This is a genomic window from Shinella sp. 838, from assembly GCF_029623935.1.
In the GTDB taxonomy this organism is placed as follows: domain Bacteria; phylum Pseudomonadota; class Alphaproteobacteria; order Rhizobiales; family Rhizobiaceae; genus Shinella.
The window spans coordinates 113,303-168,742 of the sequence record NZ_JARSBQ010000001.1 but is presented as its reverse complement, the minus strand read 5'-3'; the positions used below and the strand labels follow the sequence as shown (position 1 = coordinate 168,742).

Annotated in this window: 57 protein-coding genes, 1 pseudogene and 1 riboswitch (1 of these 59 running past the window's edge); of the genes and pseudogenes, 42 read left to right on the top strand and 16 right to left on the bottom strand. The window is 64.2% G+C overall.

Annotation, left to right across the window (positions count from 1 at the left end; translation table 11 throughout):
* Nucleotides 1-152: 152 nt before the first annotated feature.
* Complete coding sequence (gene paaX / locus P9A16_RS00790; protein ID WP_371260048.1) at nucleotides 153-1,061, bottom strand: phenylacetic acid degradation operon negative regulatory protein PaaX; 909 nt, start codon at nucleotides 1,059-1,061, stop codon at nucleotides 153-155.
* 208 nt (nucleotides 1,062-1,269) lie between these two features.
* Between paaX and P9A16_RS00785 the strand changes: the two genes are divergently transcribed.
* The gene (locus tag P9A16_RS00785) at nucleotides 1,270-3,945 is read left to right on the top strand and encodes a bifunctional diguanylate cyclase/phosphodiesterase (RefSeq protein ID WP_023514717.1); all 2,676 of its coding nucleotides are present in this window, start codon (nucleotides 1,270-1,272) and stop codon (nucleotides 3,943-3,945) included.
* Here the strand turns inward: P9A16_RS00785 and P9A16_RS00780 are convergent.
* From P9A16_RS00780 to P9A16_RS00760, 5 genes are all read right to left on the bottom strand, one after another.
* Nucleotides 3,923-5,065 carry a gluconeogenesis factor YvcK family protein gene (locus tag P9A16_RS00780; RefSeq protein WP_023514716.1) on the bottom strand — a complete coding sequence of 381 codons (1,143 nt, stop codon included), beginning with the start codon at nucleotides 5,063-5,065 and terminating at the stop codon, nucleotides 3,923-3,925. The two genes, P9A16_RS00785 and P9A16_RS00780, sit on opposite strands and share 23 nt — an antisense overlap.
* A gap of 71 nt (nucleotides 5,066-5,136) precedes the next feature.
* Nucleotides 5,137-6,780, bottom strand: a complete 1,644-nt coding sequence (locus P9A16_RS00775) for an ABC transporter ATP-binding protein (protein WP_051758773.1) — start codon at nucleotides 6,778-6,780, stop codon at nucleotides 5,137-5,139.
* Nucleotides 6,755-7,885, bottom strand: coding sequence for an ABC transporter permease (locus P9A16_RS00770; protein WP_023515827.1), 1,131 nt, complete (start codon nucleotides 7,883-7,885; stop codon nucleotides 6,755-6,757). The genes P9A16_RS00775 and P9A16_RS00770 overlap by 26 nt, the downstream gene beginning before the upstream one ends.
* Complete coding sequence (gene oppB, locus P9A16_RS00765; RefSeq protein WP_023515826.1) at nucleotides 7,878-8,801, bottom strand: oligopeptide ABC transporter permease OppB; 924 nt, start codon at nucleotides 8,799-8,801, stop codon at nucleotides 7,878-7,880. Before oppB ends, P9A16_RS00770 begins: the two co-directional genes overlap by 8 nt.
* A 60-nt stretch (nucleotides 8,802-8,861) precedes the next feature.
* A complete protein-coding gene (locus P9A16_RS00760; RefSeq protein WP_024271326.1) occupies nucleotides 8,862-10,457 on the bottom strand; it encodes a peptide ABC transporter substrate-binding protein in 1,596 nt (531 codons plus the stop codon).
* A gap of 279 nt (nucleotides 10,458-10,736) precedes the next feature.
* Between P9A16_RS00760 and P9A16_RS00755 the strand changes: the two genes are divergently transcribed.
* The 26 genes and pseudogenes from P9A16_RS00755 (at nucleotide 10,737) to P9A16_RS00635 (ending at nucleotide 31,267) form a co-directional block, all read left to right on the top strand.
* On the top strand, nucleotides 10,737-11,510 hold the full coding sequence (locus P9A16_RS00755; protein ID WP_023517056.1) for an amino acid ABC transporter substrate-binding protein: 774 nt from the start codon (nucleotides 10,737-10,739) through the stop codon (nucleotides 11,508-11,510).
* A 105-nt stretch (nucleotides 11,511-11,615) separates the two neighbouring features.
* Nucleotides 11,616-12,296: an amino acid ABC transporter permease gene (locus tag P9A16_RS00750; RefSeq protein WP_023517057.1), complete on the top strand. Its 681-nt coding sequence runs from the start codon at nucleotides 11,616-11,618 to the stop codon at nucleotides 12,294-12,296.
* A complete protein-coding gene (locus P9A16_RS00745; RefSeq protein ID WP_023517058.1) occupies nucleotides 12,293-13,054 on the top strand; it encodes an amino acid ABC transporter ATP-binding protein in 762 nt (253 codons plus the stop codon). Before P9A16_RS00750 ends, P9A16_RS00745 begins: the two co-directional genes overlap by 4 nt.
* A gap of 135 nt (nucleotides 13,055-13,189) precedes the next feature.
* Nucleotides 13,190-13,633: a helix-turn-helix domain-containing protein gene (locus tag P9A16_RS00740; RefSeq protein WP_023517059.1), complete on the top strand. Its 444-nt coding sequence runs from the start codon at nucleotides 13,190-13,192 to the stop codon at nucleotides 13,631-13,633.
* A 6-nt stretch (nucleotides 13,634-13,639) separates the two neighbouring features.
* Complete coding sequence (locus tag P9A16_RS00735; RefSeq protein ID WP_024271325.1) at nucleotides 13,640-15,451, top strand: transcriptional regulator; 1,812 nt, start codon at nucleotides 13,640-13,642, stop codon at nucleotides 15,449-15,451.
* Nucleotides 15,452-15,476: 25 nt separating this feature from the next.
* A complete protein-coding gene (locus P9A16_RS00730; RefSeq protein ID WP_024271324.1) occupies nucleotides 15,477-15,707 on the top strand; it encodes a hypothetical protein in 231 nt (76 codons plus the stop codon).
* A gap of 216 nt (nucleotides 15,708-15,923) precedes the next feature.
* Nucleotides 15,924-16,121: a hypothetical protein gene (locus tag P9A16_RS00725; RefSeq protein ID WP_024271323.1), complete on the top strand. Its 198-nt coding sequence runs from the start codon at nucleotides 15,924-15,926 to the stop codon at nucleotides 16,119-16,121.
* Nucleotides 16,122-16,138: 17 nt separating this feature from the next.
* Nucleotides 16,139-17,323 carry a YcaO-like family protein gene (locus P9A16_RS00720; protein WP_245290439.1) on the top strand — a complete coding sequence of 395 codons (1,185 nt, stop codon included), beginning with the start codon at nucleotides 16,139-16,141 and terminating at the stop codon, nucleotides 17,321-17,323.
* The gene (locus P9A16_RS00715; protein ID WP_024271322.1) at nucleotides 17,320-18,033 is read left to right on the top strand and encodes a TfuA-like protein; all 714 of its coding nucleotides are present in this window, start codon (nucleotides 17,320-17,322) and stop codon (nucleotides 18,031-18,033) included. The genes P9A16_RS00720 and P9A16_RS00715 overlap by 4 nt, the downstream gene beginning before the upstream one ends.
* A gap of 120 nt (nucleotides 18,034-18,153) precedes the next feature.
* Nucleotides 18,154-18,378, top strand: a complete 225-nt coding sequence (locus tag P9A16_RS00710; RefSeq protein WP_024271321.1) for a hypothetical protein — start codon at nucleotides 18,154-18,156, stop codon at nucleotides 18,376-18,378.
* A gap of 220 nt (nucleotides 18,379-18,598) precedes the next feature.
* Nucleotides 18,599-19,735 (top strand): ABC transporter substrate-binding protein, encoded by a 1,137-nt coding sequence (locus tag P9A16_RS00705; protein ID WP_024271320.1) that lies wholly within the window; start codon nucleotides 18,599-18,601, stop codon nucleotides 19,733-19,735.
* 61 nt (nucleotides 19,736-19,796) lie between these two features.
* Nucleotides 19,797-20,717, top strand: a complete 921-nt coding sequence (locus tag P9A16_RS00700) for a branched-chain amino acid ABC transporter permease (RefSeq protein ID WP_023514842.1) — start codon at nucleotides 19,797-19,799, stop codon at nucleotides 20,715-20,717.
* A 3-nt stretch (nucleotides 20,718-20,720) separates the two neighbouring features.
* Complete coding sequence (locus P9A16_RS00695; protein ID WP_023514841.1) at nucleotides 20,721-21,695, top strand: branched-chain amino acid ABC transporter permease; 975 nt, start codon at nucleotides 20,721-20,723, stop codon at nucleotides 21,693-21,695.
* A 64-nt stretch (nucleotides 21,696-21,759) separates the two neighbouring features.
* A pseudogene (locus tag P9A16_RS35765) lies at nucleotides 21,760-22,206 on the top strand (ABC transporter ATP-binding protein); the annotation flags it as partial.
* Entirely contained in the window at nucleotides 22,180-22,437 is a 258-nt protein-coding gene (locus P9A16_RS35760) for a hypothetical protein (RefSeq protein WP_443021629.1), read from the top strand. The pseudogene P9A16_RS35765 and the gene P9A16_RS35760, both read left to right, overlap by 27 nt.
* A complete protein-coding gene (locus tag P9A16_RS00685) occupies nucleotides 22,434-23,120 on the top strand; it encodes an ABC transporter ATP-binding protein (protein ID WP_023514839.1) in 687 nt (228 codons plus the stop codon). Before P9A16_RS35760 ends, P9A16_RS00685 begins: the two co-directional genes overlap by 4 nt.
* Before the next feature lie 14 nt (nucleotides 23,121-23,134).
* The gene (locus P9A16_RS00680) at nucleotides 23,135-23,965 is read left to right on the top strand and encodes an alpha/beta hydrolase (protein ID WP_023514838.1); all 831 of its coding nucleotides are present in this window, start codon (nucleotides 23,135-23,137) and stop codon (nucleotides 23,963-23,965) included.
* Between the two features lie 4 nt (nucleotides 23,966-23,969).
* Nucleotides 23,970-24,407 (top strand): YqaA family protein, encoded by a 438-nt coding sequence (locus P9A16_RS00675; RefSeq protein WP_023514837.1) that lies wholly within the window; start codon nucleotides 23,970-23,972, stop codon nucleotides 24,405-24,407.
* A gap of 53 nt (nucleotides 24,408-24,460) precedes the next feature.
* Nucleotides 24,461-25,006 carry a sigma-70 family RNA polymerase sigma factor gene (locus tag P9A16_RS00670; RefSeq protein ID WP_023514836.1) on the top strand — a complete coding sequence of 182 codons (546 nt, stop codon included), beginning with the start codon at nucleotides 24,461-24,463 and terminating at the stop codon, nucleotides 25,004-25,006.
* The gene (locus P9A16_RS00665) at nucleotides 24,993-25,766 is read left to right on the top strand and encodes an anti-sigma factor family protein (protein WP_023514835.1); all 774 of its coding nucleotides are present in this window, start codon (nucleotides 24,993-24,995) and stop codon (nucleotides 25,764-25,766) included. Before P9A16_RS00670 ends, P9A16_RS00665 begins: the two co-directional genes overlap by 14 nt.
* A 31-nt stretch (nucleotides 25,767-25,797) precedes the next feature.
* A complete protein-coding gene (locus tag P9A16_RS00660; RefSeq protein ID WP_023514834.1) occupies nucleotides 25,798-26,514 on the top strand; it encodes a Bax inhibitor-1/YccA family protein in 717 nt (238 codons plus the stop codon).
* A 135-nt stretch (nucleotides 26,515-26,649) separates the two neighbouring features.
* A riboswitch (TPP riboswitch) is annotated at nucleotides 26,650-26,766 on the top strand.
* A gap of 93 nt (nucleotides 26,767-26,859) precedes the next feature.
* A complete protein-coding gene (gene thiC / locus P9A16_RS00655; protein ID WP_024271319.1) occupies nucleotides 26,860-28,683 on the top strand; it encodes a phosphomethylpyrimidine synthase ThiC in 1,824 nt (607 codons plus the stop codon).
* A 2-nt stretch (nucleotides 28,684-28,685) separates the two neighbouring features.
* Nucleotides 28,686-29,666, top strand: coding sequence for a glycine oxidase ThiO (gene thiO, locus P9A16_RS00650; protein WP_023512879.1), 981 nt, complete (start codon nucleotides 28,686-28,688; stop codon nucleotides 29,664-29,666).
* Nucleotides 29,663-29,860 carry a sulfur carrier protein ThiS gene (thiS, locus tag P9A16_RS00645; RefSeq protein ID WP_023512878.1) on the top strand — a complete coding sequence of 66 codons (198 nt, stop codon included), beginning with the start codon at nucleotides 29,663-29,665 and terminating at the stop codon, nucleotides 29,858-29,860. The genes thiO and thiS overlap by 4 nt, the downstream gene beginning before the upstream one ends.
* Before the next feature lies 1 nt (nucleotide 29,861).
* Nucleotides 29,862-30,635, top strand: coding sequence for a thiazole synthase (locus P9A16_RS00640; RefSeq protein WP_023512877.1), 774 nt, complete (start codon nucleotides 29,862-29,864; stop codon nucleotides 30,633-30,635).
* Entirely contained in the window at nucleotides 30,632-31,267 is a 636-nt protein-coding gene (locus P9A16_RS00635) for a thiamine phosphate synthase (protein ID WP_023512876.1), read from the top strand. The genes P9A16_RS00640 and P9A16_RS00635 overlap by 4 nt, the downstream gene beginning before the upstream one ends.
* 2 nt (nucleotides 31,268-31,269) lie before the next feature.
* On the opposite strand, the gene P9A16_RS00630 is transcribed toward P9A16_RS00635, so the two are convergent.
* Nucleotides 31,270-32,115: an amidohydrolase family protein gene (locus P9A16_RS00630; RefSeq protein WP_023512875.1), complete on the bottom strand. Its 846-nt coding sequence runs from the start codon at nucleotides 32,113-32,115 to the stop codon at nucleotides 31,270-31,272.
* A 164-nt stretch (nucleotides 32,116-32,279) separates the two neighbouring features.
* Here P9A16_RS00630 and P9A16_RS00625 point away from each other — a divergent pair, with 164 nt between their 5' ends.
* Complete coding sequence (locus tag P9A16_RS00625) at nucleotides 32,280-32,489, top strand: TOBE domain-containing protein (RefSeq protein WP_024271318.1); 210 nt, start codon at nucleotides 32,280-32,282, stop codon at nucleotides 32,487-32,489.
* Nucleotides 32,490-32,544: 55 nt separating this feature from the next.
* Here P9A16_RS00625 and tsaA read toward each other — a convergent pair whose 3' ends face one another.
* A complete protein-coding gene (gene tsaA, locus P9A16_RS00620; protein WP_024271317.1) occupies nucleotides 32,545-33,066 on the bottom strand; it encodes a tRNA (N6-threonylcarbamoyladenosine(37)-N6)-methyltransferase TrmO in 522 nt (173 codons plus the stop codon).
* Nucleotides 33,067-33,180: 114 nt separating this feature from the next.
* The gene (locus tag P9A16_RS00615; RefSeq protein ID WP_023514707.1) at nucleotides 33,181-34,062 is read right to left on the bottom strand and encodes a helix-turn-helix domain-containing protein; all 882 of its coding nucleotides are present in this window, start codon (nucleotides 34,060-34,062) and stop codon (nucleotides 33,181-33,183) included.
* A 95-nt stretch (nucleotides 34,063-34,157) separates the two neighbouring features.
* Between P9A16_RS00615 and P9A16_RS00610 the strand changes: the two genes are divergently transcribed.
* From P9A16_RS00610 to hpaI, 8 genes are all read left to right on the top strand, one after another.
* Entirely contained in the window at nucleotides 34,158-35,717 is a 1,560-nt protein-coding gene (locus P9A16_RS00610) for a 4-hydroxyphenylacetate 3-hydroxylase N-terminal domain-containing protein (RefSeq protein ID WP_023514706.1), read from the top strand.
* Between the two features lie 10 nt (nucleotides 35,718-35,727).
* Nucleotides 35,728-36,240 (top strand): flavin reductase, encoded by a 513-nt coding sequence (locus tag P9A16_RS00605; RefSeq protein WP_023514705.1) that lies wholly within the window; start codon nucleotides 35,728-35,730, stop codon nucleotides 36,238-36,240.
* Between the two features lie 74 nt (nucleotides 36,241-36,314).
* Nucleotides 36,315-36,701: a 5-carboxymethyl-2-hydroxymuconate Delta-isomerase gene (locus P9A16_RS00600; protein WP_023514704.1), complete on the top strand. Its 387-nt coding sequence runs from the start codon at nucleotides 36,315-36,317 to the stop codon at nucleotides 36,699-36,701.
* A gap of 22 nt (nucleotides 36,702-36,723) precedes the next feature.
* A complete protein-coding gene (gene hpaE / locus P9A16_RS00595) occupies nucleotides 36,724-38,241 on the top strand; it encodes a 5-carboxymethyl-2-hydroxymuconate semialdehyde dehydrogenase (protein ID WP_023514703.1) in 1,518 nt (505 codons plus the stop codon).
* Between the two features lie 60 nt (nucleotides 38,242-38,301).
* Nucleotides 38,302-39,282, top strand: coding sequence for a 3,4-dihydroxyphenylacetate 2,3-dioxygenase (hpaD, locus tag P9A16_RS00590; protein WP_023514702.1), 981 nt, complete (start codon nucleotides 38,302-38,304; stop codon nucleotides 39,280-39,282).
* 35 nt (nucleotides 39,283-39,317) lie between these two features.
* Nucleotides 39,318-40,193 (top strand): fumarylacetoacetate hydrolase family protein, encoded by an 876-nt coding sequence (locus tag P9A16_RS00585; protein WP_023514701.1) that lies wholly within the window; start codon nucleotides 39,318-39,320, stop codon nucleotides 40,191-40,193.
* Nucleotides 40,190-40,993 carry a 2-oxo-hept-4-ene-1,7-dioate hydratase gene (gene hpaH, locus P9A16_RS00580; RefSeq protein WP_023514700.1) on the top strand — a complete coding sequence of 268 codons (804 nt, stop codon included), beginning with the start codon at nucleotides 40,190-40,192 and terminating at the stop codon, nucleotides 40,991-40,993. The genes P9A16_RS00585 and hpaH overlap by 4 nt, the downstream gene beginning before the upstream one ends.
* Nucleotides 40,994-41,002: 9 nt before the next feature.
* A complete protein-coding gene (gene hpaI, locus P9A16_RS00575; protein ID WP_023514699.1) occupies nucleotides 41,003-41,809 on the top strand; it encodes a 4-hydroxy-2-oxoheptanedioate aldolase in 807 nt (268 codons plus the stop codon).
* A gap of 12 nt (nucleotides 41,810-41,821) precedes the next feature.
* Here the strand turns inward: hpaI and hpaR are convergent, their stop codons facing one another.
* Nucleotides 41,822-42,301, bottom strand: coding sequence for a homoprotocatechuate degradation operon regulator HpaR (gene hpaR / locus P9A16_RS00570; RefSeq protein ID WP_023514698.1), 480 nt, complete (start codon nucleotides 42,299-42,301; stop codon nucleotides 41,822-41,824).
* 176 nt (nucleotides 42,302-42,477) lie between these two features.
* Between hpaR and P9A16_RS00565 the strand changes: the two genes are divergently transcribed.
* On the top strand, nucleotides 42,478-43,173 hold the full coding sequence (locus P9A16_RS00565; RefSeq protein WP_023514697.1) for a fumarylacetoacetate hydrolase family protein: 696 nt from the start codon (nucleotides 42,478-42,480) through the stop codon (nucleotides 43,171-43,173).
* 187 nt (nucleotides 43,174-43,360) lie between these two features.
* Complete coding sequence (locus tag P9A16_RS00560) at nucleotides 43,361-43,798, top strand: pseudoazurin (protein WP_088016417.1); 438 nt, start codon at nucleotides 43,361-43,363, stop codon at nucleotides 43,796-43,798.
* 69 nt (nucleotides 43,799-43,867) lie between these two features.
* Here P9A16_RS00560 and P9A16_RS00555 read toward each other — a convergent pair whose 3' ends face one another.
* Nucleotides 43,868-44,794: a cation diffusion facilitator family transporter gene (locus tag P9A16_RS00555; protein WP_023514695.1), complete on the bottom strand. Its 927-nt coding sequence runs from the start codon at nucleotides 44,792-44,794 to the stop codon at nucleotides 43,868-43,870.
* 151 nt (nucleotides 44,795-44,945) lie between these two features.
* Between P9A16_RS00555 and P9A16_RS00550 the strand changes: the two genes are divergently transcribed.
* On the top strand, nucleotides 44,946-45,617 hold the full coding sequence (locus P9A16_RS00550) for an ankyrin repeat domain-containing protein (protein ID WP_443021619.1): 672 nt from the start codon (nucleotides 44,946-44,948) through the stop codon (nucleotides 45,615-45,617).
* Nucleotides 45,618-45,674: 57 nt separating this feature from the next.
* Nucleotides 45,675-46,511: a bifunctional allantoicase/(S)-ureidoglycine aminohydrolase gene (locus tag P9A16_RS00545; protein ID WP_023514693.1), complete on the top strand. Its 837-nt coding sequence runs from the start codon at nucleotides 45,675-45,677 to the stop codon at nucleotides 46,509-46,511.
* Nucleotides 46,512-46,565: 54 nt separating this feature from the next.
* On the opposite strand, the gene P9A16_RS00540 is transcribed toward P9A16_RS00545, so the two are convergent.
* Entirely contained in the window at nucleotides 46,566-47,753 is a 1,188-nt protein-coding gene (locus P9A16_RS00540) for a cyanate transporter (protein WP_023514692.1), read from the bottom strand.
* A gap of 131 nt (nucleotides 47,754-47,884) precedes the next feature.
* Between P9A16_RS00540 and P9A16_RS00535 the strand changes: the two genes are divergently transcribed.
* Nucleotides 47,885-48,748, top strand: coding sequence for a LysR family transcriptional regulator (locus P9A16_RS00535; protein ID WP_023514691.1), 864 nt, complete (start codon nucleotides 47,885-47,887; stop codon nucleotides 48,746-48,748).
* A 140-nt stretch (nucleotides 48,749-48,888) separates the two neighbouring features.
* Nucleotides 48,889-51,447, top strand: coding sequence for a malto-oligosyltrehalose synthase (gene treY / locus P9A16_RS00530; protein ID WP_278025507.1), 2,559 nt, complete (start codon nucleotides 48,889-48,891; stop codon nucleotides 51,445-51,447).
* 138 nt (nucleotides 51,448-51,585) lie between these two features.
* On the opposite strand, the gene P9A16_RS00525 is transcribed toward treY, so the two are convergent.
* From P9A16_RS00525 to P9A16_RS00510, 4 genes are all read right to left on the bottom strand, one after another.
* Complete coding sequence (locus tag P9A16_RS00525; RefSeq protein ID WP_023512741.1) at nucleotides 51,586-53,217, bottom strand: FGGY-family carbohydrate kinase; 1,632 nt, start codon at nucleotides 53,215-53,217, stop codon at nucleotides 51,586-51,588.
* A gap of 65 nt (nucleotides 53,218-53,282) precedes the next feature.
* Complete coding sequence (locus P9A16_RS00520; RefSeq protein ID WP_023512742.1) at nucleotides 53,283-54,011, bottom strand: SDR family oxidoreductase; 729 nt, start codon at nucleotides 54,009-54,011, stop codon at nucleotides 53,283-53,285.
* Between the two features lie 21 nt (nucleotides 54,012-54,032).
* Nucleotides 54,033-55,277, bottom strand: coding sequence for a sugar ABC transporter permease (locus P9A16_RS00515; RefSeq protein ID WP_023512743.1), 1,245 nt, complete (start codon nucleotides 55,275-55,277; stop codon nucleotides 54,033-54,035).
* A protein-coding gene (locus tag P9A16_RS00510) for an ATP-binding cassette domain-containing protein (protein WP_023512744.1) crosses the window boundary here: on the bottom strand, nucleotides 55,274-55,440 show its 3' portion. The gene runs 652 nt beyond the window's last position; only the last 167 of its 819 coding nucleotides appear in the window; its start codon lies beyond the right edge, outside the window — the gene reads right to left on this strand; its stop codon occupies nucleotides 55,274-55,276. Before P9A16_RS00510 ends, P9A16_RS00515 begins: the two co-directional genes overlap by 4 nt.

Sequence of the window (55,440 nt, the reverse complement as noted above, 5' to 3'; positions counted from 1 at the left end):
GATCCAAGGGTCGATCCGTTCCTCCAGAAACATTAACCGACCGATCGGTTATCTATTTAGCATTCGAAACATCACAAATCAATGGAATTTTTCCTGAATTCTGTGATGTCTCATCGCAGCAGCAAGCATCATACCACAAACCATGCTTTTCCCTATGAAAAGTCGACCCGGCGTGCCTCGCGCAACAGGGAAAGACGACGCAGCGTTGCCTCGCTCGCTTCCGGCAAGGCACCGGCCGCCGTGACGAAATGGCGGGCGACATGCAGATCCGCCTCGGGGGAGAGGCCGAGGTAAAGGTCGGCAAAGAGCGCCCTGGCCGCCTCTCCCGGCCAGTCCATGGGCAGGGCCGTCTGCGGCAGGCGCGGATCGCGCAGTACGACGAGACGGAACTGGTGCACGAGCACCAGCCGGGCGACGAGGCTTTCCGCTGCGCCGAGCCGCACCCCGCCGGCAAGGAGATCGGCGAGGCGCCCGAAGCGCCGGAGGAAGCCGTCATAGGCCTCGGCATGCAGCGCAAGGTCCCAGTGGTCGGCCGCAAAGGCGCCAAGGTCCCCCTCGCCGCTCACCACGTCACCCCGGAACACGACGGCCGGTTGCTTGAGAAGCGGGAGGGCGCGCGCACCCACCGCTAACCGCGGCCCCAGCCGGGCATGGCCTGCCCGCTCAAGGGTCTGCATCGCCTCGTCTGGCGCCGTTCCGGTCAACTGCACAAAATGCCACTCGGCCGCTTCCGGTGGACCGAAGAGCAGGCGGGCAGCGGCGGCAAACTCCGCCCGAGCGGGCGCGGCGAGGCGGTAGAAGCTTCGCCGCCCTTCCCGCTCTCCGGACAATTGCCCGGCCGCGACAAGGCGCGAGACCGCGGTGCGCACCAACGTCTCGCTGATGCCGATGGCAGCGCAGGTCTCGATGAGATTGCCGGTCCACACCACGCCGCCCCGCGGCTCCACGACATCGCCATAGATGGTGACGATGAAGCTGGCGGCCTTCAGCGGGCTCTCCTCGATGATGGTCCTGAGCATCGCGCCAAACATGCTCTCCATCCTGTCCTTGTCCGCCGGCAAACCAGCCCCCTGCCCTCGTTCCATTTCGATAGTGGCCGAGGACTAGCCCAGAATAGGCCGTGGCGGGAAGCCCCGCCCGGAAATCCGCAGATAAAGGCATATTCTCGTCAGCAAATATTAAGTTGCATCTGCCATCGTCCGTCGATCGTCGGAGGCCGGGCAGAACCCTTCCCGAGCAGACAGGGCGCGTGGGGACAGACGAACCGCGATGAACGACCGGAATACGCAGCTCTCCCTTCACGGGCTGGGATGTTACATCCCCGCCATCGTCGTCGCATTTGCCGCGCTGATCGCCATTTTCCTTGCCGATTCCCAGAAGCAGCGGCTGGAAGAGGAGTACCTGCGCTCCTTCACCACGGAACAGCTCGGCGTGCTACGCTCGCGCCTCGAAGGCAATATCCAGGGTGACATCAATCTCGTACAGGGCCTCGTCGCGGCGCTCTCGACAGAGCCCGACATGTCACCGAGCCGCTTTGCCGACCTTGCCGGTCGCATCTTCCGCAAGGACACGCAGCTGCGCAATCTTGCCATCGCGCCGGACTTCGTCGTCTCGCTCGTCTATCCGGTCAAGGGGAACGAGCGCAGCATCGGCCTCGACTACCGCAAGAACGAGCGCCAGCGCGCCGCGGCCATGCAGGTGAAGGCGCTCGACCGGCTCATCGTCACCGGCCCGGTCGATCTGGTGCAGGGCGGGCGCGGCGTGATCGCGCGCTACCCGATCCATGCCGGGCGGAACAACGCCTTCATCGGCATCGCCTCCGCCGTGATCGACCTCGACAGGCTCCTGGCCAACAGTGGCTTCGGAAAAGACCTCAAGGTCGCCGTTTCGCTTTCCAGCCGGCCGCATGTCGGCGGCGAGGCACGAACCTTCTTCAGCACGGCCACCCCCGTCGATGCCGACCCCGTCGTCATGACGATAGACATCGGCCACGAAGCCTGGACCATGTCTGCAGCGCCATTGGGTGGCTGGCGCCAGCCGTCCGCCGATCTCACCCTGTTTCGCACCGGCCTCGCGCTGCTGGCCATCATCATCGTCGCCCCCATGTTCTGGGTCGGTTACCTGATGAAGGACCGCCATCGGCATATCCTGGCGCTTCAGGACCGGGAGGATCAGCTGGAAACCGTCTCGCAACGCCTGCAGCTCGCGCTCGACGCCTCGCGCGTCGGCGTTTGGGAATTCGACACGGAATTGGCGACACTCACCTGGGACGCTCGCATGCGCGCCCTCTACAACGTGCCGCCCGACCAGCCAATCTGCCGCTACGAGGACTGGCGCACCGCGCTTCATCCCGACGATCTGGAAGAAGCCGAACGCGTTTTTTCGGACGCCATCGAGGCCGAGAGGCCCTATCTCACGGAATTCCGCGTCCTGACCGTCGGCGGCGACATCCGCCATATCCGCGCGCACGGCATGACCTATCGCGCCTCGTCAGGCGCAAAGCGTATCGTCGGCGCGAACTGGGATGTGACGGAGGACATCCGCCTCCAGGCCGAACTGCTTGAGGCCAAGCTGACGGCGGAGGCGCAGAACCGCGCCCTGGAAGACGCTCGCCTCGTTCTGGAGCACAATTCACTGCACGATGCCCTCACCCGGCTTCCCAACCGGCGTTTCCTCGACCAGCAGCTCGCGCTGGCCGGTATCGGCGAGGACACCCGTCCCCTCACCCTGCTGCATATCGACCTCGACCGCTTCAAGGACATCAACGACACGCTCGGCCACGCCGCCGGCGACGAGGTGCTGAAACAGGCGGCCGGTGTACTGCGCGCCCATATTCCGGCAGCGGACTTCATCGCCCGCATCGGCGGGGACGAATTCGTGCTCCTGTCGCGCCGTGAGCCGACAGAGGCCGATTTCGGCACCCTCTCCGCCCGCCTCATCGAGGCGATCAGCGAGCCGATGGCGATCGAAGGCCATGACTGTCGTATCGGTGCGAGCATCGGCATTGCAACGCGCAACGATGCGGAAGAATCCGCCGAGCAGTTGCTCGTCAATGCCGATATCGCGCTCTACGAAGCCAAGCGCCGTGGGCGCAACCGCGTGGAAGCCTTCAACGACGAGCTCCGCCTGCGCACCGTGGAGGTCAAGCGGCTCGGCGACGACATTCTGCGCGGTCTCGAACGCGGAGAATTCCACCCCTACTTCCAACCGCAATTCGATGCCGAAACGCTGGAGATCGTCGGCGTCGAGGCGCTGGCACGCTGGCAGCACCCAACACGCGGCATCATCATGCCCGATGTGTTCCTGCCCGTGGCCGAGAGCCTCAATGTTGTCGCCCGGATCGACGAGGCCATCCTCGAACAGGCCCTGTTCCAATCCATGCGCTGGGAGGGACAGGATCTCGGCATCGCCCGCGTCTCCGTCAATGTCTCCTGTCAGCGCCTGCGCGACGACAACCTTCTCGAAAAGCTGCGCGCGATGAACATTCGCCCGGGTTCGCTGACCTTCGAACTGCTGGAATCGATATCCTTCGATACGCTCGACGACGGGCTGAAGCAGGCCATCGACGGCATAAAATCCCTCGGCATCGAAATCGAGATCGACGATTTCGGCACCGGCCACGCCTCCATCGTGAGCCTCCTGGAGCTGTCTCCGGCGCGGCTGAAGATCGACCGCCGGCTGGTGCAGCCGCTGCTCGAATCCACGGCACAGCAGAGCCTCGTCCGCTCGATCATCGACATCGGCAAGGTGCGCGATATCGAGACAGTTGCGGAGGGTGTCGAAACATTGGCCCATGCCGAGCTGCTGCGCGGCCTCGGCTGCCATATCCTGCAGGGCTATGCCTTTGCCCGGCCCATGGGCGCGGATGATTTCCTCGCCTTCGCCAAGGCTCGCGGCTGGATGCCGGCGGCGAAGACCGGCCTTACGACGGCAAGAGCGAGCTGAGCGTATCCGCAACCGCCCGGCCGTCATGCTGGCCGCGCTGCCAGGGATCCTCGAACTCGCCGATCACCCGTTCGATGCCGAGCCGCATGCCCACCTCTTCCAGCGCGCCATTGCCGAGATAGGCAAAGCGGCCGACGGTCTTTTCGAAGGGCAGCAGCTGGTGGTTTGCCAGGACGTGGGTGAAGGGACGCCCATCCGCCCCCGCCTGCCGCCGCCAGAGCGCGGTGGCAATCTCCAGCATGCGCGCCACATCCAGTCCGCGGGTCTCCCGGCATTGCAGCATGTTGCCGATGAAGACGCGACGAGCATGCGCATTGCGCGCTATGGCCGGGACGATGCCCTCGACCAGGAAATGCGGCAGGACGCTGGTGAAGAAGCTGCCCGGCCCGAACACGATGGCATCGGCGCTTTCGAGACTTTCCAGCACGGCCTCGTTGGCCGGCACAGCCGCGCCGCCCCGGCCGGACAGCACAATGTCGCGGATGCCCGTCGCACTCGCCGCATCGTCGAGCGCCGTCACCCTGTGCTGCCCCTCAACCCCGGTGCCATCATTCAAAACGGCGGAGAGGTCGACACCATCGGCGGCCGTGGACGGCCAGACATGGCCGGCAATGTCGCAGAGCTTGCGGAAGACGAAGATGGCGGTGTTGATGTCGCTGTTGTGGGCGAGATGCGCGCCCGTCAGGATGAAGTTGCCGATGCTGCCGTTGCGGAAATCGAAATCCGCCCCGATCGCCGCGCGAAAGGTGCGCAGGTAGTTGAGGATAGCGCCGCGCAGGCCCGGCTCCATGCGCTCCAGCAGCGGATGCACGCCCTCCGCGTAGAGCGCGAATTCCGTGCGGGCATCGTCTTGCGTGCCGCTGGTCATGCGCGCGTTGCAGACCTTGACGACATCGCCCGCCCGGCCTTCGCCATGCGCCATGGTCATCAGCGCCTGGCGGATGTCACCGACGGCGAGCACGCCGAGGTTCTCGCGGATGATCTTGGAACTGCCGCCGCTGTCCCAGGCCGGCACGATGCGCGTCAGTCGCACCGGCTTGGAAAGCAGCGCCAGATTGGTCGTGCGGCACGCAGTGCCGCCCGAAAAGAGCACGATATGCGGCAAACGGCTTTCAGCCATCCGATCTCCTCTTGGTTTCACGCAATTTCGGACGCAAAACCGCTGCACACCTTTGCTGGAATTGCTCCAGCTTACGGCCCGATATTATACGCAGCCCCGATGAGGGTCTTTGTATAATCCTCCCGCGGGGCGCTGAAAATGGCGTCCGTGGGACCTTCCTCCACGATCTTGCCGTCCTTCATTACCACCACATAATCGCTCATCGCACGCACCACCGACAGGTCGTGGCTGATGAAGACATAGGAAAGGCCGTAGCGGGACTGGAGATCACGCAAGAGCTCGATTACCTGCCCCTGCACCGAACGATCGAGTGCCGAGGTCGGCTCGTCGAGGATCACCGCCTGGGGTTTGAGGATCATCGCCCGCGCGATCGCGATACGCTGCCGCTGGCCGCCCGAAAACTCGTGCGGATAGCGGTTGCGCGCCGCGGGGTCGAGCCCCACCTCCTTCAGCGCCGCGATTGCCCGCTGGTCGCGGTCGGCTCGCGAAAGCTGCGGCTCGTGCACATAAAGCCCCTCGGTGATGATCTCGCCGACCGTCTGGCGCGGCGAAAGCGAACCGTAGGGATCCTGGAAGACGACCTGCATGCTGCGCCGGAGCGGCCGCATGCCGGTCCGGTCGAGGCCGGAAATATCCGTCTTGCCGAAGCGATAGGCGCCCTTGCTGGAGATGAGCCGCAACAGCGCCCGCCCGAGCGTCGATTTTCCCGAGCCGGATTCGCCGACTACGCCGATCGTCTGCCCTTCGTGCAGGCTGATGCTGACATTGTCGACAGCCCGGAAGGTGTTGGCGCGTTTCTTCAGGAAGCCGCCGTCGATCTTGTAGTCGACGATGACATTGCGGCCCTCGAGGATGATCGGCGCGTCATCCGCCGGGGCCGCCTTGCGGCCATGCGGCTCGGCCTCGATCAGCATGCGGGTGTAGTCGGCCTGCGGATTGTCGAAGATGTCAGCCGTCCCGCCCTGTTCGACGATCTCGCCGCGCCGCATGACGACGACGCGTTCGGCAAAATGCCGGACGATGCCGAGGTCGTGCGTGATCAGCACGATCGCCATGTCGAAGCGTTTTTGCAGATCGCGCAGCAGTTTCAGGATCTGCGCCTGGATCGTCACGTCGAGCGCCGTCGTCGGTTCGTCGGCGATCAGGATGTCCGGCTCGTTGGCAAGCGCCATGGCGATCATCACGCGCTGGCGCTGGCCGCCGGACATTTCATGCGGATAGCTGTCGATACGGCGCTCCGGCTCCGGAATGCCGACCAGCTTCAGGAGCTCCAACACACGCGGCCGGGCTTCCTTCCGCGTGCCGCCGCGGTGATGCACGATCACCTCGGCGATCTGCTTGCCGACAGGATAGAGCGGATCGAGCGAGGTCATCGGCTCCTGGAAGATCATGGTGATTTTTGCACCACGGATCTCGTTGAGCGCCTTCGGCGGCAACCCGACCATTTCCTGCCCGCGATATTTCGCAGAGCCCGTGACCCGGCCGTTGCTCGCGAGCAGTCCCATGATGCCCATCATGGTCTGGCTCTTGCCGGAGCCGCTCTCGCCGACCACCGCCAGGGTCTCGCCGGGGCGGACATCGAGGTTGATGCCCTTCACCGCATTGACGTCCCCGTCCGGCGTCGTGAAGGACACCTTCAGGTCGCGCACGGCAAGGATCGGCTCCATGGTTTTCTGTGTCTCTGCCATGTCAGCGATCCTTCGGGTCGAATGCATCGCGCAGCCCGTCGCCGACGAAATTCAGCGAAAAGAGCGTGACGACGAAGAAGATGGCGGGAAAGATGAGCAGCCAGGGCGCGGACTGGATGTTGTTGGCGCCTTCGGCGATCAGCGAACCCCAGCTCGTCAGCGGCGCCTGAACGCCGAGACCGAGGAAGGAGAGGAAGCTTTCGAGCAGGATCACCTTGGGCACGATGACCGTGACGAAGATGACGACCGGGCCGATCGTGTTGGGGATGACGTGCCGGCGGATGATCTGCCAGTCCGTCAAGCCCAGAGCCTCCGCCGCGCCGATGAATTCCCGTCGCTTCAAAGACAGCGTCTGGCCGCGCACGATGCGGGCCATGTCGAGCCACTCCACCGCACCGATGACGATGAAGATCAAGACGAAGCTGCGGCCGAAGAAGACGACGAGCACAACAACCAGGAAGACGAAGGGCAGCGAGTACAAAATTTCGACGAAGCGCATCATCACATTGTCGACGCGCCCGCCCATGTAACCCGAGATCGCGCCGTAGACGACGCCGATACCGAGCGAGACGAGGCTGGCGAGAAGGCCGACCGCGATGGAGATCTGCCCGCCGAGCATGACGCGCGCCATCAGGTCGCGCCCGTTTGTATCGGTGCCGAACAGGAAGTATTCCCGGTCGACTACACCCTTCAGCGTGAGCTTACGCCCCTCGTCCTCGGTCGCCGTGACCTCGGTCTTGTCGAACTCGTTGGCCCGGTCGAAGTAGCGCGTGGCGCGTGGATCGATCGGGTCCTTGGCGGTGATGACCGCCGTGAAGGCTTCGCCCTCGACGGAAAAGGACTGCAGCTCGACGCGGGCGCGGGTGGCGACGCCCTTCATCGCCTCTTCCAGTGAATCCTCGCCCGGCCGCGGCTCGAGGCTCGGCGGGATGGTGACATAGGAAGAGAAGACCTGGTCGTAGCTGTGGCTGATGAAGAACGGACCGAAGAAGGCGAAGCACGCGATCAGCACCAGCATCACCGAACCGGCCATGGCCGGGCGGTTGCGGCGGAAGCGCATGACGGCGAGCTGGAAGAGGCTGCGCCCCTTCACCTCGCTCCCGGGTACGGGGGAAACGACGGCGTCAGTCATGGCGAACCCTCGGATCGAGCAGGCCATAGAGAATGTCGACCAGCAGATTGAAGACGATGACGAAGATGGCGATCAGGACGACCGTGCCCATGACGAGCGTATAGTCGCGGTTGATCGCCCCGAGCACGAAATAGCGCCCGACGCCGGGGATGGTGAAGATGGTCTCGACCACGGCGGAGCCGGTCAAAAGAGCGGCAGCGCAGGGCGCGAGATAGGACACGATGGGCAGCATGGCGCCGCGCATGGCGTGCACCACGACCACCGATTTTGCCGGCAGGCCATAGGCCCGCGCGGTGCGGATGTGGTCGGTGCGCAAGGCCTCGATCATCGAGCCGCGGGTCAGGCGCGCGAAAACCGCAAGCTGCGGCAGGGCGAGTGCGATCATCGGCAGGATGAGGAAGCGCAGCGAACCGTCGCCCCAGCCACCCGCCGGAAGCCAGGCGAGCACGATGGCAAAGATCAGCGTCAGGACCGGCCCGACGACGAAGTTCGGCACCGTGACGCCGACCGTCGCGACCGACATGACCGCGAAATCCAGCGCACTGTTCTGACGCAAGGCCGCAATCGTACCGACGATGACGCCGCCGATAAGCGCCAGGAGCAGCGCATAGAAACCAAGTTCCATCGAGTAGGGCAGACCCTTGCCGATGAGTTCGGCAACGGTGTTATCCTTGTAGATGTAGCTCGGTCCGAAATCGCCGCTGACGGCATTGCCCATGTAGGTGAGGTATTGGCGCCAGAGGGGCTGATCGAGCTGGTAGGCTCGCATCAGATTTTCCATCGTGGCAGGCGGTAGAGGGCGTTCGAGATTGAACGGGCCGCCGGGCGCAAAGCGCATGAGAAAGAACGAGATTGTGACGACGATGAATAGCGTCGGCACGGCGCTTGCTAGGCGCCGCAGAACGAATGCAAACATGACTAGGTCTCCCCAGATACGAAAGTGCGCGGCCTCAGGAGGCCGCGCACTTTCGTCGGATCATTCCGAAACGCTGAGGAAGCGGCTCAGGTGCTGGTTGGCGGCATTGTCCTGCCAACCCTGAACCTTGCTGGAGACGAGCCACAGGTCGGCCTGCGTCAGGAGCGGGGCGATCGGCTGTTCGCGCATCAGCACGGCTTCTGCGTCATGCAGGACCTTGGCGCGCGCCGCCGGGTCACGCTCTTCGTACGACTTCTTCATGAGGTCATCGAACTCGGCATTCGTGAACTTGCCGTAGTTGAAGGTCTTGTTGGTGCTGACGCTGAGGGCCAGGAAGTTTTCCGCATCCGCATAGTCGGCGACCCAGCCGGCACGCGCCACGTTGAACGCGCCGCCTTCCTGGAGATAGGCGTAGTGCGAGGACACGTCGAGGTTCACCAGCGACACATCGGCGCCGAAGGTGTTCTTCCACATGTCGGCAACAGCCGTCGCCACGCGCTCGTGGTTCGGGTTGGTGTTGTAGCGCAGCTCGATCTTCAGCGGCTTGCCGCCTTCGCCGTAACCGGCTTCCTTCATCAGCTTGAGCGCCTCGTCCTCGCGGTCGAGCTGCGAGAGCGCGCCGAAATCGGCATAGGCCGGCTCATAGCCCTGCATGCCCGGGGGCACCATGGAATAGGCCGGAAGCTGCGAGCCGGAATAGATTTCCTTGGCCAGGAAGTCGCGGTCGATGGCCATGGAGAGCGCGCGGCGCACGCGAACGTCGCTATAGGGCTCGGTGCGGGTGTCGAAAGGGTAGTAGTAGGTTGCCAGCGTCGGCGAAACGTGGACCTGCTCGCCATAGCTCTTCTTCAGGCGCTCGATCTGGTCGGCAGAGAAGTTGTAGACGAGGTCCATTTCCTTCGCCTCGAAGCGACGGACCGAGGCGGCCTGATCGTCGATCGGGTAGAAGATCACCTTGTCGAGCTTGACGTTGGCAGCGTCCCAGTAGTTCGCGTTCTTCTCGACGACAAGATTGTCGTTCGGCACATGGCTGACGAGCTTGAAGGCACCGTTGGAAACCATCGTGCCGGGCTTCACGAAATCCGCGCCGTTCTTTTCGACGCTGGCCTTGGAGACCGGCAGCGCCGTCTGGTGCGCGAGCAATTCGAGGAAGAAGGGCGTCGGACGCTCCAGCGTCACTTCCAGCGTCGTGGCATCGACAGCCTTGACGCCAAGCTGGTCGAGGCCAAGCTCGCCCTTGTTGACCTTTTCCGCGTTCTTGATCGGATAGAGGATGTTCGCGTAGCCGGCCGCCGTCTTCGGATCCTCAACGCGGGTGAAGGAGAAGACGAAGTCTTCCGCCGTCACCGGCGAACCGTCCGACCACTTCGCGTTGCCGCGCAGCTTGAACGTGTAGACCGCGCCGTCGTCGGAGACGGTCCAGCTTTCCGCAGCGCCGGGAACGATCTTGCCCGAGGCGTCATAGATGGTCAGGCCTTCGTAAAGGTCCTTGAGGATGAATTCTTCGATGTTGATGGAGGTATGTGCCTGGTCGAGGGTCTGCGGTTCACCCGCATTGCCACGGTGAAGCACCGTTTCTGCCAATACAGGGCTGGCGCCCAGCAGGATTGCACCTGCAAGAAGAGCCGCACGAAAGCCAATCATTCTGTTTGCCATTTTGTTTTCCTTCCCCGGTTGTTATTTTGGGTGCGACATCAATTGTCCCTGTTTGCGAACTTGGCAAGCCCCTAAAAACACGAAATGCACAAAGGTCGCAGACCTCTCGCAACGCCCGATTTTTCAAGTGAAACGCGCCCTTCTCCGCCGCTACACCGCGAAAAATGAGAAAAATATTTGCATTTGCCGATTTTATTCGCAGTTTTCTGCCCATCGTTTTGCACCGATTTCTGCGATCTATCGCCCATCGAACACTTGAGCCAGAAACGGAGTCCCAAGATGAACTGGTTGAAGACCCTCGCCGCCGCCGCAGCACTCCAGGCCGCCATCCTCGCCCCGGCCCATGCCGGTGAAAACCTCGCAGCCGTACAGGCCGCCGGCGCGCTGAAGATCGGTACCGAAGGCACCTATGCGCCCTTCACCTACCATGACACCGACGGCAAGCTGGTCGGCTTCGATGTCGAGATCGGCGAGGCCATAGCCAAGAAGCTCGGCGTCAAGGCCGAGTTCCTGGAAGGCAAATGGGACGGCCTGATCGCCGGCCTCGACGCCAACCGCTACGACGCCGTGATCAACCAGGTCGGCATCACCGAGGCACGCAAGCAGAAGTACGACTTCTCCGAGCCCTATATCGCTTCCAAGGCCGTGCTGATCGTGCGCGCCGACGACGACAGCATCAAGGGTTTCGCTGACCTCAAGGGCAAGAAGTCCGCCCAGTCGCTGACCTCCAACTTCGGAAAGCTTGCTCAGGAAGCCGGCGCCGAGCTCGTCGGCACCGACGGTTTCGATCAGTCGATCCAGCTTGTCCTGACCGGCCGCGCCGATGCGACGATCAACGACAGCCTGTCCTTCCTCGACTTCAAGAAACACAAGCCGGACGCGAATGTGAAGATCGCCGCCGAGCAGGAAAACGCCGACTATTCCGGCGTGATCATCCGCAAGGGCGAGCCGGAGCTTCTGGAAGCGATCAACAAGGCACTCGTCGACATCAAGGCGGACGGCACCTACCAGGCGATCTCGGACAAGTATTTCGGGCAGGACGTCTCGAAGTAATTCCTGGCCGAGAACCGCTTCGCGGCGGCTCCGTCCTCGACTATAGATAAAACCATGACCTGGCCGGGGAGAACCCCGGCCAGCCGCATTTCCGGAGGTTTTCCCGTGCCGCCGTGGCTTCAACTGATGCTGGATTCGCTGGTCCCCCTGCTGTGGGCCGCGCTCGTCTTCACCATTCCGCTCACCCTGCTTTCCTTCGCGCTTGGACTTACCCTCGGCCTCGTCACGGCCATCGCCCGACTGTTCGGGCCGCGTCCGCTCGTCGCCATTGCCCGCTTCTATGTCTGGGTGATCCGCGGCACGCCGCTGCTGGTGCAGCTTTTCGTCATCTTCTACGGCCTGCCGAGCATCGGCATCCTGCTCGACGCCTTTCCGGCCGCCCTCATCGGCTTCACGTTGAATGTCGGGGCCTATACGTCGGAAATCATCCGCGCCGTCATCGCCTCCGTGCCGCGCGGCCAGTGGGAGGCGGCCTATTCAATCGGCATGAGCTGGTCGCAGGCGATGCGCCGCACCATTCTGCCGCAGGCGACGCGCGTCGCCGTGCCGCCGCTCTCCAACACCTTCATATCGCTGGTGAAGGACACGTCGCTTGCGGCCGCCGTCACCGTACCGGAGCTGTTCCAAACGGCCCAGCGCATCGTCGCCACGACCTACGAGCCGCTGATCCTCTATATCGAGGCGGCGCTGATCTATCTGGCGCTCAGCTCTGTTCTTTCAGCACTGCAGGTCCGGCTGGAACGGCGCTTTGCCCGCTATGGCGGCTTCCTGGAGGCTCGCACATGATCGAACTCAGCCATATCGAAAAACGCTTCGGCGACAACCTCGTGCTGCGCGACATCAGCCTCAGCCTGCCGGAGGGCACGGTCACGGCTCTGGTCGGCCCTTCGGGCGGCGGCAAGAGCACGCTGCTGCGCTGCATCAACCTGCTGGAGACGCCGACCTCGGGCTCCATCAAGCTCGGCAGCGAGACGATCGACTTCGCGCCCGGCCGCAAGGTCGGCTGGGACGCGGTACAGAAGCTGCGCCGCCAGACCGGAATGGTCTTCCAGAACTTCCAGCTCTTCCCGCACCAGACGGCGATCGCCAACGTGATGGAAGGCCTCGTCACCGTCCTCAAATGGCCCGCGGAAAAGGCACGCGCCCGCGCCGTGGAACTGCTCGAAAAGGTCGGCATGGCGCACAAGGCCGACGCCTGGCCGGCAACGCTGTCGGGCGGCCAGCAGCAGCGTGTCGCCATTGCCCGCGCGCTTGCCCCCTCGCCGCGCGTCCTGCTCTGCGACGAGCCGACCTCCGCGCTCGATCCGGAGCTCGCGGAAGAGGTGGTCGAGGTGCTGAGCCGGCTCGCCCGCGAGGGCACGACCATGGTCATGGCAACGCACGATCTGCGCCTTGCCTCGCGCGTTGCCGACACGGTCGTTTTCCTCGATGGCGGCGTCATCGTCGAAGAGGGGCCGCCGCGCGCGATCTTCTCGACGCCCGAGCGCGAGCGCACGAAAAAATTCATCGCCTCCCTCAGTGCGCCGCAAAGTTACGATATCTAAAATACACGTCGCCTCACGTTACGGTAGCAAGGAAATCCGGTTCGCGGCAGTTGCATCGGACAGGCGATTCAAGCAGAGTGACGGGATATGCGTACCTCGCCATGCCCCGGCATGTCCAACAGGGGAGAAAGCCTCATGATCAAGAAAACACCGAATCCGATCGACGTCTTCGTCGGGTCCCGCGTCCGCTTGCGGCGGCTGATGGTGGGCATGAGCCAGGAAGCGCTTGCCGACCGTCTCGGCGTCACCTTCCAGCAGGTACAGAAATACGAAAAGGGCACAAACCGCATCAGCGCCAGCCGCCTGCAGGCCATCGCCGAAGTGTTCCGCGTCCCGCCGAGCTTCTTCTTCCAGGATGAAGACAGCGCCACGCCGGCCGCCGGCGTCGGGCATGAGACGGGCGACGTCTCCACCTTCGTCTCCTCCAAGGAAGGCCTCGACCTCAACCGCGCCTTCCTGAAGATCGATGATGCGGGTGTGCGCAAGTCGATCATCGCACTGGCAACGGCGCTGTCCAAGGCGAGCGCCGCTACAGAGGCCGGCGAACGCGCAGAAAACGCACCGGAACTGCGGATCTGACCCCACATGCCAGCACGGCTGCAGACGCTCGGTCATCTGCGCCTGCTCGACGAGGGCGGCAATGACATCGTCTTTCCCGAAAAGGCGCTCCTGATCCTTTGCTATCTCCAGACGCGCGGCGTGAGCGACATGCCGCGGGCGGATGCGGCGAGCCTCTTCTGGGACGACAGCAACACCGCCGCCGCCTTCGCCAATCTCCGGCAGACCGTTTCACGAACCCAGAAGCGCCAGCGGGAGCTGGACCGGATCTATCTCACCTTCACCGACACCGCGATCGGGCTCGGGCCGGATGCCGTCGAAAGCGATATCGACGGGGTTCACGATGGCGCATGCCTCCCGGTGCTTGCCGCCACGCTGATCGACGACTTCCTCAAACATGTAAAGCCCGGCAACCGCGCCCTTTCGAGCTGGATCATGCTGCAGCGGGCCGCCCATATGGCCATTCTGCGCGGCGCATTGCTCGATAAAAATGGACAGGGAGGCACCGGCTTGCGACAGGCGCGCGCCGCGGCAGCCCTGCGTCTCCTGGAAAGCAACCCGGACGACGAGGAAGTGCGCGCCATGCTGACGGGCCGGCCGGCCGCGTCCCCAATCCTCATGACCGCGCAGCCGCCTGCCCGCGTACTGACGCTGCAAGACGCGGATATCGGGTTTGCCCGGCCGAATCCGCCGCGCGTCGTGCTGCTGCCACCGGTCACCACGCTGGCCGCCCGGGCAGCCACGCGCTTCAGCGAAGCGTTGATCGAGGACGTGACGATCGGCCTCTGCGCACTGCGCTCCATTTCGATCATTGCACCGCATACCGCCGCGCAGATCTCGCTCCAGGCCGACAGGGCGGCCACCTACGAGCGCCACAAGATCAGCTACATCCTGGAAACACGGCTGCGCGACGAGGGCGACCACCATTCGCTCTTCACCCAGCTCATCTTCTTCGGAAGCGATGAGGTCGTCTGGGCCGAACGATTCCCGCTCTCGGCTGAAGGCCTCGCCCGTTCACGACAGATGATCTCCCACCAGATAGCGGGTTCGATCGCGACGGAAATCGAGCGCAACGAGCTCGTGCGCGGCGACTACGAAATCGATGCGAAGGCCTACCGCAGCTTCCTCACCGCGCAAGGCCAGTCGAAAAATCTCGACCTGCGCGACATCCGTCGTGCACGCAAGAGTTTTCGAGAGGCATTGAAGGAAAACAGCAACTATGCGCCTGCTTTGGGGGGCTTGGCACACAATTACTTCCTCGAATGGGTTCTGACCGCACGCGGCGACCATGAACTGCTCAAGCAAGCAGAACTTCATGCCCAAAAAGCGATCGAGGTCGATGAGCGCCTGCCCTCGGGCTACCGGGAACTCGGCATCGTCAAGCTCTATACACGCCAGTTTGACGAGAGCGCAGCCTATCTTGATCGCGCCGAGGAGCTAAGCCCCAACTATGCCAACGTCATCGCGAGCTACGCGGATACACTTGTACAGGGCTCTCGACCAGATATCGGCTTGCAGAAGATTGAGCATGCAATCGAACTCAATCCATTGCCGCCGGACGAATATTTCTGGATCGCGGCGAGTGCCTCGTATGCGCTCGACAGATATGAAGACGCTCTCGCCTACATAAACCGGATGAACGACAAGCAGCCGGCCCATCGTCTATCTGCCGCAAGCTGGGCAATGCTCGGAGACCGCAAGAAGGCCAGGCTGTTCGTGCGGCGAACATACGAAAGCAATCCGGATTTCGATTTCGAATCCTGGACAGCGATTATACCATTTAAGGAGGAATGGCAGCGAAAACATTATTATGACGGGTTAAAGAAAGCCGGATTTTAATTAGGATTCACAAGGGAGAGCAGGCATGGCAAGAATAGTTATTTTGGGGATTAAAGGTGAAGCTGGTCTTTGGTCCGTCGATCTCGACGCAGGCACTGCGACGCAAATCGGGTCGCCCACGGGCGGGACCTTGAAGGCTGCCGATGATCTGCGCAAAGCGGGCGCAACAATCACCTCGGGTGTTGACCTCGCTGCCCTCGTTCCCGACGGCGTCGGCAGTTTGCCGGAACCCTCCAGCGGCATTTACGACAAGTAACCGTTGCACGCTTTGAGGCAGACATCCAAGCCGGTGTTTGCCCAAGAGACAAAAGACCACATGCAGGGCCCGAGCTACAAACGTCGCTCGGGCCCTGCAACCAGGCGCCACAGCCTCGTGTTGTTCGAAGAGGCAGGCCGGCAGCATTCCGCGCTCTCGCGCGCAAGCCCGGGAAATCTGCATCCTCAGTTTCAACCAAAATCAGGAGGAGCGAAAATGTCGAATGGCGTGCTTGGGCTTGAAGGAGAAACTGGCCTTTGGACGACGGATCTCGAAACGGGCACCATCACATCGGTCTCCTCCAGTTCGGCTGACGATCCCCACATAACCGGCAGGTTCAACACGCGTGGCGTGAGCGTCCCGATGGTGGCCGAAACAGCCGGGCCGTTTTCCGGCGGCTTTTACGGCAAGTGACCCCCAGCAGCCCCTCCGTGACCAGCTATTCGGATCGCCTCTGCAGCCCGGATGAGACCTGGAGCCGGATCGAGGCGCTTTTGCCTCGCTTCGGTGTCACGCGGCTTTCCCGCCTGACAGGCCTCGATTCGATCGGCATTCCTGTCTGGAATGCAGTCAGCCCCAATGCCCGTTCGATCGTCATCAATCAGGGCAAGGGCATCACCGATCTAGACGCGAAAGTTTCAGCCGCCATGGAGGCGCTCGAGCGGGCGATAGCCGGCGACCCGCTCGTTCCGGTCCGACATGCCTCGCGGCATGATTTTGCGAAGGCGGGGCAGGCCTGCCTACCGCTCGATATCTTTGTGGCAAGCGACCAGCCTTTCCTGTCGGAGACGGAAAGCATCGACTGGCTTGCCGGCAGCGACGTCACGACGGGCGAAACGGTCTGGGTTCCACGCGCAGCGGTCTGCCTCGACAGGACTGACCCCACGCCTCGGTTCTGGCAGTCCTCCGATGGCCTTGCCTCGGGCAATGCACCGATCGAGGCGACCCTGCACGGCCTTCTCGAGCGGATAGAGCGCGACGCAGACCGGTTGTGGCGGCTGCTGCCTCGCAGCAAGCGCCTTGCAACCGCGATCGACCCCACTGGCTTTGCCGATCCCATCATCGAGGATCTGCTCGCTCGATTCCGGACTGCAAAGCTGGAACTGCGCGTCTTCGACATCACCACCGACCTCGCAGTGCCAACCTATGCCGCCGTCCTCGGCAATACCGGGCTTCTTGCAAAGAAGACCCCTCTCTTCCACGATGCGACCATCGGCTACGGCACACATCCCGTGGCCACCCGTGCCCTCATCCGGGCCCTGACCGAAGTCGCGCAATCACGCCTCACCTATATCAGCGGGGCACGTGACGATCTTTTTGCCGAAACCTTCACCCGCCCGCTCGCCACCGAAACGCTTGCCCTCTTCGAAGCGTCGCCGGGCGTGGCGAAGTCCTACGACGCTCCCGAAGGTGACGCCGCCACGCTGCTTTCCCACTGCCTGGAGCGGCTCGCCACAGGCGGCATAACCCCCATTCTGGCGGTCCCGCTCACCGACGCATCCCTTCCCATCGCCGTCGTAAAGGTCGTCGTGCCGTCGCTCGAAAACCCTGAAGGCAAGCGTCGCCACGCTGTCGGCCACCGCGCCCTGTCGCGCATGTTGTTTGGAATGTCATGAAGATCCTGTTCGCAGGCCCGAGCCTGCCCGATGCTGCCGCACTGTGCGTGAAAAATATCGATGTCCGGCCGCCGGCTGCCCATGGAGACGTGCTCGCCGCCACGCGCGAAGGCGCGAAGGCGATCGGCATCGTCGACGGGAACTTCGAACATGTCGCCCCCATCTGGCACAAGGAAATCCTCCATGCTCTGGATCAGGGTATCGCCGTCTTCGGCGCGGCCAGCATGGGGGCGCTGCGGGCGGCGGAATGCGACGCCTTCGGCATGGTCGGCATCGGCCGTATCTACCAGGACTATGCCAGCGGCCGGCGCATGGACGATGCCGACGTCGCCCTGCTGCATGGCCCCGCCGAACTCGGTTACCCCGCCCTTTCACTCCCACTCGTCAATGTCGAGGCGACGCTCGACCGGTTGGAGAGGGAAAAAACCGTTGAAAAGCATGACATATTGACGCTGCGTATTGCCGCGGCGGCGCTCTTCTACAAGGAGCGGACCTGGTCTGCGATCGTCGACCGAGCCAAAACGGCATTGGATCGCACGGCGCTTCTGCAACTTCTCCTCGCAACAACGGTCGATCAGAAGCGTACAGATGCACTTGCCCTTCTGCACATCCTCGACACTTTCAACGAAAAAACCGCGAAAAAACAAGGAAATTGGACGTTTAGAGCAACATCGCTCTGGCGCTCGGTGGCCGATCAACCCGGAGCGTAAAAAAACACGCAGTTTCCCATTCCGCGTGTGTCACGCTTAAGTCACGCGCACAACCTCCGAGTCACGCCTATACTTCGTCCCAGGGGCTGAAAGTGAGCATTGCTCCCGGGGGCATAGGACATGAAAATCGAAACCATCGAGACCGAAGACAGGGGCACGGAATTGATGGCGCTGGCGCGGCTTGTCGCGTTTGCGCTCGAATCCGCCAAGTCGCTGGACGCAGAGGTTGTCGAGTTCTGCCTGGACAAGGCGCTGCGCGCCGTGCTGGACCAGATCGACGAACCTTCGCGTATGGCACTCACGTCAAACGACATCATACTGATGAACCGGTCAGCGCTCTGCTGACCGGAGGAACGGGCCGGTTAGCCGGCCGGGGGATAGCCGCCGTCCTCCTCCGCGGCGCTGATCGTGCGGACGGCCCGAACCTGCGGGCCGCCGCCGATCTTCTTAAAATTCTCCAATTGCGAAACGAAAACACACGGTTGCGCTGATCGCGGAACTCTGAAAGGTTCTCTTCTCGAAAAAACGCCCCGAAACCGGGGCCGACGGACAGAGGGAGAACAGCATGCGGAGAATTCTGGCAGGCGGCGTGGCCGCACTCGCGCTCATGACGGCGGGCATCGCCCAGGCGGAACCGGTGAAGATCGGCGTCATCACCACGCTGTCCGGCGGTGGCGCAGGCCTCGGCATCGACATGCGCGACGCCTTCCAGTTGGCGATCAAGCAATCCGGCAACAGCGAGATCGAACTCGTCGTGGAAGACGATGCGCAGAAGCCGGAACTCGCCGTCCAGATCGCCGAGAAGATGATCCAGAGCGACAAGGTCGACCTGATGACCGGCATCATCTGGTCGAACCTCGCCATGGCCGTGGTACCGAACACGGTGGCACAGGACGTCATCTACCTCTCGCCCAATGCCGGCCCGTCGGCGCTCGCCGGTGCGAACTGCCACCCCAACTATTTCAACGTCGCCTACCAGAACGACAATTTCCACGAGGCGATGGGCGAATACGACAACAAGGACTACAAGAAGACCTTCATCCTCGCTCCGAACTATCCGGCCGGCAAGGATGCGCTGACCGGCTTCAAGCGCTATTACAAGGGCGAGCTCGCCGGCGAGGTCTACACCCAGGTCGGCCAGACGGACTATGCCGCCGAGATCGCGGAAATTCGCGCTTCCGGCGCCGATTCGGTCTACTTCTTCCTGCCCGGCGGCATGGGCATCGCCTTCATGAAGCAATATGCCCAGTCGGGCGTCACCATTCCCGTCACCGGGCCCGGCTTCTCCTTCAGCCAGGACGTGCTGCCGGCGATCGGCGATGCCGCACTCGGCGTGAAGAACTCTGGCACCTGGGCGAAAGACCTCGACAACCCCGCCAACAAAGCCTTCGTCGAGGCGTTCCAGAAGGAATACAACCGCCTGCCCTCGATCTATGCCGCGCAGAGCTGGGACACCGCCAACCTCATCCTCTCGGCCATCGGAAAGGCAAGCGTGAAGGACAAGGACGCCTTCCGCGCCGCGCTGAAGGCCGCGGACTTCGCTTCCGTGCGCGGAAAGTTCAAGTTCAACACGAACAACCATCCGATCCAGGACATCTATGTCACCGAGGTCGTGAAGGAAGGCGACGTCCTGACCAACAAGATCATCGCCACCGCCTTCACCGATCACGGCGACGCCTACGCCGACAAGTGCTCGATGTAATCCGCGACCGGACATCCGCCCCCGGGCGGATGTCCCCGCATGACCTTCCGGACCAGCCACCTTGTCCCTCGCCCTCCTCATCGAGCAGTTTCTGAACGGGCTCCAGCTCGGTGTCATGCTGTTCCTTATCGCCGCCGGCCTGACGCTGATCTTCGGCGTGATGGGGCTGATCAACCTTGCTCACGGCTCGCTGTACATGGTCGGCGCCTTCGCCTGCGCCGCGGTCGCGGCCGCGACGGGTTCCTTCTGGCTCGGCCTTGTCGCCAGCCTTGCCGCCGCCGCGGCCGCGGGGGCCTTGATGGAGGTTGTCATCATCCGCCGGCTCTATGCCCGCGACCATCTCGATCAGGTACTCGCCACCTTCGCGCTGATCCTCATCTTTTCCGAGGGCACGCGCTGGCTCTTCGGCTCGTTTCCGCTCTATCTCGACATCCCGCCTCTCTTGCAGGGTGCCGTGGCACTGCCGGGCGGCGGACAATATCCACTCTACCGCCTCGCCATCATCGGCGTGGGCGTCGGTGTCGCCATCGGTCTCTACCTCCTGATCGGTCGCACGCGTCTCGGCATGCGCATCCGCGCCGGCGAATCCGACCGCGAGATGATCGCCGCGCTCGGCATCGACATCCGCTCGCTCTATACGATCGTCTTCGCCTTCGGTGCAGCGCTTGCCGGCCTTGCCGGCGCACTGGTCGGCGCGCTGCAGTCAGTACAGGTCGGCATGGGCGAACCGGCGCTGATTCTCGCCTTCGTCGTCATCGTCATCGGCGGCATCGGCTCGATCAAGGGTGCGCTGATCGGCGCGGTCCTCGTCGGCCTCGTCGATACGATGGGCCGTTTCCTGCTGCCCAAGGCGCTCGCCCTGATGATGCCGGCGACGGAGGCCGGTCCCGTCGGCGCCGCACTCGCCTCCATGCTCATCTACATCGTCATGGCGCTGATCCTCGCCTTCCGGCCGAGCGGCCTCTTTTCTGCGAGGACCTGAGGCATGATTTCCCGCGAAACGACGATCAACATCCTCCTCGCCCTTCTGCTCCCGGCCGCCGCGCTGACAGCGCTGCTCCTGGGCGAAGCCTTCTACATCACGCTTGCCACCCGCATAGCGATCCTGGCGCTGGCAGCAGTCGGGCTCAACATCGCCCTCGGGCTCGGCGGCCTTGTCTCCTTCGGCCATGCCGCCTTCTTCGGCCTTGGCGGCTACGTTACAGGCGTGCTGGCCACCCATGCCTTCAACATGGAGCCCATCGCCTTCGGTCTGCCGGGCACGACCTCCATGCCCATCATCTGGCTTGTTGCGATCCTCCTTTGCGGCCTCGTGGCACTGCCGATCGGCCTCATCAGCCTGCGCACGTCGGGCGTCTATTTCATCATGATCACGCTCGCCTTCGCGCAGATGATCTACTATTTCGCGATCTCCTGGCCGGCCTACGGCGGCGAAGACGGCCTGTCGCTCTCCATGCGCAACGGTTTTCCCGGCCTCAACACGGCAAAACCCTTCCCCTATTTCGTCGTGGTCTTCGTGCTCTTGCTTGCAGGGCTTTTTCTCTTCCACCGCCTGCAGGCCTCCCGCTTCGGCGCGGCGCTGGAGGCCGCACGACAGAACCCGGCAAGACTTGCCGCGACGGGCATCTCGCCCTTTACGATCCGCCTCGTCGCCTTCGTGCTCTCGGCCATGATCACCGGCCTTGCCGGGACGCTGTTTGCCGATCTCAACCGCTTCGTCAGCCCCTCCATGCTCTCCTGGCACATGTCGGGTGAACTGATCGTGCTGATCATCCTCGGCGGCAAAAGCCGCCTGTTCGGGCCGCTGGCCGGGGCGACGCTCTATGTCCTTTTCGAACATGTGCTGGGCGGCCTCACGGAGCGCTGGCAGCTCTTCCTCGGCCTCGTTCTCCTCGCCGTCGTCTTCTTCGCACGCGGCGGATTGATCGGCCTCCTGGCCGGGAGGCCTCGCCATGGTTGAACCGGTCCTCGAAATCAGGAACCTCGAAAAGTCCTTTGGCGCATTGAAAGCGACGAATGGCGCGAGCCTCGACCTTCGCCCGGGAGAAATCCACGCGCTGATCGGCCCGAACGGGGCGGGCAAGAGCACGCTGATCAACCAGATCTCCGGCGCGCTCGCACCCGATGCCGGCAGCATCCGCTTCCTCGGTACGGATGTCACTGCCCTCGATACGGCGCGGCGCGCCCGCATGGGCCTTGCCCGCACCTTCCAGATCTCCTCACTCGCGCAGGAGTTTTCCGCGCTTCGCAACGTCATGCTTGCGGCGCAGGCGCGGCAGGGAACGAGCCTGCGCTTCTTCCGCTCCGTGGCAAGCGACATCTCTCTCATCGAACCGGCAATGCGGATGCTGTCGCGCGTCGGACTGGCGGGCCGAGCAGGCGTGCCCGCTGCGGCGCTGTCCCACGGCGAACGCCGGCAGCTCGAAATCGCCGTGGCACTGGCCATGGAACCCAGGGCCTTCCTGCTCGACGAGCCGATGGCCGGCATGGGGCCGGAAGGCTCGAAAGCACTGACCAGCTTCCTCGACGGGTTGCGCCGGGAAGCACCGATCCTGCTGGTGGAACATGACATGGATGCCGTCTTCGCGCTCGCCGACCGTGTGTCCGTGCTGGTCTACGGCCGCATCATCGCGACAGGCAGCGTCAGCGAGATCCGCAACGACCCCGAGGTGCGCCGGGCCTATCTTGGGGAGCCCGCATGAGCCTGTTGATCCTTGAGGAGATCGAGACCTGCTACGGTGCCTCGCAGGCGCTGTTCGGCGTGTCGCTGTCCGTCCGAGAGGGCGAGGTCGTCGCACTGATGGGCCGCAACGGCATGGGCAAGACGACGACCATCCGCTCGATCCTCGGCCTGACGCCCGCTCGCGCCGGCCGCATCGCCTTCGACGGCAAGACCGTCACCGCACTCCTGCCGCACCGCATCGCCCGCCTCGGCGTCGGCCTGGTGCCGGAGGGGCGACGCTGCTTCGCCAACCTGACGGTCGAGGAAAACCTCCTCGCCTCCGCCCGGCGCGGTGCTTGGACACTGGCGAAGGTCATCGATCTCTTTCCCAGGCTCGGCGAGCGGCTTGGGCAATATGCCGACACCCTGTCCGGCGGCGAGCAGCAGATGCTGGCGATCGGCCGCGCCCTGATGACCAATCCAAAACTCCTTATCCTCGACGAGGCGACCGAGGGGCTGGCACCGGTGATCCGGCAGGATATCTGGGCGGCAATCCGACAGCTGAAGGCGGGGGGCCAGTCGATCCTCGTCGTCGACAAGACGCTCTCCGAGCTCCTGCCGCTCACCGACAGCTGCTGCGTGCTGGAGAAGGGCCGGACCGTGTTCTCCGGCCCGCCAACGACCTTTACCCGCGACCTGCAGGACCGCTATCTCGGCGTTTAAGAACGGAGGACGGCATGTTCGGCTACAGGATCACCGACTGGGACGACGCCTACGAGAATGGCGGCAACATTCCGGGCGGAACGCGCTGGCCTACCGCCTGGGTGGAGCCGGCGCAAAGGATGCGCGAAACGCTCCACAGCCTCGGCCGGGCAAGGCTCGATCTCGCCTATGGCGCGGGCGAGCGCAACCGCCTCGACCTTTTCCTGCCCGAGCGCGCGCCGCGCGGCCTCGTCGTCTACGTGCATGGCGGCTTCTGGCTGCGGCTCGACCGGAATTTCTGGTCGCACCTTGCCGCAGGCCCCCTCGCCCACGGCTATGCCGTCGCCATGCCCTCCTACACGCTCTGCCCGGACATCCGCATCCGCGGCATCGTGCGGGAGATCGCAGCGGCGATCGAAACGGCTGCAGGACTGGTGGCAGGTGACCTCCATCTGATCGGCCATTCGGCGGGCGGCCAGCTCGTCAGCCGCATGGTGTCGGAAGCCTCGCCGCTTTCCGTCGGAACGCTCGCTCGCATCCGCCACGTCCTCTCCCTCTCCGGCCTGCACGATCTGCGCCCGCTCATGCCTGCCGCCATGAACGAACGACTACAGATCGACGAAGCGGAGGCTATCGCCGAGAGCCCGGCCCTGCTGCGCCCCGTCGAAGGCACGCGGCTCACCTGCTGGGTCGGTGCCATGGAGCGCGCGGAATTCCTGCGCCAGAACGCCCTGCTTGCCAATGTCTGGACCGGCCTCGGCGCCACGACGGCGACGGTCGTCGAGCCGAACCGGCATCATTTCGACGTCGTCGACGGCCTTGCCGATCCCGGGCATCCCCTCACTCGAACCCTGCTGTCACCCTGATCCGATGAGCACGCTTGCCGCCTATGGCGGGCTTTTCCTCGCCGCACTCGTCGCCGCCACCATCCTGCCGGCCCAGTCGGAAGCGGTGCTCGGCGGCTTGCTGGCCACCGGCACCCATTCCCCTGTGCTGCTGATCCTCGTCGCCGGCATCGGCAACGTGCTGGGTTCCGTCGTCAACTGGCTTCTCGGGCGCGGCGTCGAGCGGTTTCGCGGCGCGCGGTGGTTTCCCGTCAGCGACAAAAGCCTTGACCGGGCCGGCCGATGGTATCGCAAATACGGCTGGTGGAGCCTGCTGCTAAGCTGGATGCCGATCATCGGCGATCCGCTGACGGTGGCGGCCGGCATCATGCGTGAACCGTTCCTGCGCTTCCTTGCCGTCGTTTCGATTGCCAAGTTCGGCCGCTATATCGTGCTTGCCGCTCTCGTGCTCCACTGGCTCTGAAATTTTTCTGGAGGGGATGGAATGGGCGTCGCCCGGCTTTCGTATATTGGGGTATGAACGGAAAGACACCCGGCTTCAACGTGATCGGACAGCTCGCAGCGCTGAGGCGCTATGCGCTCTCGCTCGTCCGTAATCCGGACGAGGCCGAGGACCTGGTGCACGATGCGCTGGTCAAGGCCTATGAGCGGCAGTCCACCTTCCGCACCGGCGCCAGCGTACGCAACTGGCTGATGTCGATCCTGCACAATGCGCATATCGACCGCCTGCGCCAGCGCCGCTCGCAGGAGCGCCGCCACGACGCCGCCGCGGAGCTGGCAGAGGTCTCCATCCCGGCAAACCAGGACCATTCGGTGCGCCTGACGCAGCTGCGCAACGCGTTCTTCGCCCTGCCGGAAGAACAGCGCGAAGCGTTGCACCTCGTCGCGATCGAGGAACTTTCCTACCAGGAAGCAGCCGAAACGCTCGGCATCCCGGTCGGCACGCTGATGTCGCGTGTCGCCCGCGCGCGCCAGCGGCTGCGCGCCTTCGAACAGAGCGGTAGCGCCGCTCCCGTCACGCATCTCAGAATCGTCGGAGGCACTGGCGATGACAAGCAATGACCCCATTCTCGAATCCGATCTCAACGCCTATGTCGACGAGCAGCTCGCCGTCGGCCGGCGCATCGAGGTCGAGGCCTATCTTTCGGAACGGCCGGAGGTCGCGGCGCAGATCATGAAGGATCTGCGCGTGCGCGACGAGCTGCGCCTGGCACTTGCCGACCACCGCACGGTGACCCGGCAGGAAACGCGCGAGGCCGCCCGGCTCCTGGAACGCGCGCTGTCGCGCCGCCGCATCTTCTCCGTCTTCCGCCGTGCTGCGGCCATCGCCCTCTTCGTGGCCGCCGGCTGGACGGCCCATGCCGTGCTCGGCCCCTTCGGCGCCACCGAGGTCGTGGCCTCCACGCCCCCGCCTGCCTTCGTGGAGGAGGCGGTGCGCGCGCACAAGACGACGCTGCTGCGCGATACCATGGCATCCCAGCCGGAAACCGAGACCTTCGATCCGGCCGAGATCCGCTCTGCAACCGCGATCGTGCTGCCGGACCTGCCGAAGGGTTGGGGCGTGATCGACACGCAGGTCTTCCCCTCGGCCTATGGTCCGAGCGTCGAACTGGTGCTGGAACCACGCAAGGGCGAGCGCCTGTCGCTCTTTGCGGTGCGCCCCGGCTCGTTCGGCGTGCAGCACGTCCTGCTCTTCCACGCCGACAATGCCCGTGCCGCCTACTGGCAGATCGGCGATGTCGCCTATGCGCTGGTTTCGGAAAGCCGCAAGGCCGACGACCTGGCGGAAACCGCGCGCGATCTTTCGCGCACGCTCTACTGATCAACCGCGTCCAAACCGAAGGAGTTATTCGATGGATCCCGTACAACAGCGATTTGGCTACGGCGCGCAGGCGCAGTCGGCCGCCCTCTTCGACGAGGGCCTGCGCCAGCACATGCTGCGTGTCTACAACTACATGGGCGCCGGCCTTGTGATCACCGGCCTCATCGCCTTCATCGTCGGCTCGACGCCGGCCCTCTACGTGCCGATCTTCTCCTCCCCGCTGAAGTGGGTGGTGATGCTGGCGCCGCTCGCCTTCGTCTTCTTTTTCTCGTTCAAGATCCAGACGATGTCGGCCAGCACCGCGCAGATGACCTTCTGGGCTTTCTGCGCCGTCATGGGCCTGTCGCTCGCCTCGGTGTTCCTCGTCTTCACCGGCACGAGCATCGCCCGCACCTTCTTCATCGCCGCCTCGATGTTCGGCGCGACGAGCCTCTATGGCTACGTGACGAAGCGTGACCTCGCGAAGTTCGGCTCGTTCCTGATCATGGGCCTTATCGGCGTCGTGATCGCCTCGGTCGTCAACATCTTCCTCGGTTCGAGCGCGCTGCAGTTCGCAATTTCCGTGATCGGCATCGTCGTCTTCGTCGGCCTCACCGCCTGGGACACGCAGAACATCAAGCAGCAGTATGCTGAAAACATCGACCAGGAATCGCAGCAGAAGATGGCCGTGTTCGGCGCGCTTTCGCTGTACCTGAACTTCGTCAACATCTTCCAGCTTCTGCTGAATTTCACTGGCGAGCGCGAATAGTTTTCGCAAATGATTCAAGAGGAAACGGCGGGGCAAAACCCCGCCGTTTTTTTGCTTCTTGCATCGCAATATGCGTAAGCAATTTCTTACGAATATTACCCGGTTGACAAATCAGCCGGCAGCGTCTTTGCTTAGAGCATTCACCAGGGGGGTCCCGACAAGGGGCTGAGATACTGCTGGCATTCGCAGCGCAGTGACCCGTTGAACCTGATCCAGTTCATACTGGCGTAGGGACGGTGCAAGCGCTGTAGAACCCGAAATCCGCAACCCGGATTCCGCCTACGCGTCCTTCCATCATTCCGGCTCTAGGACTGGGTCTCCAATCGCAAACTTGGAGCCTCACGAATGAATATTGCCGCCCAGAAGCTCACTCCCACCGTCACGACAGGCGCCCTGCCCGCCTCGCGAAAGATTCACATCGCCGGCGAGCAGCACCCGCAGATCCGCGTGCCGATGCGCGAGATCGCCCTGCACCCGACCTCCGGCGAACCGCCAGTCATCGTCTACGACGCCTCCGGCCCCTATACCGACCCCACCCATGTCGTCTCGATCGAAAGCGGCCTGCCGCGGCTCCGCGAGGCCTGGGTCGCCGCACGCGGCGATACCGAGGACTATGACGGCCGCCACATCCGTCCGGAGGACAACGGCTTTGCCACCGGGGAGCGGCTGACACCCGAATTTCCCGTGCGCAACCGGCCTCGCCGGGCGACAAACGGCAAGGCGGTGACGCAGCTCGCCTATGCCCGCGCCGGCATCATCACGCCGGAAATGGAATTCATCGCCATCCGCGAAAACCTCGGCCGCAAGGCCGCAAACCAAGCGCTTGTTCGCGACGGCGAGAGTTTCGGCGCCCACATCCCCGACTTCGTCACGCCGGAATTCGTCCGCCAGGAAGTCGCAAGCGGCCGGGCGATCATTCCCGCCAACATCAACCATCCAGAAGCCGAGCCGATGATCATCGGCCGGAACTTTCTGGTGAAGATCAACGCCAATATCGGCAATTCCGCCGTCACCTCCTCCATGGCGGAAGAGGTCGAGAAGATGGTCTGGGCGATCCGCTGGGGCGGCGATACGGTCATGGACCTCTCCACCGGCCGAAACATCCACAACATCCGCGAATGGATCATCCGCAATTCACCGGTCCCGATCGGCACCGTGCCGCTCTACCAGGCGCTGGAAAAGGTCAACGGCATTGCCGAGGACCTCACCTGGGAGGTTTTCCGCGACACACTGATCGAGCAGGCCGAACAGGGCGTCGATTATTTCACCATCCATGCCGGCGTGCGGCTCGCCTATATTCCGCTCACCGTCAACCGCGTCACCGGCATCGTCTCGCGTGGCGGCTCGATCATGGCCAAGTGGTGTCTCCATCACCACCGGGAAAGCTTCCTCTACGAACATTTCGAGGAAATCTGCGACATCTGCCGCGCCTATGACGTCTCCTTCTCGCTCGGTGACGGCCTGCGCCCCGGCTCGATCGCTGACGCCAACGACGCCGCGCAGTTCGCCGAACTCGAAACGCTCGGCGAGCTGACGCAGATCGCCTGGGCAAAGGACTGCCAGGTCATGATCGAAGGCCCCGGCCATGTGCCGATGCACAAGATCAAGGAGAACATGGACAAGCAACTGAAGGTCTGTGGCGAGGCGCCCTTCTACACGCTCGGGCCGCTGACGACCGACATCGCCCCCGGCTACGACCACATCACCTCGGGCATCGGTGCGGCGATGATCGGCTGGTTCGGCACCGCCATGCTCTGCTACGTCACGCCGAAGGAACATCTCGGCCTACCGGACCGCGACGACGTGAAGGTCGGCGTCATCACCTACAAGATCGCCGCCCACGCCGCCGATCTCGCCAAGGGCCATCCGGCGGCGAAGATCCGCGACGACGCGCTGTCGCGTGCCCGTTTCGAGTTCCGTTGGGAGGACCAGTTCAACCTCTCGCTCGACCCGGAAACCGCCCGCGCCTTCCACGACGAGACGCTGCCGAAGGAGGCACACAAGGTGGCGCATTTCTGCTCCATGTGCGGCCCGAAATTCTGCTCCATGCGCATCTCGCACGATATCCGTGCCGAGGCGCAGAAGGAGGGGCTGGAGGCCATGGCCGCGAAATATCGCGACGGCGGCGACCTCTACATGCCGCTTGCCGAAGCCCCCGCCGGAGAATGACCATGCGCGTCCTCGTCAAAGGGGCCGGCGTTGCCGGCCTCACCGTCGCCTGGCAGCTCTATCGCCACGGCTTCGACGTCACCATCACCGAACGCGCCGAAAAGGTCGGCCTCGGTGCCTCCGGCTTCGCCGGCGGCATGCTGGCCCCCTGGTGCGAGCGGGAAAGCGCGGAAGAGCCCGTTCTGGCGCTCGGCCGCTCGGCCGCAGACTGGTGGGAAGCGGCCGTACCCGGTCATGTCAAGCGCCGGGGAACGCTGGTCGTTGCCGCCGGCCGCGATGCCGCGGAGCTCGACCGCTTCGCCCGCCGCACGAGCGGCTGGGAATGGCTCGACGGCGCAGCCATTGCCGAGCTGGAACCGGATCTCGCCGGCCGCTTCCCCAAGGCCCTGTTCTTTCGGCAGGAAGCCCATCTCGACCCGCAGCGGGCGCTTTCGGCGCTCACCGCCGGGCTCGAGGAGGCACGCATGCGCTTCCTGTTCTGCGCCAACCCGGATGCCGATCGCTACGACCGCGTGATCGACTGCACCGGTGCAGCCCGGATCGGCCAGCTGCCGGGCCTTCGGGGCGTGCGCGGCGAAATGCTCTATGTGGAAACCCCGGAAATCAACCTCTCCCGCCCCGTCCGCCTGCTGCATCCGCGCCACCCGATCTACATCGTGCCACGCGGAAGGAACCGCTTCATGGTGGGCGCGACCATGATCGAGAGCGCCGACGACGACGGCATCACCGCCCGCTCGCTCATGGAACTGCTGAACGCCGCCTACACGCTGCACCCGACTTTCGGTGAGGCACGGCTTACGGATACCGGCGCAGGCATCCGCCCGGCCTTTCCCGACAACCTGCCGCGCGTGAGCGAACACGACGGCACGCTCCATGTGAACGGCCTTTATCGCCACGGCTTCCTGCTGGCTCCCGCCATGGCGGCGGAGGTCGCGCGGCGACTTCTTGCAGAACAGGCCCCATCGGAAAGGAGGGCATCATGACCCTCATCATCAACGGCGAGGAACAAGAGATCGCGGCAACCACGCTCGCCGATCTTCTCTCCGCCCTCGATTACGAGGGTGAGTGGCTGGCGACGGCCGTCAACGGCGAGCTGGTGCACCGCGAGGATCGCGCCGGCTTCACGCTCGGCACACGCGACCGCATCGAAATCCTCTCGCCCATGCAGGGAGGCTGACATGCTGAAACTCTACGACATCGAGGTTCAATCCCGCCTGCTGCTCGGAACCGCGCGCTATCCCTCCCCCGCAATCCTCGCCGAGGCCGTGCGGCGCGCGAAAGCGGAGATCGTTACCGTGTCGCTGCGGCGGGAAACTGCCGGCGGCAAGGCGGGCGGCGCATTCTTCGAGCTGATCCATGCGCTCGGTGTGCATGTCCTGCCCAACACCGCCGGCTGCCACAGCGTGCAGGAGGCCGTGCTGACGGCGAAGATGGCACGCGAGGTCTTCCGCACGGACTGGATCAAGCTGGAGGTGATCGGCCATCACGACACACTGCAGCCCGACGTCTTCGGCCTCGTGGAAGCCGCACGCATCCTGACGGGCGAAGGTTTCCAAGTCTTCCCCTATACGACGGACGACCTCGTCGTCGCAGAAAAGCTGATCGAGGCCGGCTGCCGCGTGCTGATGCCCTGGTGCGCGCCGATCGGCTCGGCCATGGGGCCGGTCAACCCGATGGCGCTGCGCACTTTCAGGGCGCATTTCCCTGATGTGCCACTGATTGTCGATGCCGGCATCGGCCGCCCCTCGCACGCCGCCGGCGTCATGGAATTCGGCTATGACGCCGTGCTGCTCAACACCGCCGTCGCCGGCGCCGGCGATCCGGCTGCGATGGCCGAAGCCTTCGCGCTCGCCATCGATGCCGGCCGCCTTGCCCACGCCGCCGTACCGCTGGAGCCGCGCGACATGGCCGTCCCCTCCACCCCCGTCATCGGAAAGGCGGTTTTCTCATGACGCTCGATCCCTTCTACCTCATCGTCGACAGCGCCGACTGGATCGACCGGCTCGTACCGGTCGGCGTGAAGCTGGTGCAACTGCGCATGAAGGACCTGCCGGAGGAGCGGCTGCGCGCCGAGATCCGCCGGGCGAAAACCACCTGCGCCGAACACGGCTGCCAGCTCATCGTCAACGACTATTGGCGGATCGCCATCGAGGAGGGTTGCGACTACGTGCATCTCGGCCAGGAGGATCTGGCGACCGCCGATGCCAGCGCCATTCGTGCGGCCGGCATGAAGCTCGGCCTTTCCACCCATGACGAAGCAGAGCTCGACATCGCCCTCGCGGCAAGGCCTGACTACATCGCGCTCGGCCCGGTCTGGCCGACGATCCTCAAGAAGATGAAATGGGCGCCGCAGGGTGTCGAGCGGCTCAGCGACTGGAAGGCGCGCATCGCGCCCGTTCCCCTCGTCGCGATCGGCGGCCTCAACCCGGATCGCCTGGAAGCCGTCTTCAAAAACGGCGCCGACAGCGCCGCGGTGGTGACCGACATCACGCTGAGCGCAGATCCGGAGGCGCGCACACGCGAATGGATCGCGCGCACGGCGCGCTGGCGTGAACGGAGCTTGCAGAAGGGCGGTACCGCCTGACGTCAGGCTCCCGGCGCAATTTTCCAGAGCCGCCAGGCATTTTCCGAGAGCACGCGGCACTTGTCTTCCAGACTGACGCCGGACAGCAGCGCCTGCGTCGCGCCGATCCAGGTGGAAAGCCCACCGCCGAGCGTGCAGACCGGCCAGTCACTGCCCCAAACCATGCGCTGGAAGCCGAAGCTTTCCGCCACATGGGCGAAATAGGGTTTCAGGTCCTCCAGGGTCCAGTCTTCCCCACCATAGGCGGGGATGCCGGACAGCTTTACCGTGACATTCGGCCGGCGCGCGATCTCTGCGACCGGCCCCTTCCAGGTATCGAAGCCGCCACTCTTGATGTCGGGTACGCCGCAATGGTCGAGCACGAAGGAAACATCGGGGGCAAGGTCGGCGAGCGCAATCGCCTTCTCGATCTGGTGCGGCAGAACGCAAAGGTCGAAACTGAGGCCGGTGCCCGCCAGCCGTCCTATGTTTTCGCGGAAGAGAGTGCCTTCGGAGATATCATCCGGCACGACATGCAGCACGCGACGGAAACCGCGAACGAAGGGATTGGCAAGGACCGTCTCGAGATAGGTCGGGAAATCCGGCGATTCCGGCCGGCAAGCGGCGATGGCACCGACGAGAAGGCTGCCCGCCTCCCCCGCAAGCCCTTCAACCATGGCCGTCTCGCGCGCGATATCACCCTCCGCGACGTCCACTTCCATATGCAGCGCCGCGACGATACCGAGGCGGCACGCCTCCCGCGCATAAATCTCCTGCGTGAAATCGGCATCGAGCGACGGCGCGCCGGCAAGCCAGGGATAGGACAGCCGGTCCCGGTAGATGAGATGCAGGTGCGTATCGACGATCATGCCGGCCTCCTCCAAGCAGGGCGAACACTGCCATAGAAGAATTCTCTATTCAAATACGAATTTATACACCTATAGCAGCCCATTTCATCCAGCAAAAAAGCACCGCGAGGACTACCAATCCGGCCCAGCTCTCCTACCTCCCTTCCAGCAACAGGAGGAACCGCATGAAGGTCAGCGCGCGCAACCGCCTCAAGGGCAAGATCGTCGAAGTCGTCCTCGGCGCGACGACGGCCCATGTCCGCATCGATGTCGGCGGCTCGATCATCACCGCCGCCATCACCAATGATGCGGTGAACGAACTCGGCCTTGCTGCCGGCCATGAGGCCTATGCGCTGATCAAGGCATCGGACGTGATGGTGGCGATCGACGACTAGTGTGTTTCGGCATGGTTCCGGGCGCAAAACCAAATCGCGCCTTATGAGAATTCCGTTAATCGCCGATCTTCGCGCACATAGACACGGGCTCGGTCGCAAAATCGCCCTTCTGGGGCGGCGCAATCGGTTTGAACAGGCTGCGATCCGGCTTCAGGTCGATCAGCGGCGTGCCATCGAGGCAGTCGAGACCGCGCACGAAGAGCCGGCTGCCTTCGATCTTCTCCAGCACGACGATCGACGTGCCGATCGGATTGGGCCGGACAGGCGAGCGCAGCGAGAAGGTGCCATGCACTTCGCCGTTCGAAGCGGGGCTCTGCAACACGAGGTCGCGGCGCGACTGGTGAAGCCAGTAGAGCACCTCCAGCCGTTCAAAACGCTCTGCCCCCTTCAGTGCCTGCACCCAGGGCTCGAAGACCTCGATGGTGCAGACCGGACCATCTGGGCGCCCCTGACGCGGCGTTTCCATGCGCGAGGTCCAGGGCGTCGAAATCCGGCCGATGAAAACAATCTGCGCATCCGCTGCCTCCGGCAGAGTGATGGCCACTTCATTCTCGCGGATTTCATTCAGCCGGACCATGCAACGCTCCATCGCTATATTTATAAGGATACGACGATAGCCGGCTGGCGCCGCGAGGGAAAGAGGCCAGCAGGCTCAAAGACGGCGACAGATTGACACCGGACACAAGCAGCCTCAGCCGGCACCGGACGCCTCGGCATTGCGCAAACGCCAGTCTGTCGGGGAAAGCCCGGCCCGCTTGCGGAAAAAACGCGAGAAATAGGCGGGGTCCTCGAAGCCGATCTCCCGGCCAATGTCCTCCACCGGGCGAATGGTGAAACGCAGCAGACGCTTGGCCTCCAGCAAGCGCCGCTCCAGCACCATATCCTTCACCGTCTGGCCAAAGACCGTGCGCGCCGCCTTGTCGAGCAGGTGCGGCGTCGTCGCCAGCCGTTCGACATAGTGCCCGACCGGCCAATCCTCCCGGTAGTGCCGGTCGATGGCACGGCGCAGCTCCAGCCCCAGCGCAACCGCAGGCGAGGCCGCCGCAAAGCCGCCCGGGCCGCCAAGTCGCGCCATCAGCGAGAGGACGACCGCGATCAGCCCGGCGAGCACCCGTTCGCTCGCTCCCGCGCCGCCGCGATATTCCTCCATCACCATGGCGAGCAGCGTATCGATCCGCATCCAGCCGGGGGCATCCGCCGCACCAGAAAGCAGCACCGGCGCATCGAGCGCCAGATCCACCTGCGGCGCCATCGCCCTCAGCTGGTCGTCCGAGATGGAGACGACGATCGCATCTGACCGGTCGTCGACATCGAAGCCGTGCACGACGTTGCTTGGCACGAAGCTGATCGCCGGAGCGGAAAAACTCCAAGTCCGATCCTCGATCCTGTAGCGGCCCTCGCCCTTGAACCAGTAGGTGACCTGCCCCATCAGCGGATGTTTGTGCGGCGCGACTCGGCCGAAATGCAGGCTTTTCCGCTCCATCACCGTCTCGACATGCAGGAACCCGACGTCGAGCACACGGCTCGGTTCACCATAAACGAAGAAGGCGGGAACATCTTTGCGAGCGGTCATGCCGGAAAAAGTACCAGCGAATTGCCGTGTTTGTCCATGGCACTCCAGACGCTCCCGACTTAGCGTTTGTCAGGATTTTCAAGGAGGAGATCACCATGCGCGCGGAAGACCATCGCAGCGACAAGACCCGGCCGTTCACCGGCGCCGAATATCTCGCAAGCCTGCGCGACGGGCGCGAAGTCTATATCAATGGCGAGCGCATCGCCGATGTCACCAGACACCCGGCCATGCGCAACTCGGCCCGCTCCATCGCCCGCATGTACGATGCGCTGCACGATCCGGCACGTAAAGAGCGCCTGACATCGCCGACCGACACCGGTTCCGGCGGCTATACGCACAAATATTTCCGCGTCGCCCATTCTTCAGCCGATCTCGTCGCCCAGCAGGGCGCCATCGCCGACTGGGCGCGCATGTCCTACGGCTGGATGGGCCGCACGGCCGACTACAAGGCGGCACTGATGAACACGCTCGGCGCCAATGCCGACTGGTACGGTCCGTTCAAGGACAATGCACTTTCCTGGCACAGGCGGGCACAGGAAAGCGTGCTCTTCATGAACCACGCCATCGTCAACCCGCCGATCGACCGCCACAAACCGGCCGATGCGGTGAAGGACGTCTTCGTGCACATCACGAAGGAAACGGATGCCGGCATCTACGTCTCGGGCGCCAAGGTCGTCGCCACCTCCTCGGCGCTGACGCACTACAATTTCCTCGCCCAGAGTTCGGCGACCGTCACCGAGGACCCGTCGCTGTCGGTCATGTTCATCCTGCCGATGAATGCGCCCGGCGTGAAGATGTTCTGCCGCACCTCCTACGAACAGACAGCGGCAACCGCGGCCCACCCCTTCGACTACCCGCTCTCCTCGCGTTTCGACGAGAACGATGCGATCCTGGTGCTCGACAATGTCTTCGTGCCCTGGGAGGACGTGCTGGTGCTGCGCGACGCGGCCAAGATCCTGTCCTTCCACCCGGCCTCGGGCTTCATGCACGGCTATTGCTTCCAGGGTTGCACGCGGCTTGCGGTGAAGATGGACTTTCTCGCCGGCCTGCTCGCGAAGGCCCTGCGCGCCACCGGCGGCGATGCGTTCCGCGGCAACCAGGCGATGCTCGGCGAGGTGATCGCCATCCGCCACCAGTTCTGGTCCTTCTCCAACGCCATGGCCTACAACCCGATTCCCTGGGCGAACGGCGCGGTGCTGCCGAACCTCGAGGCGGCGCTCTGCTACCGCACCTTCATGTCGGAGGCCTATCCGAAGGTCATCGACATCGTTCGCCGCACGGTGGCCTCCGGCCTCATCTACCTGCCCTCCTCGGCAAAAGACTTCTCGAACCCGGAGATCGACCGCTATCTCGCGCAATATGTGCGCGGCTCGAACGACATGGGCCATGTCGAGCGCATCAAGATCATGAAGCTGTTGTGGGATGCGACCGGCACGGAATTCGGCGGCCGCCACGCGCTCTACGAGCTGAACTATGCCGGCGCGCCGGAAGAAGTGCGCCTGCAGGTGCTGAAGGGCGCCGAGCGCGGCGGGCGGCTGAAGGAGATGGAGGCGCTGGTCGACCAGTGCATGGCCGACTACGACGAAAGTGGCTGGACCGGCGACACCTGGCTGCCGCCGCTTGGCAGCGATGCCGTCCGCGACGCGGCCGAATGAGGAGCGCGCCATGGACACCGGCATTTCCAGAACCGAGTTCCGCAATGCGATGGCCCGGGTCTGCGCCCCGGTCAACGTGATCACCACCAAGGGGGGCGCCGGGCGCGGCGGCTTCACCGCCACCGCCATGTGCTCGGTGACCGACGAACCGCCAACGCTGCTCGTCTGCATGAACAGCCGCTCGGCACAAAGCGGCCTCTTCATCGAGAACCGCCGCTTCTGCGTCAACGTGCTGACGCAGGAGCACAAAACACTCGCCGCCTCCTTCGCCGGGCGCGAGGCCGATATGGAGGCGCGCTATGCCGATGCGGCCTGGACCGATCTCCCCTCCGGTAACCAGGCACTCACCGACGCGATCGTTTCCTTCGACTGCCGGCTGACGGAGGCCCGGCTGGTGGGCACGCACAACATCCTGATCGGCGAGGTCGTGGACATCCGTAGCCGGCGCGACGGGCATGCACTGCTCTATTTCGACCGCAACTACGTGCATGTGCCGACCCAGACCGGCAGCTTCGGCGGCTAAAGGCGGCGGTAGCCTCTTGACAAGTGGCCTTCTATTTAACATGTTAAATAAAATTGCCGTACGCGGGAGGAACCATGCCGCATCTGACAGTGGAGTATTCGGCCAATCTGGAAGGCCGCGCGGATCCTGACGCCCTCTGCGCGGCGCTGCTCCAGACAGTGCTGGAAACCGGGCTTTTCGAGATCGGCGCGGTGCGCGTGCGGGCGTTCAGGGCCGAGCACTATGCCATTGCCGACCTTCTGCCGGAAAATGCCTTCGTCGATCTCAACCTGCGCATCGGCAAGGGCCGCAGCGCGGAAGAAAAGAAGCGCACGGGCGAAGCGCTGTTTGCCACCGCAAGCAGGCTCCTCGCCCCGCTCCTCGAGACGCCGCACTTCGCGCTTTCGCTGGAAATCCGCGAGATCGATGCGGAACTGAGCTGGAAGAAGAACGCCATCCATCCGCGCCTGCGCGCCAAATAACGGACATTCCCAGGAAGATCTCATGTCGAAATACCAGGAAAACATGGCGAAGGCGGCGGCCTATCTCGCCCGCTTCAAGGAAAAGGGCGTTCAGAACCGCATCGCCGGTGAGGATCTGCCGGCCGAAGGCGGCGCGACCTTCGAGACAATCTCCCCCGTCGACCTGGCGCCGCTCGCGGTGGTGGCAAAGGGCACGGCCGCAGACATCGACCGTGCGGCAAAGGCCGCCAGGGCCGCCTTCGCAGACTGGGCCGCCATGCCGGGCGGAACGCGTAAAAAACTGCTGCACAAGATTGCCGATGCCATCGTGGCACGGGCGGAGGAAATCGCCTTCGTCGAATGCATGGACACCGGGCAGTCGCTGCGCTTCATGGCCAAGGCCGCGCTACGCGGCGCAGAGAACTTCCGCTTCTTCGCCGACCGCGCTCCTGAGGCCCGCGACGGCAAGACGCTGCGCACTGAGGGCCAGGTCAACATGACGACCCGCGTGCCGATCGGCCCCGTCGGCATTATCACACCGTGGAACACGCCCTTCATGCTGTCCACCTGGAAGATCGCCCCGGCGCTCGCTGCCGGCTGCACCATCGTGCACAAGCCGGCCGAATTCTCGCCGCTGACGGCGCGCCTGCTGGTGGAGATAGCCGAGGATGCGGGCCTGCCAAAGGGGGTGTGGAACCTCGTCAACGGTTTTGGCGAAGATGCCGGCAAGGCGCTGACCGAACATCCCCTGATCAAGGCCATCGGCTTCGTCGGCGAAAGTCGCACCGGATCGATGATCATGAAACAGGGCGCCGACACGCTGAAGCGCGTGCATTTCGAGCTCGGCGGCAAGAACCCGGTCATCGTCTTCGCCGATGCGGACCTCGAACGCGCGGCGGACGCCGTCGTCTTCATGATCTATTCGCTGAATGGCGAGCGCTGCACCTCCTCCTCCCGCCTGCTGGTGGAGGAGAGCATCTACGAGCGCTTCGCCGCCCTTGTTGCGGAGAAGGCGAAACGCATCAAGGTCGGCCATCCGCTCGATCCGGAAACCGTCGTCGGCCCGCTCATCCATCCCGTGCACGAGAAGAAGGTTCTCGAATACATCGCGATCGGCCGGTCCGAGGGCGCGACGGTCGCCGCTGGCGGAGAAAAATTCGACGGACCGGGTGGCGGCTGCTATGTCGCGCCGACGCTCTTCACCGGCGCGAACAACGGTATGCGCATCGCCCAGGAGGAGATTTTCGGGCCGGTGCTGACCGCCATTCCCTTCAAGGACGAAGCCGAGGCGCTCACCCTCGCCAACGACGTCCAGTACGGCCTCACCGGCTATCTCTGGACATCGGATGTCACGCGCGCGTTCCGCTTCACCGATCATCTCGATGCCGGCATGATCTGGGTAAATTCGGAGAATGTGCGCCACCTGCCAACGCCTTTCGGTGGCGTCAAGAATTCCGGCATCGGCCGCGATGGCGGCGACTGGTCCTTCGACTTCTATATGGAGACGAAGAACATCGCCTTTGCCACCGGCGCCCACGCCATCCCGAAGCTCGCCGGCTGATCGCCGGAAAACCAGATTGCACCCGCTCTCGCCCGTCGAGGCGGGCTTGAGGAGGACCCCATGCCCGTACCCCAGCCAAACCTCTACCCGCCCTTCAACATCGTGCGCCTCAGCCATGTCGAGTTCGGCGTCACCGACCTTGCAAAGTCCCGCGCCTTCTATGTCGATACGCTCGGCCTGCAGGTGACGGACGAGACCGCAGACACGATCTATCTGCGCGCCATGGAAGAGCGCGGCCACCATTGCATCGTGCTGAAGAAATCCGGAAAATCGGAAGCCCGCGACCTCGGCTTCAAGGTCTTCGACGAGGAGGACCTCGAAAAGGCGGTGCACTTCTTCAAGGGCAAGGGCCTGCCGGTGGAATGGGTCGAGCGCCCTTACCAGGGCCGCACCTTCCGCACACGCGATCCGCACGGAATCCCTCTGGAATTCTACACCAAGATGGACCGCCTGCCGCCGATCCACCAGAAATATGCGCTCTATCGCGGCGTCAAGCCACTGCGCATCGACCACTTCAACTGCTTCTCGCCCGATGTCGACGCCTCCGTCGCCTTCTACAACGAACTCGGCTTCCGCGTGACGGAATATACGGAAGACGAAGAGACCGGGAAGCTCTGGGCCGCCTGGACCCATCGCAAGGGCGGCGTGCACGACATCGCCTTCACCAACGGCCGCGGACCCCGCCTGCACCACACCGCCTTCTGGGTGCCGACGCCGCTCAACATCATCGACCTGCTCGACCTGATGGCGACGACCGGCTGGGTTTCCAACATCGAGCGCGGCCCCGGCCGCCATGGCATTTCCAATGCCTTCTTCCTGTACATCCTCGACCCCGACGGGCACCGCATCGAGATCTACTGCTCGGACTACCAGACCGTCGACCCCGATCTCGAACCGATCAAGTGGGACCTGAAGGACCCGCAGCGCCAGACCCTCTGGGGCGCTCCGGCACCAAAATCCTGGTTCGAACACGGCAGCCTCTTCGCCGGCACAGAGGTCATGGAACCGCAGCTCAAGGCCCAGCCCATCATTGCACCGTGAGGCGCAAACCGGCCGCAGAGATGAAGGACGACAGGATGAACCACCCGAAATTTGCCAGCTTCAGCATCGGCCCGCGCAAGGGCTACGGCCTGATCGTCGCGGACGGCGTGATCGACCTTTCCGCCCGGTTTGCCGACCGTTTCCCGACCCTGAAGGAGGTGGTGGAAGCCGGTGCCTTCGGTGAACTGCTAACCGCGGCCGCCGGGCAAAAGCCGGATCATGCGCTGGATGCGATCACCTACGAGATCCCGATCCCTGCGCCGGAGAAGATCATCTGCGTCGGCGTGAATTTTCCTGATCGCAACGAGGAGTACAAGGACGGCCAAGCTGCGCCGGCAAATCCGTCGCTGTTCATCCGCTTCCCGCGCTCTTTCACCGGCCACGACCGGCCGTTGATCCGCCCGCCGGAAAGCCCGCAGCTCGACTATGAGGGCGAGATCGTCATCGTCATCGGCAAGGGCGGGCGGCGGATTTCGGAGACCGACGCGCTCGGCCACATCGCGGCACTCTCGCTCTGCAACGAGGGCACCATCCGCGACTGGGTGCGCCATGCCAAGTTCAACGTCACCCAGGGCAAGAACTTCGACCGGACCGGCTCGATCGGCCCCTGGCTCGTACCCTATGCGAACGAACGCCAGCTCGCCGACATCAAGCTCGAAACACGCGTCAACGGCGAGGTGCGCCAGAGCGACCGCACCAGCCGCATGATCTTTTCCTTCCGCAAGATCATCGCCTATATCTCCACCTTCACCACGCTGGTGCCGGGTGACGTCATCGTGACAGGCACCCCGACCGGCGCCGGTGCACGCTTCGATCCGCCGATCTGGCTGAAGCCGGGCGATGTGGTCGAAGTGGAGGCAGAGGGTATCGGCACGCTCCGCAACACCATCACCGACGAGGCCACCCCATGATGACGCCCGAGGAGATCCATGCTGCAGCGGCAAGCCTCGACGAGGCCGAGCGCACCCGCATCCAGACCGGCCTTCTCTCGCTAAAGCACCCCGCGATCACCATGGGCGATGCCTATGCAGTCCAGGGCGCCTGGGTGAAGAAGAAGATCGCCGACGGCCGCCGGGTCGTCGGCTGGAAGATCGGCCTCACCTCCAAGGCCATGCAATATGCGCTGAACATCGACATTCCCGATTCCGGCGTGCTGTTCGACGACATGGTCTTCGAGGACGGCGCGACCGTGCCGGCCGGCCGCTTCATCCAGCCGCGCGTCGAGGCGGAGATTGCCTTCGTCATGAAGGCGCCGCTGAAGGGACCGGGCGTCACCGTCTTCGACGTGCTGAACGCCACGGACTATGTAACCCCGGCGCTGGAAATCCTCGATACACGCATCCTGCGCGTCGATCCCGAGACGAAGAAGGCGCGCACCATCTTCGACACGATCTCCGACAATGCCGCCAATGCCGGCATCGTCACGGGCGGACGCGCCGTGCGTCCTGATCAGATCGACATGCGCTGGATGGGCGCCATCGTCAGCCGCAATGCGGAAGTGGAGGAAACCGGCCTCGGCGCCGGCGTGCTCAACCAGCCCGCCCGTGGCGTCGCCTGGCTCGCCAACCGGCTGGCGCAATATGGTGACGGCATCGAGGCCGGGCAGATCGTGCTCGCCGGCTCGTTCATCCGCCCGGTGGAAGCCCGCCACGGCGATACGATATCAGGCGATTTCGGCCCCTACGGCACCGTCAGCCTGTTCTTCGCATAGGAGTTTTCGATGCCCGCCCCGAAAAACCGCTTCAAGCAGGCGCTCCAGGAAGGCCGGGCGCAGATCGGCCTCTGGCAGGCGCTCGCCAATCCCTACACGGTCGAAATCTGCGCCGAAGCCGGCTACGACTGGCTGCTGCTCGATGCCGAACACGCGCCGAACGACGTGCCCCTGCTCGTCTCGCAGCTCCAGGCGATGAAGGGGACCCCAAGCCACGCCGTCATCCGCCCACCGATCGGCGAGACCTGGATCGTCAAGCAACTGCTCGACATCGGCGCGCAAACGCTGCTGATCCCGATGGTCGACAGCAAGGCGATTGCAAAGACGATGGTGGAGGCCGTGCACTACCCGCCGCTTGGCGTACGGGGTGTCGGTGCGGCACTCGCCAGAGCCTCCGCCTTCAACCGCACGACGGACTATCTGCAGACGGCAAACGCGGAGATCTGTCTGCTGCTGCAGGTCGAAAGCCGCGCCGGGCTGGAGGCGCTCGATGACATCGCCGGAACCGAGGGGGTTGACGGTGTCTTCATCGGCCCGGCCGACCTTGCCGCCGACATGGGTTTCCTCGGCAAGCCGGGTGCGCCCGAAGTGCAGGCCGAGGTGGAAAAGGCACTGAAGAAGATCCAGGGGCACGGCAAGGCAGCCGGCATCCTGATCGGCGACCTCGGGCTCGCCAAGCGCTATCTGGAGCTCGGCGCCACCTTCGTCGCCATCGGCAACGACGTGACGCTGCTCGCCAATGCCACGACCAAGCTCCTTGCCGATTTCAGAGCTGCCGAGCCGGCAAAAGCTCCGGCCGGCGCCAAGGTCTACTGAGCCGATAAAACGCTATTCTTCGCCGCCTGCCTTGCCGTCGAGCTTGAGGGCGGCGAGCTCCTCCAGCATGTCGAGCAGCGCTTCGACACGCTCGGCACCGAAACGGGCATCGATATCCGCATAGACACGGCGGGAATCCGGCATGACCTCGTCGATGACCGCCTGGCCGGCCGGCGCGAGCCGCAGCAGAACGCGGCGGCCGTCTTCCTTGTCCTTGTGTCGGGTGATCAGACCGCGCTCCTCAAGCGAGCGCAGCATGCGCGTCAGGCTCGGCGCCAGGATGAAGGCCTTCTCGGCCACTTCCGTCGCATCGAGCGTGCCGGCCTGCGAGAGCACCCGGATGACCCGCCACTGCTGCTCGGTCACGTCGTGATCGGCAAGGATCGGCCGGAAATGGCTCATCACCGCTTCGCGGGCCTTCAGGAGGCCGATGGCGAGCGACCGCCGCCGCTCACGCGGCAGGGAATCCTTCGTTTCGTCGGGATTGGTCATGTCGAGAGGGCACCGTTCGTCTTCCTGCCTCTATCCGCGATTTTTCCGGCCTGCGCAATGCGCGGGGAACAGTATAGAACAAGATCAACGGATCGATTGCAGCTGTCCGGCATGCTAGCGTCGCCGGTGAAGCCAGCCCAGCGAAAGTGCAACAGCCCATGACGCCTGAAACATCCATGCCAGAGACAAACTATATCTTCCCGCCGTCGCCGGTTCCGACCCTGCCGATCCGGGGCAGCACCGCGCTCTTTCCCATCCATCGCATCTATTGTGTCGGGCGCAATTTCGCGGACCATGCGATCGAGATGGGTCATGACCCCGACAAGGAGCCGCCCTTCTTCTTCCAGAAGAACCCCGACACCGTGGTATTGCCCGGCAACCCCTTCCCCTATCCTGCTGCCAGCCGCGATGTCCACCACGAGGTCGAGCTGGTCGTCGCCCTCCAGGGCGGCGGCACGGACATTCCCGTCGAGCGGGCGCTCGACTGCGTCTACGGCTATGCCGTCGGCCTCGACATGACGCGCCGCGACCTGCAAGCGGAGGCCAAGAAACACGGCCGGCCCTGGGAAGTCGCAAAGGCCTTCGAGCAATCCGCACCGTGCGGCCCGGTTCACACGGCCGCCGAGATCGGCCATCCCGGAGAAGGCACAATCCGGCTTACGATCAACGGCACGATCCGCCAGGACGGCAACCTCAATCAGATGATCTGGAAAGTGCCGGAGATGATCGCCTATCTCTCGCGCCTCTTCACCTTGAAGCCCGGCGACCTGATCTTCGCGGGCACGCCGGCCGGCGTCGGCGCGGTGGCAAAGGGCGACACGATGATCGCGCATATCGACGGGTTGGACGAGGTGCGCTTCACCGTAGCCTGATCAACGGACCGCAAGCCGGAGGATGGCGCGGCTCCCTGGTTCAGGGAGCCCTCTGGGCCTGCGACAGGACGCCACGCACCATCGCCGCGTTGTTTGATTAAAGTCAAAGAGCGAGACCTCCGACGGGTCTACTTCCTTGCTCATGAACGAAAGACGTTCGTCAGCAAGGAGAATTCCAGTGCGTACCATGGCAAAGAGCATCGTCGGCGCGGCAGCAGTCATTCTGGCGCTTGCGCTTCCGGCAGCAGCGGCAGATTTCGAAGTGCATATGCTGAACAAGGGCGCCGAGGGCGCCATGGTGTTCGAGCCCGCCTTCGTGAAGGTCGCACCCGGCGATACCATCACCTTCATCCCCACCGACAAGGGCCACAATGTCGAGACGATCAAGGGCATGATTCCCGAGGGCGCCGAAGCCTTCAAGAGCAAGATCAACGAGAACTTCAAGGTCACCTTCGACAAGGCCGGCGCCTATGGCGTCAAATGCACGCCGCATGTCGGCATGGGCATGGTGGGCGTGGTGGTCGTCGGCGACGCGCCGGCCAATCTCGATGCGGTCAAGACGGGCAAGCTGCCGAAAAAGGCCCGCGAGCGCATGGACGCCGCCATCGCGGCAGCAGGCCTGTAACGGCTCTCCCTTCGGGGCGGGGGCGGAACCCGGGGCGGAGCGATCCGCACCGGGTTTTCTTTTCACCCGTCAATCGGCCCATTCCGGATCGGTGGTGAAGGCGATGGTCAACCAGCGATCCGGCCCCTCGTCGCCGATCGCCGCGCCGACCTCGTCGCGGATATCATCCCATTCCTGCAGCTTCTTGGCCGGAAAATCCTCCGGAACGATGAAAAAGAGCTCGATCTGTCGGCCGCGGCCGACCCTTGCGACATAGGCCCGATGGGACAGAAAGCCATACCGCTCGACGATGGTCTTCGCGACCGTATCGACGTGGCTCTTCAGGTCGGACGGGGTCACCAGCAGGATATCGGCCAAAGCCTGGCGGATCGTGCCGGCCGGAATGGGGATGATGACGAGGCAGACGAGCGCCAGCGCCAAGGGGTCGATATAGGGCGATAGCCACTCATAGGCCGAGCCCTGGATGAGAAAACCGAAGACGAAGGCGATGAGCAGCGCGCCGGTCAGTCCCGCCGACATCATCCAGGCCTTGGCGTCGAGGGCGACGAAATCGGACTGGATCGTGCGGTTGGCCCGACTGGCGATGATCGCCATAGCGGTGGTGACGGCAAGCGTGACGACGGCATAGAGGATCGCCTGGTCGAAGTCGAGCGGCCGGCCACCGTCCAGAAGGCTGCTGACGGCATTGATCAGTGCGTAGATCGCCGCGCCCGTCAGCAGGATGCCGTTGAGGCCGAGCACCATGGGTTCGAGGTGCCAGAAGCCCATGGTGAAATGCTTGACCAGCCGGCCCTTGCCGGCCCCACCGGCCGCCGAGGCAGCGATCAGGTTCGAGACGAGCAGGGCGATCACCGTCATGACAGCATCCGTCAACGCATAGACACCATCGAAAATGATGGCGAAGGAGCCTGAGAGAATGCCGAAAAGGATGCCGACGCCGGCCAGGAGGATGGTGACCAGGATGGAAATGCGCAGAAGCCCCTGTTCCGTCTTCATGGCCGGTCCTTTCCGTTGTTCGAGGGCGCCTTCGGCTTATAGCCGGCACCTCGGACAAATTCCATCTTCTGCATGATCCGGATTTACACATTTAATTTTCTAATGCCCCCGGCCCCTGCTAGTTTGCCGCCATGAACCAACGGGAACGCGCATGCTGAAACTTGCCCTGCTGTCGGCCTGGCTCTTCCTTGCGGCCCTCTGCCCTCCCCTTCTTGCCGCTGAAAACACCATGGATACGCAACTGCACAAGGCCGCCGCGGCAGACGACGTCGCCGCCATCAAGACACTGCTCGCCAAGGGTGCGGACATCGACGCGCGCGACACCAGCGGTGCGACGGCACTGCTCGTCGCCACGCATGGCAACAAGGTGAACGCCGCACGCGCGCTGATCGAGGCCGGCGCCGACGTCAACGCCAAGGACGACATCAGCGACAGCCCCTATCTCTATGCCGGGGCACGCGGCCATCTCGAAATTCTCAAGCTGACGCTCGCCCACGGCGCTGATCTCAAGAGCATCAACCGCTATGGCGGCACCGCCATCATTCCGGCTGCCGAACGCGGCCATGTCGAGACCGTCGAGACGCTGATCAAGGCCGGCACCGACGTCGACCACGTCAACCGTCTCGGCTGGACGGCGCTCCTGGAAGCAATCATCCTCGGCGATGGCGGCCCACGCCACGTCAAGATCGTCGCATTGCTGATCGCCGCCGGCGCCAAGATCGAGCTTGCCGACAATGACGGCGTCAGCCCGCTGCAGCACGCCCGCGGCCGCGGCTATGACGAGATCGCCGCGCTGCTGGAAAAGGCCGGCGCGAAGAAATAAAGGGCGGCCAACGCCCGCTGAGACCACCGGAAACACTCAACCAAAGGGCCTGAGACGATGCAACGAAGCTATTACTCCTCCCTCGGCGGCCACCCCCCGCAGAGCGACCTCCTGACCGGCCGCGCCGTCTTCACCGAGGCCTATGCTGTGATCCCCAAGGGGGTGATGCAGGACATCGTCACCAGCTTCCTGCCCTTCTGGAACGACACGCGCTGCTGGGTCATCGCTCGCCCGCTTTCCGGCTTTGCCGAGACCTTCTCACAATATGTCATGGAAGTGGCGCCGGGTGGCGGCAGCGACCGACCGGAACAGGATCCCGAGGCCGAGGGCGTGCTCTTCGTCGTCGATGGCGAGGTGGAGCTGACGCTGCCGACCGGCAAGCACACGCTGCAGCCAGGCGGTTACGCCTTCCTGCCGCCAGCCCTGAAATGGTCGCTGCACAACCGCTCGGGCGCCCATGCCCGCTTCCACTGGGTCCGCAAGGCCTATGAGGCCGTCGATGGCCTTGCTCATCCCGAGCCGCTGATCCTCAACGAAAGGGACATCACCCCGAACGCGATGCCCGGCACAAACGGGGGATGGGCGACAACGCGCTTCGTCGATCCGAACGACCTGCGCCACGACATGCATGTGACGATCGTCACGCTGATGCCCGGCGCCGTCATTCCTTTTGCGGAAACCCATGTCATGGAGCACGGCCTCTATGTGCTGCAGGGCAAGGCCGTCTACCGCCTCAACCAGGACTGGGTGGAAGTGGAAGCCGGTGACTTCATGTGGCTGCGCGCCTTCTGCCCGCAGGCCTGCTATGCCGGCGGCCCCGAGCCATTCCGCTACCTGCTCTACAAGGACGTCAACCGCCACATGAACCTGCGCCCGTTCGGCAGCCGCCGTTAAGTCCGACGCCCCGCGACGAAAAACCCGCGCTGCATCCGGCGCGGGTTTTCTCGTTCATGACATGAACGGCATCGCCGCCGGATAGTGCCGAGGATCAAAGCGCAGATAGAGCAGTGCCGTTGCAAGCACACAGCCGAGATGCAGCACCCAGCCCGCCGCAAAGCCACCCGTCCAGTCATGCAGCAACGCCATCGCATAGGGGCCGAGCGCGGCGATGAGAAAGCCCCCGCCCTGCATCAGCGCGGCAAGCGCACCGGCCTGTTCGGGCCGCGGCAGGTGGTCGAGCGCCGTGACGATGGCAAGCGCGAAGCTGCCACCAAGGCCCGCGCCACACAGCCCGGCCCACATGGCCGGCGCCATGCCGGGAAGACAGGCAAGGCCGAAGAAGCCGACAGCCTGGAAGAAGATCGTCAGCCAAAGCCAGCGGCGACGGTCGACATTGCGGCGCGCCAGGATGGGAAGGCCAAGCGCCGCGACGGCCTGGCAGACCGCCATGACCGCGACGAGATTGCTGCTGTCGGCGCTCGTCCAGCCCTGTGCCTGGTAATAGGGTGCAAGCCAGGCGATCAGCGAGGAATAGCCGGCATTGATCAACCCGAAGGCGCCCATCAGCACCCAGGTCCGCGGCCGGCACAGGAGCCGACGCGTCAGCGTCCCATCGGGCCGGCTCGCTTTCACGTCGGACAGGATGCGCCAGGATGCGGCGAGCGCGACGGCAACCGGCAGCGCCAGCCAGGCAAGCGCCGCCCGCCAGCTATAGCCGGCATGCACGAGCACCGGCATCATCCGCGCCCCGAAGGCGCCCCCAGCCATGATCATCGCCGAATAGAGCCCGGTCACGACAGGCACGCTCGTCGGAAAGCGTGCCTTGATGATGCCGGGAAAGGCAGCCTGGATGAAAGCGACGCCGACGCCACAGAGTGCTGCCGTCACGATCAGCGACGGGCCGTCCCATGCAACGAGGCGCAGCGCCGAGCCAGCGAAAAGCACGGTCAGCGCAATCAGCAAGCCACGCCGGGCACCCAGCCGCACCAGAAGACCCGGTGCGACAAAGGCGCCGAGGCCCATCAGAAGCATGGGGAGGAGCGTCAGCATGGCGATGCCGCCAAGACCGAGGCCGGTATCCGCACCGATCTCCGCAAGGATCGGGGCCGGAGCCGCCAGGAAGGGCCTGAGATTGAGGCCGATCAGGACCACCAGTGCAAGCATTGCCCAATCGCGGCCGGTGCGCGTATCCGTCATGGTTCGACTTTCGTGCTGAAAAGACAGGCCGAGGCACAGGCACCAACCCTCGCCTATCGCTATCACTGGCTTGAATCATGCGCAAATTAGATGTTTAGATAGCTGCCATTCCGATTTTCGATGGAGACCCCGTGCTCGATCCGCGCCTGCTCCGGGCTTTCGTGGCAATTGCCGATGCCGGCAGCTTCACTGCCGCGGCCGACCGTCTGCACATGACTCAATCGACGATGAGCCAGCAGATCGCCCGTCTCGAGGAGGCGATCGGCCGGGAGCTGGTTGATCGCGCCGCGCGACCCGTGCGCCTGACGGTGACCGGCGAGCGCCTGCTCGGCCACGCCCGGCGCATCCTCGCGCTGCAGACCGAGGTGCTGGCACTGGTCGCCGAGACCTCCGGCACCACCTCGGTGCGTATCGGCATGCCCGACGACATCGCAACGCCCGAAATGGCCCACGCCTTCGCGGCCTTCGCCAGGCGCCACAAGGAGGCGCGTCTCGACGTCACCACGGGACTGCGTGCGGACCTCACGCGGCGCTATCGTTCCGGTGAACTCGATATCGTCGTGCTCAAGGAGGACACGCCGAGCGCCGACAGCTGGGCGAGTTTCGAAGAGCCGATCGCCTGGTTCGCCGCGCTGGACGCACCAGCGGACTTGCCCGATCCCGTGCCGCTCGTCACCTTCCCGCCCGGCGGGCTTTATCGCGATGCCATGTTCGACAGGCTGGAGCGAGAGCGGCAGCGCTGGTATGTCGCCTTCACCTCTGCCAGCCTGCGCAACGTGCTGATGGCTATCGAGGCCGGCCTCGGCCTCTCGCTGCTGCCCGTCGATGCGGCGAAGGGTTGGCGGGTAAAACGCTTTGCCGATTTCCCGCCTGAGCCACCGGTCGTCGCCTCGCTTTATTCCTGGGAGCGGAACGGCATCGTCGGTGAACTCGCAAGCGAGGTTCTCGACATCCTCAAGCGGCATTTTGCCCGTGAAAGGAACTCCATCGCCTAGCAGAAAGCGCTCGCTGCCCGGCCTGTTTTTTATCTGCTGCGGAGAACGGATCGGGCATCTGGCACACTCTGAAAATTGCGTTGGAACAATTCGGGGGTATCTGCGTTTTCTGGGCGAGAAAACGCACATTTCAGGACCCCATGACCCGCCCTTCCTCCACCTACCGCCTGCAGTTCCGAAACGGCATGGACTTCGCGAGGGCACGTCAGTTGGTGCCCTATCTCCAGCATCTCGGCATCAGTCATCTGCACGCTTCGCCGGTGATGACGGTGGTGAAGGGATCGCCCCATGGCCGCGATGTCATCGATCCCAATGCTGTCGATCCTGCCCTCGGCGGCCTCGATGGCCTTCGCCAGCTTGCCGGCGATCTGAAGGCGAAAGGCCTAGGCCTCATCCTCGACATCGCACCGAACCACGTGGCCGCAAGCCTTGAAAGCCCCTGGTGGCACAGCGTCCTCACCTGGGGAAAGGAAAGTCCGTTTTCCGGGCATTTCGATATCGACTGGTCGGAAAAAATGACCCTGCCCATACTCGACAGGGATTTCGCGGCGGAAGCCGCGAGCGGCAGGATCCGCCTCGCGCTGGATCCGGAGCGGGGCGTCCTGTCGCTGTGCTACCGCGGCGACTTCTATCCCCTGCATCCCGAGACAGGCCCGCAAGCTCTCGCAGCACGCGGCGACGACCTCTTGCTGATCGCCGCCCCGACAGCAGCCTTCGAGGGTGCAGCTGCCAGCACGCGTGCCGTCATCGACGAGAAGGAGGTCGTGGCGCGCATACTTGCCGAAATCTCGCACGATCCGGGGCGAATCACGGCCATCCACGAGGCGCAGCCCTGGCGGCTGGTGGAACGAAAGACGGCGCGCCGACAGGCCGGCTACCGACGACTGTCCCGATCCGCAGACCTTGTCGGACTGCGCCTCGACGACACCAGGGTCTTTGACGACAGCCACCGGCTGATCATCGACCTCGTGCGCGAAGGCACGGTGGACGGGCTGGCGATCCTTCACATCGACGGCTTCAGCGATCCGCGTGCCTATCTGGAACGGCTGCGCGCCGCCGTCGGTTCGGCCTATCTGATCGTCGACAAGCGCCTTGCAGGAAGCGAGCGGCTGGCGGCGGAATGGCCGGTTCACGGCACGACCGGCGGCGAAATCATCACCGCACTCACCGGCATGATGGCCTGCCGTCCCGGCGAGGCATCCGGCCCCGGCAACGATGGCCTGCGAGCGGAAACGGTCCGGGAGGCCTGCAAGCGGCAGATCCTCACGAGGGACCTGGAGAGCGAGACGGCACAGCTGACCCTCCTTGCAAAGGCTCTCGCCGACCGATCCCATGCCGACCTCTCCCGCAGCTCGCTTGCCGAGGCGATCCGCGCCTTGATCATCGCCCTCCCCGTCGCACGGACATACGCAACCGCCACGCATATCAGCGAACGCGACCGCGAGATCATCGCAACGGCCCGACAGCAGGCCCAGGAGGGAAACCGACCGGAGGTCCGCGAGGCGATCGACTTCATCTGGGAACTGCTGGCCGACGACCGGATCGCGGTTACTCTTGCAGGCTGCACCGAGTTTCGCGCGCGTTTCCAACAATTGAGCGGCTGCGTTGCGGCAAGAGTGCCTGACGACGCGCTTCTCTCAACGGACACCGGCAGCACTGCGCGCGGCGGATTGCCGGACGGCCCCGCGGCGTTTCACGCATCCATGCGGGCCCGCGCAGAAGCCATGCCGCACGGCCTGTCCGCTGTCGCCCCGTTCGGCGCTGCCTGTGGCGGAGACACCAGAGCCCGGCTCCACGCCCTCGCAGAGGCGCCGGACCTCTGGCACACAGCGACGGGGCGCTGGTCTGCCCTCGGCGCCGCCGTGATCCGCGACCCGGCCGGCGAGACCGCACCGGAGCCGGATACGGAACGGCTGCTTTACAATGCAATCGCAGCCATCTGGCCGGTCGCGGGGCTTGAGGACAGCGCGGCCATCCGATCCCTTGCCGCCGATCTAAAGGTTTTCGTGCAAAGCCAGAGGCATGTCAGCCCGCAAGGCCCGCTGCCGGGCACCCATCCTGCGCGGGCGCTTGCCGGTCTCATCGAAGGCCTGTTCGGTAATGACGCTTTCCTGCGCGATCTAGACGCGACACTGCCGCCCTTTATCGATGCCGGGCTGATGAACGCCCTTGCACAGACGCTGATCAAACTGACCATGCCGGGCGTTCCGGATATAAGGCAGGGCAGCGAGCGCGGCGACTTTTCCTTGCGGAAGGCTGGGCACCGCGTGTTCATGCTGCCATCCGGCATCCTGTCGGAAAAGCCGCCCGCGACAAGGACTGCCTTCGCCTCCTACAAGCAATGGCTGGTGGCAACCGTGCTCGCCACACGAATGAAACATCCCGAAGGACCGTTCACCGGCCCTTACCTTCCACTCGACCTTTCGGATGGCGGCGCGCAAGCTCTCGCCTTCCTGCGTGGCGCCCCACAGGCGTTTGCCATTACCGTGGCGCCGCGCCACACTTTCGGCAAGACGCATCCCGGCAGCCTGCACCTGACGGAGGACGCGATGCGCGGCATTTCCATCACCATTCCCGACCGCTTCTACGGGCGCACCGTGCAATCCGTACTCGATGGCCGAAAATTGGTTCTGGGTGGCGAAATGCCGCTCACCGAAGCCCTTGCTGGGGAGCCTGTCGCTCTCTTCGTCAGCGCCTAAAGCACTCTCGCCAAAGCGGCCAGGGGCGAACAGAGGCTTGGAGTCCGTCAGCTTTATACTGAGAATGAAGGACCCTAGGATTCTTTGTTTTCGTTTGTCCTTTCGGGAAAACCGGGCTCCATTTTTCCCTGACAAACCCTAGCGGATCTCCCGCGCAAGCGTCTGAAGCCGCGTGAAGGCATCGTAGCGCTCCGTGTGCAGAGCCGCGATATCGGCGCCGGCCGGCTGGTAGGTGCGGTCGGTCGCCGAAAGGGCTGCCATTGCCGCTCGCACATCCGGGAAGGCGCCTGCGGCGACGCTTCCGAGAATGGCGGCACCGAGCAGCACCGGCTCCTCCGCCCGTGTCGCAAGCAAGGCCTTGCCGGTTGTATCGGACAAGAGCTGGCGAACGAGATCGAGCTGGCCCGCACCACCGCTGATCACGATCCTGTCAATGGGCGCACCGGCCGCCGCCTGCGCGTCGATGATCTGGCGCAAGCCATAGCCAATGCCGCAAAGCCCGGCGATATAGAGCGAGACGAGATTGGCAAGGTCACGCTCCATGCCGAGGCCGACGATCGCCGCGCGGGCATGCGGATCGGCGAAGGGCGCGCGATTGCCGAGAAATTCGGGCACGACATGTACGCCATCCGCCAGCTCCGCCGCGGCCGAAAGCGTCGGCACGTTCTCTGCAGCAAGCCCCGCCAGGAAGGCCGGCAAGGAAAGGCCCTGTGCCTTCGCCAGCGCAGCGGCTTCGCCCGCCGCCGGGTGGAAGGAGAGAAGCTGCTCGATGGCAGCGCCAGCCGCCGATTGCCCCCCCTCGTTCAACCACATGCCCGGCACCATCGCAGAATAATATGGCCCCCAGACACCCGGCACGAAGACCGGCTCTCGGGTCGAGGTCATGGTGCAGGAGGACGTGCCGAAGACATAGCCGAGATTGTTTTGCGGCGGGCCATCGACCCCAACCGTGCCGATGCCGCCCGCATGGGCATCGATCATGCCGGCACCGACCGGCGTACCCGCGGCAAGACCGAGCTCTGCCGCCGCCTTTGCCGTCAGGCCGCTGCCAAGCGGCGTGCCCGGCTCGACGACACGTTGGCCGATACGGACAAAATCCTCATCTGCGAGCAGACCGAGGCCGATGTCATGGAAATAGCTCGGATCCCACCGCTTTTCATGCGCAAGATAGGTCCATTTGCAGGTCACAGTGCAGGTAGAACGCGCAAGGTCGCCCGTCGCGCGCCAGGTCAGGAAGTCTGCAAGGTCGAAAAACTGCCAGGCAGCGTCGAAGACCTGCGGACGATTTTCCTTGAGCCACAGCAGCTTCGGCGTTTCCATCTCCGGTGAGATGATGCCGCCGACATAGCGCAACACCTCGTGCCCCTTGGCGTTGATGCGCTCGACCTGTTCGACCGCCCTGTGATCCATCCAGACGATGATGTCGCGCTGCGGATCCTCCGAAGGACCGACGGGTAGCGGCTTGCCCCCATCTCCGAGCACGACCAGCGAACACGTCGCGTCGAAGCCGAGGCTGATGATCTGCTCGGGCGCAACGCCGGCCTTGGCGACGGCTTCACGCACCGAAGCGCAGACGGCGGCCCAGATCTCCGTGCTCGACTGCTCGACCATCGCGCCCGGCTCGCGGAACAGCGAAATGTCGCGTTTTCCCGAGGCCAGCATGCGCCCGGTCATGTCGAAGAGGCCGGCTCGGGCGCTTCCGGTGCCGACATCGACGCCGACAAGGTAGCGTTCGCCGCCCGCGGGACGTGCGGAGGAAGGAGTGTTCATGGGTCTACCGCCTGCAATCGGAAATTCTTCGGGCAGGCGGCCACAAGCCGCCTGCGGGTTTTGCTTCAGAGATCGACGCTGTTCGGCAGGATCACCAAGTCACGGATCGTGACATTGCGCGGCCGGGTCAGCATGAAGAGCACCGCATCGGCCACCTCCTTCGGCTGCATCAGGCTGCCATTGGCGAGCGCTTCGTCCATCTTCTCCTTCGGCCAGTCGTCGAGCAGCGCCGTCACGACCGGCCCCGGCAGCACCGCGCCGACACGCACGCCATGTTGTGCCACCTGCCGGCGCGTCGAATGCACGAAGGCCTGTACCGCGAATTTCGAGGCCGTGTAGATCGGCTCCCAGACGACGGGCACCACACCTGCAATCGACGAGGTGAAGAGGATATCACCGGTCTTCTTCCCGATCATGTAGGGCAGAACTGCGTGGACCGAGCGGAAGGCCGCGTTGATGTTGAGGTTCAGCATGCGGTCCCAGGCGTCGGGGTCACCCTCTGCCACCGGCCCGCCGATATAGGCACCGGCGTTGGCGTGGAAGATGTCGAGCCCGCCGGCAATCTCCAGGATACGAGGCATCATGCCCGAAACGTCGGCGGGATCCAGGAGATCGACGACGAGCGGCAGGGCATTGGGGCCGAGCTCCTTGCAGAGCTGTTCCAGCTTGTCCTTCGCGCGGTCGACGAGCACCACCTTCGCGCCTTCGGCAAGGAGGGTCCTGGCGCATTCCAGGCCGATGCCGGAGGCGGCACCGGTGATGGCGGCAATCTTGCCCTTCATGAGGTCAGCCATATCGAAAACTCCATTCCAAAATTATGCACGGCCGTGGCTGACGCGTGAGCGTCGGGCGAGCGAATCGACGATGACGGCGATGGCGAGAACGCCCCCGGTGATCATGTAGCGCAGCGATGACGAGAGATTGAGCAGCGTCAGGCCGTTCGAGATCGCCTGGATGACGATGATGCCGAGCAGGGCCGAATAGGCGCTGCCGCGACCACCGAAAAGGCTGGTACCGCCAATAACAGCCGCAGCGATCGCGTTGAGGTTGACGTCGCCCGTGCCGGCCTGCTGGCTGGAGGAGGCAAGCCGCGAAGCCGAGAGGATGCCGCCGAGCGCGGCCAGCGTCGAGCAGAGCATGAAGGCGCTCATATAGATGCGGCGCACGTTGATGCCCGAGCGGCGCGCCGCCTCCTTGTTGCCGCCGACGGCGAACATCGAGCGGCCCCATTTGGTGCGCGTCAGCGCATAGTTGAGGACAACGGCGAGCGCGATGAAGAGCGCGAACATCCACGGGATGCCGCGGCCGAGATTGAGATAGAAGACGGCGATCTCCAGCGCTGCCGTCAGCACAACGGCCTTGAGGATCAGCGCCCGCATCGGCTGGGCGGAGAGGTTCGCCGCAAGACGCTGCGTGCGGGTGCGAAGGCCGCGGCCGATCATCACGAGGCCGGGAACCAGCGCCAAAGTGTAGGACAGCCAGTCGGGCATGATCAGGATCTGGCCGAAACGCACCAGCGAGGATGCATAGGGCAGATTGATCGAGCCGGTCGGGCCGAGGATGAAGAGCTGCAGGCCGAGCAGCGCCAGCAGACCTGCGAGCGTGGCGACGAAGCTCGGCATGCCCAGCCGGTTGTAGAGCGTCGCATAAAGAAGGCCGACGCCCGCACCGACGACAAGTGCGGCGAGGATGGCCCCGACGATCGGCCAGCCCTGATTGACCCAGAGGACGCCCACCATGGCGGAAGCAAGACCGCTCATCGAGCCCACCGAAAGATCGATCTCGCCAAGAACGAGCACGCAGACGATGCCGAGCGAGATGACGCCGACGGTGGCGCAATCGAACAACAGGTTCACGAGATTGTTCGGCGCGAGGAAAATCGGATTCAGGGCGGAAAAGACGACGGAGATGACGACGAGGCCGACGGCAACCGGCAACATGCCGAGATCGCCGGAGCGTACGCGGTCGATGAAACCGCGCGCCATGGCGGACAGGCTGTCGTCGTGGCGCACGCGCTCGTCGCTGCGGTCGAGCGTCGGCTGGGAGGAATTCTGGCTCATGCGGCGCCCCCGTGATTTTCCTGGACGTGAGACTTGCGTTCGGCGCGGCGCGAGACGGAATTGTCGGTCGCGCCTGTGATGGCGGAAACGAGCTCCTGATTGGAGGAGTCGGGCGTGAAGACACCGTTGTTGCGCCCGAGCCGGAGCACGACGATGCGGTCGG

Excerpts from the sequence above, each read along its gene's own strand:
- P9A16_RS00785 (WP_023514717.1), top strand. The coding sequence starts at position 1,270 with ATGAACGACCGGAATACGCAGCTCTCCCTTCACGGGCTGGGATGTTAC.
- P9A16_RS00780 (WP_023514716.1), bottom strand. The coding sequence starts at position 5,065 with ATGGCTGAAAGCCGTTTGCCGCATATCGTGCTCTTTTCGGGCGGCACT.
- P9A16_RS00775 (WP_051758773.1), bottom strand. The coding sequence starts at position 6,780 with ATGCATTCGACCCGAAGGATCGCTGACATGGCAGAGACACAGAAAACC.
- P9A16_RS00770 (WP_023515827.1), bottom strand. The coding sequence starts at position 7,885 with ATGACTGACGCCGTCGTTTCCCCCGTACCCGGGAGCGAGGTGAAGGGG.
- oppB (WP_023515826.1), bottom strand. The coding sequence starts at position 8,801 with ATGTTTGCATTCGTTCTGCGGCGCCTAGCAAGCGCCGTGCCGACGCTA.
- P9A16_RS00760 (WP_024271326.1), bottom strand. The coding sequence starts at position 10,457 with ATGGCAAACAGAATGATTGGCTTTCGTGCGGCTCTTCTTGCAGGTGCA.
- P9A16_RS00755 (WP_023517056.1), top strand. The coding sequence starts at position 10,737 with ATGAACTGGTTGAAGACCCTCGCCGCCGCCGCAGCACTCCAGGCCGCC.
- P9A16_RS00745 (WP_023517058.1), top strand. The coding sequence starts at position 12,293 with ATGATCGAACTCAGCCATATCGAAAAACGCTTCGGCGACAACCTCGTG.
- P9A16_RS00740 (WP_023517059.1), top strand. The coding sequence starts at position 13,190 with ATGATCAAGAAAACACCGAATCCGATCGACGTCTTCGTCGGGTCCCGC.
- P9A16_RS00735 (WP_024271325.1), top strand. The coding sequence starts at position 13,640 with ATGCCAGCACGGCTGCAGACGCTCGGTCATCTGCGCCTGCTCGACGAG.
- P9A16_RS00730 (WP_024271324.1), top strand. The coding sequence starts at position 15,477 with ATGGCAAGAATAGTTATTTTGGGGATTAAAGGTGAAGCTGGTCTTTGG.
- P9A16_RS00725 (WP_024271323.1), top strand. The coding sequence starts at position 15,924 with ATGTCGAATGGCGTGCTTGGGCTTGAAGGAGAAACTGGCCTTTGGACG.
- P9A16_RS00715 (WP_024271322.1), top strand. The coding sequence starts at position 17,320 with ATGAAGATCCTGTTCGCAGGCCCGAGCCTGCCCGATGCTGCCGCACTG.
- P9A16_RS00710 (WP_024271321.1), top strand. The coding sequence starts at position 18,154 with ATGAAAATCGAAACCATCGAGACCGAAGACAGGGGCACGGAATTGATG.
- P9A16_RS00705 (WP_024271320.1), top strand. The coding sequence starts at position 18,599 with ATGCGGAGAATTCTGGCAGGCGGCGTGGCCGCACTCGCGCTCATGACG.
- P9A16_RS00695 (WP_023514841.1), top strand. The coding sequence starts at position 20,721 with ATGATTTCCCGCGAAACGACGATCAACATCCTCCTCGCCCTTCTGCTC.
- P9A16_RS35760 (WP_443021629.1), top strand. The coding sequence starts at position 22,180 with ATGGAACCCAGGGCCTTCCTGCTCGACGAGCCGATGGCCGGCATGGGG.
- P9A16_RS00685 (WP_023514839.1), top strand. The coding sequence starts at position 22,434 with ATGAGCCTGTTGATCCTTGAGGAGATCGAGACCTGCTACGGTGCCTCG.
- P9A16_RS00680 (WP_023514838.1), top strand. The coding sequence starts at position 23,135 with ATGTTCGGCTACAGGATCACCGACTGGGACGACGCCTACGAGAATGGC.
- P9A16_RS00675 (WP_023514837.1), top strand. The coding sequence starts at position 23,970 with ATGAGCACGCTTGCCGCCTATGGCGGGCTTTTCCTCGCCGCACTCGTC.
- P9A16_RS00670 (WP_023514836.1), top strand. The coding sequence starts at position 24,461 with ATGAACGGAAAGACACCCGGCTTCAACGTGATCGGACAGCTCGCAGCG.
- P9A16_RS00665 (WP_023514835.1), top strand. The coding sequence starts at position 24,993 with ATGACAAGCAATGACCCCATTCTCGAATCCGATCTCAACGCCTATGTC.
- P9A16_RS00660 (WP_023514834.1), top strand. The coding sequence starts at position 25,798 with ATGGATCCCGTACAACAGCGATTTGGCTACGGCGCGCAGGCGCAGTCG.
- thiC (WP_024271319.1), top strand. The coding sequence starts at position 26,860 with ATGAATATTGCCGCCCAGAAGCTCACTCCCACCGTCACGACAGGCGCC.
- thiO (WP_023512879.1), top strand. The coding sequence starts at position 28,686 with ATGCGCGTCCTCGTCAAAGGGGCCGGCGTTGCCGGCCTCACCGTCGCC.
- thiS (WP_023512878.1), top strand. The coding sequence starts at position 29,663 with ATGACCCTCATCATCAACGGCGAGGAACAAGAGATCGCGGCAACCACG.
- P9A16_RS00640 (WP_023512877.1), top strand. The coding sequence starts at position 29,862 with ATGCTGAAACTCTACGACATCGAGGTTCAATCCCGCCTGCTGCTCGGA.
- P9A16_RS00635 (WP_023512876.1), top strand. The coding sequence starts at position 30,632 with ATGACGCTCGATCCCTTCTACCTCATCGTCGACAGCGCCGACTGGATC.
- P9A16_RS00630 (WP_023512875.1), bottom strand. The coding sequence starts at position 32,115 with ATGATCGTCGATACGCACCTGCATCTCATCTACCGGGACCGGCTGTCC.
- P9A16_RS00625 (WP_024271318.1), top strand. The coding sequence starts at position 32,280 with ATGAAGGTCAGCGCGCGCAACCGCCTCAAGGGCAAGATCGTCGAAGTC.
- tsaA (WP_024271317.1), bottom strand. The coding sequence starts at position 33,066 with ATGGTCCGGCTGAATGAAATCCGCGAGAATGAAGTGGCCATCACTCTG.
- P9A16_RS00615 (WP_023514707.1), bottom strand. The coding sequence starts at position 34,062 with ATGACCGCTCGCAAAGATGTTCCCGCCTTCTTCGTTTATGGTGAACCG.
- P9A16_RS00610 (WP_023514706.1), top strand. The coding sequence starts at position 34,158 with ATGCGCGCGGAAGACCATCGCAGCGACAAGACCCGGCCGTTCACCGGC.
- P9A16_RS00605 (WP_023514705.1), top strand. The coding sequence starts at position 35,728 with ATGGACACCGGCATTTCCAGAACCGAGTTCCGCAATGCGATGGCCCGG.
- P9A16_RS00600 (WP_023514704.1), top strand. The coding sequence starts at position 36,315 with ATGCCGCATCTGACAGTGGAGTATTCGGCCAATCTGGAAGGCCGCGCG.
- hpaE (WP_023514703.1), top strand. The coding sequence starts at position 36,724 with ATGTCGAAATACCAGGAAAACATGGCGAAGGCGGCGGCCTATCTCGCC.
- hpaD (WP_023514702.1), top strand. The coding sequence starts at position 38,302 with ATGCCCGTACCCCAGCCAAACCTCTACCCGCCCTTCAACATCGTGCGC.
- P9A16_RS00585 (WP_023514701.1), top strand. The coding sequence starts at position 39,318 with ATGAACCACCCGAAATTTGCCAGCTTCAGCATCGGCCCGCGCAAGGGC.
- hpaH (WP_023514700.1), top strand. The coding sequence starts at position 40,190 with ATGATGACGCCCGAGGAGATCCATGCTGCAGCGGCAAGCCTCGACGAG.
- hpaI (WP_023514699.1), top strand. The coding sequence starts at position 41,003 with ATGCCCGCCCCGAAAAACCGCTTCAAGCAGGCGCTCCAGGAAGGCCGG.
- hpaR (WP_023514698.1), bottom strand. The coding sequence starts at position 42,301 with ATGACCAATCCCGACGAAACGAAGGATTCCCTGCCGCGTGAGCGGCGG.
- P9A16_RS00565 (WP_023514697.1), top strand. The coding sequence starts at position 42,478 with ATGCCAGAGACAAACTATATCTTCCCGCCGTCGCCGGTTCCGACCCTG.
- P9A16_RS00560 (WP_088016417.1), top strand. The coding sequence starts at position 43,361 with ATGGCAAAGAGCATCGTCGGCGCGGCAGCAGTCATTCTGGCGCTTGCG.
- P9A16_RS00555 (WP_023514695.1), bottom strand. The coding sequence starts at position 44,794 with ATGAAGACGGAACAGGGGCTTCTGCGCATTTCCATCCTGGTCACCATC.
- P9A16_RS00550 (WP_443021619.1), top strand. The coding sequence starts at position 44,946 with ATGCTGAAACTTGCCCTGCTGTCGGCCTGGCTCTTCCTTGCGGCCCTC.
- P9A16_RS00545 (WP_023514693.1), top strand. The coding sequence starts at position 45,675 with ATGCAACGAAGCTATTACTCCTCCCTCGGCGGCCACCCCCCGCAGAGC.
- P9A16_RS00540 (WP_023514692.1), bottom strand. The coding sequence starts at position 47,753 with ATGACGGATACGCGCACCGGCCGCGATTGGGCAATGCTTGCACTGGTG.
- treY (WP_278025507.1), top strand. The coding sequence starts at position 48,889 with ATGACCCGCCCTTCCTCCACCTACCGCCTGCAGTTCCGAAACGGCATG.
- P9A16_RS00525 (WP_023512741.1), bottom strand. The coding sequence starts at position 53,217 with ATGAACACTCCTTCCTCCGCACGTCCCGCGGGCGGCGAACGCTACCTT.
- P9A16_RS00520 (WP_023512742.1), bottom strand. The coding sequence starts at position 54,011 with ATGGCTGACCTCATGAAGGGCAAGATTGCCGCCATCACCGGTGCCGCC.
- P9A16_RS00515 (WP_023512743.1), bottom strand. The coding sequence starts at position 55,277 with ATGAGCCAGAATTCCTCCCAGCCGACGCTCGACCGCAGCGACGAGCGC.